Annotated in this window: 73 protein-coding genes, 1 tRNA gene and 1 other RNA gene (2 of these 75 only partly in view); 13 read left to right on the forward strand and 62 right to left on the reverse strand. The window is 45.8% G+C overall.

Going from position 1 to position 54,552, the window contains the following annotated elements:
* A protein-coding gene (locus FC34_RS03420) for a CocE/NonD family hydrolase (RefSeq protein ID WP_057893976.1) crosses the window boundary here: on the reverse strand, positions 1-1,242 show its 5' portion. 546 nt of this gene lie to the left of the window's left edge; 1,242 of the gene's 1,788 nt are visible here — the first part of the coding sequence; the start codon lies at positions 1,240-1,242; the stop codon falls past the left edge of the window.
* 244 nt (positions 1,243-1,486) lie between these two features.
* Positions 1,487-2,041, reverse strand: a complete 555-nt coding sequence (locus FC34_RS03425) for a TetR/AcrR family transcriptional regulator (protein ID WP_057893977.1) — start codon at positions 2,039-2,041, stop codon at positions 1,487-1,489.
* Positions 2,042-2,154: 113 nt separating this feature from the next.
* On the opposite strand from FC34_RS03425, the gene FC34_RS03430 reads away from it, so the two are divergent.
* Together FC34_RS03430 and FC34_RS03435 are read left to right on the forward strand one after the other, a co-directional pair.
* On the forward strand, positions 2,155-2,994 hold the full coding sequence (locus FC34_RS03430) for an alpha/beta fold hydrolase (protein WP_057893978.1): 840 nt from the start codon (positions 2,155-2,157) through the stop codon (positions 2,992-2,994).
* Positions 2,995-3,008: 14 nt separating this feature from the next.
* Positions 3,009-3,953 (forward strand): amidohydrolase family protein, encoded by a 945-nt coding sequence (locus FC34_RS03435; RefSeq protein WP_057893979.1) that lies wholly within the window; start codon positions 3,009-3,011, stop codon positions 3,951-3,953.
* 67 nt (positions 3,954-4,020) lie between these two features.
* Here the strand turns inward: FC34_RS03435 and FC34_RS03440 are convergent, their stop codons facing one another.
* Both FC34_RS03440 and FC34_RS03445 read right to left on the reverse strand, forming a co-directional pair.
* A complete protein-coding gene (locus FC34_RS03440; RefSeq protein WP_057893980.1) occupies positions 4,021-4,332 on the reverse strand; it encodes a DUF2316 family protein in 312 nt (103 codons plus the stop codon).
* A gap of 15 nt (positions 4,333-4,347) precedes the next feature.
* Entirely contained in the window at positions 4,348-5,346 is a 999-nt protein-coding gene (locus FC34_RS03445; protein ID WP_057893981.1) for an amidohydrolase family protein, read from the reverse strand.
* Between the two features lie 105 nt (positions 5,347-5,451).
* Between FC34_RS03445 and FC34_RS03450 the strand changes: the two genes are divergently transcribed.
* The gene (locus tag FC34_RS03450; protein ID WP_057893982.1) at positions 5,452-6,039 is read left to right on the forward strand and encodes a TetR/AcrR family transcriptional regulator; all 588 of its coding nucleotides are present in this window, start codon (positions 5,452-5,454) and stop codon (positions 6,037-6,039) included.
* 67 nt (positions 6,040-6,106) lie between these two features.
* Here the strand turns inward: FC34_RS03450 and FC34_RS03455 are convergent.
* From FC34_RS03455 to FC34_RS03485, 8 genes are all read right to left on the reverse strand, one after another.
* A tRNA-Glu gene (locus tag FC34_RS03455) sits at positions 6,107-6,178 on the reverse strand.
* Positions 6,179-6,246: 68 nt separating this feature from the next.
* Complete coding sequence (locus tag FC34_RS03460; protein WP_057893983.1) at positions 6,247-6,741, reverse strand: hypothetical protein; 495 nt, start codon at positions 6,739-6,741, stop codon at positions 6,247-6,249.
* Complete coding sequence (locus tag FC34_RS09845; protein WP_268872371.1) at positions 6,719-6,844, reverse strand: hypothetical protein; 126 nt, start codon at positions 6,842-6,844, stop codon at positions 6,719-6,721. The genes FC34_RS03460 and FC34_RS09845 overlap by 23 nt, the downstream gene beginning before the upstream one ends.
* Before the next feature lie 72 nt (positions 6,845-6,916).
* Positions 6,917-7,408 carry a GNAT family N-acetyltransferase gene (locus FC34_RS03465; protein WP_057893984.1) on the reverse strand — a complete coding sequence of 164 codons (492 nt, stop codon included), beginning with the start codon at positions 7,406-7,408 and terminating at the stop codon, positions 6,917-6,919.
* Between the two features lie 49 nt (positions 7,409-7,457).
* Positions 7,458-8,399, reverse strand: coding sequence for a ferrochelatase (hemH, locus tag FC34_RS03470; RefSeq protein ID WP_057893985.1), 942 nt, complete (start codon positions 8,397-8,399; stop codon positions 7,458-7,460).
* An 18-nt stretch (positions 8,400-8,417) separates the two neighbouring features.
* The gene (locus FC34_RS03475) at positions 8,418-8,789 is read right to left on the reverse strand and encodes a DUF1304 domain-containing protein (protein WP_057893986.1); all 372 of its coding nucleotides are present in this window, start codon (positions 8,787-8,789) and stop codon (positions 8,418-8,420) included.
* 69 nt (positions 8,790-8,858) lie between these two features.
* Positions 8,859-10,709 (reverse strand): OPT/YSL family transporter, encoded by a 1,851-nt coding sequence (locus tag FC34_RS03480; protein ID WP_057893987.1) that lies wholly within the window; start codon positions 10,707-10,709, stop codon positions 8,859-8,861.
* Between the two features lie 275 nt (positions 10,710-10,984).
* Complete coding sequence (locus tag FC34_RS03485) at positions 10,985-11,452, reverse strand: nucleoside deaminase (protein ID WP_057893988.1); 468 nt, start codon at positions 11,450-11,452, stop codon at positions 10,985-10,987.
* A gap of 69 nt (positions 11,453-11,521) precedes the next feature.
* Here FC34_RS03485 and FC34_RS09850 point away from each other — a divergent pair, with 69 nt between their 5' ends.
* Positions 11,522-11,647, forward strand: a complete 126-nt coding sequence (locus tag FC34_RS09850) for a hypothetical protein (protein ID WP_268872372.1) — start codon at positions 11,522-11,524, stop codon at positions 11,645-11,647.
* Positions 11,648-11,718: 71 nt separating this feature from the next.
* Here the strand turns inward: FC34_RS09850 and FC34_RS03490 are convergent, their stop codons facing one another.
* The 5 genes from FC34_RS03490 to FC34_RS03510 all read right to left on the reverse strand — a co-directional run bounded on the left by FC34_RS03490 (position 11,719) and on the right by FC34_RS03510 (position 16,729).
* Entirely contained in the window at positions 11,719-12,618 is a 900-nt protein-coding gene (locus FC34_RS03490) for a Gfo/Idh/MocA family protein (protein WP_057893989.1), read from the reverse strand.
* 140 nt (positions 12,619-12,758) lie between these two features.
* Positions 12,759-13,343, reverse strand: coding sequence for a LysM peptidoglycan-binding domain-containing protein (locus FC34_RS03495; protein WP_057893990.1), 585 nt, complete (start codon positions 13,341-13,343; stop codon positions 12,759-12,761).
* Positions 13,344-13,554: 211 nt separating this feature from the next.
* A complete protein-coding gene (locus tag FC34_RS03500) occupies positions 13,555-14,895 on the reverse strand; it encodes a glucose-6-phosphate isomerase (RefSeq protein ID WP_057893991.1) in 1,341 nt (446 codons plus the stop codon).
* Positions 14,896-15,024: 129 nt separating this feature from the next.
* Entirely contained in the window at positions 15,025-15,873 is an 849-nt protein-coding gene (locus tag FC34_RS03505) for a GRP family sugar transporter (RefSeq protein WP_057893992.1), read from the reverse strand.
* A gap of 238 nt (positions 15,874-16,111) precedes the next feature.
* Positions 16,112-16,729, reverse strand: coding sequence for a VanZ family protein (locus FC34_RS03510; protein WP_057893993.1), 618 nt, complete (start codon positions 16,727-16,729; stop codon positions 16,112-16,114).
* A 158-nt stretch (positions 16,730-16,887) separates the two neighbouring features.
* On the opposite strand from FC34_RS03510, the gene FC34_RS03515 reads away from it, so the two are divergent.
* From FC34_RS03515 to FC34_RS03525, 3 genes are all read left to right on the forward strand, one after another.
* A complete protein-coding gene (locus FC34_RS03515) occupies positions 16,888-19,098 on the forward strand; it encodes an LTA synthase family protein (protein ID WP_057894144.1) in 2,211 nt (736 codons plus the stop codon).
* 164 nt (positions 19,099-19,262) lie between these two features.
* A complete protein-coding gene (locus tag FC34_RS03520; protein WP_057893994.1) occupies positions 19,263-20,015 on the forward strand; it encodes a hypothetical protein in 753 nt (250 codons plus the stop codon).
* A gap of 10 nt (positions 20,016-20,025) precedes the next feature.
* Positions 20,026-20,586, forward strand: coding sequence for a hypothetical protein (locus FC34_RS03525; protein ID WP_057893995.1), 561 nt, complete (start codon positions 20,026-20,028; stop codon positions 20,584-20,586).
* 77 nt (positions 20,587-20,663) lie between these two features.
* On the opposite strand, the gene FC34_RS03530 is transcribed toward FC34_RS03525, so the two are convergent.
* The 3 genes from FC34_RS03530 to FC34_RS03540 are packed head-to-tail and all read right to left on the reverse strand — an operon-like array spanning position 20,664 to position 23,268.
* The gene (locus FC34_RS03530; RefSeq protein WP_057893996.1) at positions 20,664-22,148 is read right to left on the reverse strand and encodes a sensor histidine kinase; all 1,485 of its coding nucleotides are present in this window, start codon (positions 22,146-22,148) and stop codon (positions 20,664-20,666) included.
* The gene (locus FC34_RS03535; protein ID WP_057893997.1) at positions 22,148-22,870 is read right to left on the reverse strand and encodes a response regulator transcription factor; all 723 of its coding nucleotides are present in this window, start codon (positions 22,868-22,870) and stop codon (positions 22,148-22,150) included. Before FC34_RS03535 ends, FC34_RS03530 begins: the two co-directional genes overlap by 1 nt.
* An 11-nt stretch (positions 22,871-22,881) precedes the next feature.
* Positions 22,882-23,268: an SdpI family protein gene (locus FC34_RS03540; protein WP_057893998.1), complete on the reverse strand. Its 387-nt coding sequence runs from the start codon at positions 23,266-23,268 to the stop codon at positions 22,882-22,884.
* Positions 23,269-23,369: 101 nt separating this feature from the next.
* Between FC34_RS03540 and ssrA the strand changes: the two genes are divergently transcribed.
* The 3 genes from ssrA to FC34_RS03545 all read left to right on the forward strand — a co-directional run bounded on the left by ssrA (position 23,370) and on the right by FC34_RS03545 (position 24,720).
* Positions 23,370-23,737: a transfer-messenger RNA gene (gene ssrA, locus FC34_RS09525) on the forward strand.
* A 482-nt stretch (positions 23,738-24,219) separates the two neighbouring features.
* Positions 24,220-24,351, forward strand: coding sequence for a hypothetical protein (locus tag FC34_RS09855; RefSeq protein ID WP_268872373.1), 132 nt, complete (start codon positions 24,220-24,222; stop codon positions 24,349-24,351).
* Positions 24,352-24,507: 156 nt separating this feature from the next.
* A complete protein-coding gene (locus FC34_RS03545) occupies positions 24,508-24,720 on the forward strand; it encodes a hypothetical protein (RefSeq protein ID WP_057893999.1) in 213 nt (70 codons plus the stop codon).
* A gap of 18 nt (positions 24,721-24,738) precedes the next feature.
* Here FC34_RS03545 and FC34_RS03550 read toward each other — a convergent pair whose 3' ends face one another.
* From FC34_RS03550 to FC34_RS03660, 26 genes are all read right to left on the reverse strand, one after another.
* On the reverse strand, positions 24,739-25,704 hold the full coding sequence (locus tag FC34_RS03550; protein WP_057894000.1) for an N-acetylmuramoyl-L-alanine amidase: 966 nt from the start codon (positions 25,702-25,704) through the stop codon (positions 24,739-24,741).
* Between the two features lie 2 nt (positions 25,705-25,706).
* Positions 25,707-26,114, reverse strand: a complete 408-nt coding sequence (locus FC34_RS09610; protein ID WP_157052212.1) for a YrzE family protein — start codon at positions 26,112-26,114, stop codon at positions 25,707-25,709.
* Complete coding sequence (locus FC34_RS03560) at positions 26,092-26,439, reverse strand: hypothetical protein (RefSeq protein WP_057894001.1); 348 nt, start codon at positions 26,437-26,439, stop codon at positions 26,092-26,094. The genes FC34_RS09610 and FC34_RS03560 overlap by 23 nt, the downstream gene beginning before the upstream one ends.
* Positions 26,423-26,812 carry a hypothetical protein gene (locus FC34_RS03565; protein WP_057894002.1) on the reverse strand — a complete coding sequence of 130 codons (390 nt, stop codon included), beginning with the start codon at positions 26,810-26,812 and terminating at the stop codon, positions 26,423-26,425. The genes FC34_RS03560 and FC34_RS03565 overlap by 17 nt, the downstream gene beginning before the upstream one ends.
* Entirely contained in the window at positions 26,805-26,936 is a 132-nt protein-coding gene (locus FC34_RS09530; RefSeq protein WP_083479218.1) for an XkdX family protein, read from the reverse strand. The genes FC34_RS03565 and FC34_RS09530 overlap by 8 nt, the downstream gene beginning before the upstream one ends.
* Positions 26,936-27,313, reverse strand: a complete 378-nt coding sequence (locus tag FC34_RS03570; RefSeq protein WP_057894003.1) for a hypothetical protein — start codon at positions 27,311-27,313, stop codon at positions 26,936-26,938. Before FC34_RS03570 ends, FC34_RS09530 begins: the two co-directional genes overlap by 1 nt.
* A 13-nt stretch (positions 27,314-27,326) precedes the next feature.
* Positions 27,327-27,758: a hypothetical protein gene (locus FC34_RS03575; RefSeq protein WP_057894004.1), complete on the reverse strand. Its 432-nt coding sequence runs from the start codon at positions 27,756-27,758 to the stop codon at positions 27,327-27,329.
* Between the two features lie 2 nt (positions 27,759-27,760).
* Complete coding sequence (locus FC34_RS03580) at positions 27,761-29,917, reverse strand: pyocin knob domain-containing protein (protein WP_057894005.1); 2,157 nt, start codon at positions 29,915-29,917, stop codon at positions 27,761-27,763.
* Complete coding sequence (locus FC34_RS09615; RefSeq protein ID WP_157052213.1) at positions 29,877-30,053, reverse strand: hypothetical protein; 177 nt, start codon at positions 30,051-30,053, stop codon at positions 29,877-29,879. The genes FC34_RS03580 and FC34_RS09615 overlap by 41 nt, the downstream gene beginning before the upstream one ends.
* Positions 30,054-30,063: 10 nt before the next feature.
* Positions 30,064-32,157 (reverse strand): gp58-like family protein, encoded by a 2,094-nt coding sequence (locus tag FC34_RS03585; RefSeq protein ID WP_057894006.1) that lies wholly within the window; start codon positions 32,155-32,157, stop codon positions 30,064-30,066.
* On the reverse strand, positions 32,157-32,876 hold the full coding sequence (locus FC34_RS03590; protein ID WP_057894007.1) for a hypothetical protein: 720 nt from the start codon (positions 32,874-32,876) through the stop codon (positions 32,157-32,159). Before FC34_RS03590 ends, FC34_RS03585 begins: the two co-directional genes overlap by 1 nt.
* Positions 32,876-35,968, reverse strand: a complete 3,093-nt coding sequence (locus tag FC34_RS03595; RefSeq protein ID WP_057894008.1) for a phage tail tape measure protein — start codon at positions 35,966-35,968, stop codon at positions 32,876-32,878. Before FC34_RS03595 ends, FC34_RS03590 begins: the two co-directional genes overlap by 1 nt.
* A gap of 18 nt (positions 35,969-35,986) precedes the next feature.
* Positions 35,987-36,145 (reverse strand): hypothetical protein, encoded by a 159-nt coding sequence (locus FC34_RS09620; RefSeq protein WP_157052214.1) that lies wholly within the window; start codon positions 36,143-36,145, stop codon positions 35,987-35,989.
* 20 nt (positions 36,146-36,165) lie between these two features.
* Entirely contained in the window at positions 36,166-36,561 is a 396-nt protein-coding gene (locus FC34_RS03600; RefSeq protein ID WP_057894009.1) for a hypothetical protein, read from the reverse strand.
* Positions 36,562-36,624: 63 nt separating this feature from the next.
* Positions 36,625-37,215 carry a major tail protein gene (locus tag FC34_RS03605; RefSeq protein ID WP_057894010.1) on the reverse strand — a complete coding sequence of 197 codons (591 nt, stop codon included), beginning with the start codon at positions 37,213-37,215 and terminating at the stop codon, positions 36,625-36,627.
* A complete protein-coding gene (locus FC34_RS03610) occupies positions 37,205-37,540 on the reverse strand; it encodes a hypothetical protein (protein WP_057894011.1) in 336 nt (111 codons plus the stop codon). The genes FC34_RS03605 and FC34_RS03610 overlap by 11 nt, the downstream gene beginning before the upstream one ends.
* Complete coding sequence (locus tag FC34_RS03615; RefSeq protein WP_057894012.1) at positions 37,540-37,881, reverse strand: HK97 gp10 family phage protein; 342 nt, start codon at positions 37,879-37,881, stop codon at positions 37,540-37,542. Before FC34_RS03615 ends, FC34_RS03610 begins: the two co-directional genes overlap by 1 nt.
* Positions 37,871-38,185 (reverse strand): phage head closure protein, encoded by a 315-nt coding sequence (locus FC34_RS03620; protein ID WP_057894013.1) that lies wholly within the window; start codon positions 38,183-38,185, stop codon positions 37,871-37,873. The genes FC34_RS03615 and FC34_RS03620 overlap by 11 nt, the downstream gene beginning before the upstream one ends.
* Entirely contained in the window at positions 38,178-38,447 is a 270-nt protein-coding gene (locus tag FC34_RS03625) for a phage head-tail connector protein (protein ID WP_057894014.1), read from the reverse strand. Before FC34_RS03625 ends, FC34_RS03620 begins: the two co-directional genes overlap by 8 nt.
* Positions 38,448-38,451: 4 nt before the next feature.
* Positions 38,452-38,646 carry a hypothetical protein gene (locus FC34_RS03630; protein ID WP_157052215.1) on the reverse strand — a complete coding sequence of 65 codons (195 nt, stop codon included), beginning with the start codon at positions 38,644-38,646 and terminating at the stop codon, positions 38,452-38,454.
* A 29-nt stretch (positions 38,647-38,675) separates the two neighbouring features.
* Positions 38,676-39,860 carry a phage major capsid protein gene (locus tag FC34_RS03635; RefSeq protein ID WP_057894016.1) on the reverse strand — a complete coding sequence of 395 codons (1,185 nt, stop codon included), beginning with the start codon at positions 39,858-39,860 and terminating at the stop codon, positions 38,676-38,678.
* Positions 39,842-40,438 carry an HK97 family phage prohead protease gene (locus tag FC34_RS03640; protein WP_057894017.1) on the reverse strand — a complete coding sequence of 199 codons (597 nt, stop codon included), beginning with the start codon at positions 40,436-40,438 and terminating at the stop codon, positions 39,842-39,844. The genes FC34_RS03635 and FC34_RS03640 overlap by 19 nt, the downstream gene beginning before the upstream one ends.
* On the reverse strand, positions 40,422-41,636 hold the full coding sequence (locus FC34_RS03645) for a phage portal protein (RefSeq protein WP_157052216.1): 1,215 nt from the start codon (positions 41,634-41,636) through the stop codon (positions 40,422-40,424). Before FC34_RS03645 ends, FC34_RS03640 begins: the two co-directional genes overlap by 17 nt.
* Positions 41,633-43,390: a terminase large subunit gene (locus FC34_RS03650; RefSeq protein WP_057894018.1), complete on the reverse strand. Its 1,758-nt coding sequence runs from the start codon at positions 43,388-43,390 to the stop codon at positions 41,633-41,635. Before FC34_RS03650 ends, FC34_RS03645 begins: the two co-directional genes overlap by 4 nt.
* Entirely contained in the window at positions 43,383-43,760 is a 378-nt protein-coding gene (locus FC34_RS03655; protein ID WP_057894019.1) for a P27 family phage terminase small subunit, read from the reverse strand. The genes FC34_RS03650 and FC34_RS03655 overlap by 8 nt, the downstream gene beginning before the upstream one ends.
* Before the next feature lie 75 nt (positions 43,761-43,835).
* A complete protein-coding gene (locus tag FC34_RS03660; protein ID WP_057894020.1) occupies positions 43,836-44,183 on the reverse strand; it encodes an HNH endonuclease in 348 nt (115 codons plus the stop codon).
* A gap of 95 nt (positions 44,184-44,278) precedes the next feature.
* On the opposite strand from FC34_RS03660, the gene FC34_RS03665 reads away from it, so the two are divergent.
* Positions 44,279-44,479, forward strand: coding sequence for a type II toxin-antitoxin system HicA family toxin (locus tag FC34_RS03665; protein ID WP_057894021.1), 201 nt, complete (start codon positions 44,279-44,281; stop codon positions 44,477-44,479).
* Positions 44,480-44,531: 52 nt separating this feature from the next.
* Complete coding sequence (locus FC34_RS03670) at positions 44,532-44,927, forward strand: type II toxin-antitoxin system HicB family antitoxin (protein ID WP_057894022.1); 396 nt, start codon at positions 44,532-44,534, stop codon at positions 44,925-44,927.
* A 52-nt stretch (positions 44,928-44,979) separates the two neighbouring features.
* Here FC34_RS03670 and FC34_RS03675 read toward each other — a convergent pair whose 3' ends face one another.
* Together FC34_RS03675 and FC34_RS03680 are read right to left on the reverse strand one after the other, a co-directional pair.
* Positions 44,980-45,507, reverse strand: coding sequence for a hypothetical protein (locus tag FC34_RS03675; RefSeq protein WP_057894023.1), 528 nt, complete (start codon positions 45,505-45,507; stop codon positions 44,980-44,982).
* A 306-nt stretch (positions 45,508-45,813) separates the two neighbouring features.
* A complete protein-coding gene (locus FC34_RS03680; RefSeq protein WP_235803396.1) occupies positions 45,814-46,230 on the reverse strand; it encodes a transcriptional regulator in 417 nt (138 codons plus the stop codon).
* Positions 46,231-46,402: 172 nt separating this feature from the next.
* Between FC34_RS03680 and FC34_RS03685 the strand changes: the two genes are divergently transcribed.
* Positions 46,403-47,230: a DUF4393 domain-containing protein gene (locus FC34_RS03685; RefSeq protein ID WP_057894025.1), complete on the forward strand. Its 828-nt coding sequence runs from the start codon at positions 46,403-46,405 to the stop codon at positions 47,228-47,230.
* A gap of 136 nt (positions 47,231-47,366) precedes the next feature.
* On the opposite strand, the gene FC34_RS03690 is transcribed toward FC34_RS03685, so the two are convergent.
* From FC34_RS03690 to FC34_RS03755, 14 genes are all read right to left on the reverse strand, one after another.
* Positions 47,367-47,627 (reverse strand): DUF3310 domain-containing protein, encoded by a 261-nt coding sequence (locus tag FC34_RS03690; RefSeq protein WP_057894026.1) that lies wholly within the window; start codon positions 47,625-47,627, stop codon positions 47,367-47,369.
* Entirely contained in the window at positions 47,620-47,898 is a 279-nt protein-coding gene (locus FC34_RS03695) for a DUF6275 family protein (protein ID WP_057894027.1), read from the reverse strand. The genes FC34_RS03690 and FC34_RS03695 overlap by 8 nt, the downstream gene beginning before the upstream one ends.
* The gene (locus FC34_RS03700) at positions 47,891-48,439 is read right to left on the reverse strand and encodes a hypothetical protein (protein WP_057894028.1); all 549 of its coding nucleotides are present in this window, start codon (positions 48,437-48,439) and stop codon (positions 47,891-47,893) included. The genes FC34_RS03695 and FC34_RS03700 overlap by 8 nt, the downstream gene beginning before the upstream one ends.
* The gene (locus FC34_RS03705; RefSeq protein WP_057894029.1) at positions 48,432-48,809 is read right to left on the reverse strand and encodes a hypothetical protein; all 378 of its coding nucleotides are present in this window, start codon (positions 48,807-48,809) and stop codon (positions 48,432-48,434) included. Before FC34_RS03705 ends, FC34_RS03700 begins: the two co-directional genes overlap by 8 nt.
* Positions 48,802-49,326, reverse strand: a complete 525-nt coding sequence (locus FC34_RS03710; protein ID WP_057894030.1) for a DUF1642 domain-containing protein — start codon at positions 49,324-49,326, stop codon at positions 48,802-48,804. Before FC34_RS03710 ends, FC34_RS03705 begins: the two co-directional genes overlap by 8 nt.
* Entirely contained in the window at positions 49,316-49,495 is a 180-nt protein-coding gene (locus tag FC34_RS03715; protein ID WP_057894031.1) for a hypothetical protein, read from the reverse strand. Before FC34_RS03715 ends, FC34_RS03710 begins: the two co-directional genes overlap by 11 nt.
* Positions 49,488-49,724 (reverse strand): hypothetical protein, encoded by a 237-nt coding sequence (locus FC34_RS03720; RefSeq protein WP_057894032.1) that lies wholly within the window; start codon positions 49,722-49,724, stop codon positions 49,488-49,490. Before FC34_RS03720 ends, FC34_RS03715 begins: the two co-directional genes overlap by 8 nt.
* 11 nt (positions 49,725-49,735) lie before the next feature.
* On the reverse strand, positions 49,736-50,437 hold the full coding sequence (locus tag FC34_RS03725) for a hypothetical protein (RefSeq protein WP_157052217.1): 702 nt from the start codon (positions 50,435-50,437) through the stop codon (positions 49,736-49,738).
* The gene (locus tag FC34_RS03730) at positions 50,418-50,882 is read right to left on the reverse strand and encodes a MazG-like family protein (protein ID WP_202813048.1); all 465 of its coding nucleotides are present in this window, start codon (positions 50,880-50,882) and stop codon (positions 50,418-50,420) included. Before FC34_RS03730 ends, FC34_RS03725 begins: the two co-directional genes overlap by 20 nt.
* Before the next feature lie 2 nt (positions 50,883-50,884).
* Positions 50,885-51,199, reverse strand: a complete 315-nt coding sequence (locus FC34_RS03735; RefSeq protein WP_057894034.1) for a VRR-NUC domain-containing protein — start codon at positions 51,197-51,199, stop codon at positions 50,885-50,887.
* Between the two features lie 278 nt (positions 51,200-51,477).
* Positions 51,478-52,746 (reverse strand): virulence-associated E family protein, encoded by a 1,269-nt coding sequence (locus FC34_RS03740; protein ID WP_057894035.1) that lies wholly within the window; start codon positions 52,744-52,746, stop codon positions 51,478-51,480.
* Positions 52,736-53,563 (reverse strand): bifunctional DNA primase/polymerase, encoded by an 828-nt coding sequence (locus tag FC34_RS03745; protein WP_057894036.1) that lies wholly within the window; start codon positions 53,561-53,563, stop codon positions 52,736-52,738. Before FC34_RS03745 ends, FC34_RS03740 begins: the two co-directional genes overlap by 11 nt.
* A 68-nt stretch (positions 53,564-53,631) precedes the next feature.
* The gene (locus tag FC34_RS03750; RefSeq protein WP_057894037.1) at positions 53,632-54,150 is read right to left on the reverse strand and encodes a DUF669 domain-containing protein; all 519 of its coding nucleotides are present in this window, start codon (positions 54,148-54,150) and stop codon (positions 53,632-53,634) included.
* A gap of 14 nt (positions 54,151-54,164) precedes the next feature.
* Positions 54,165-54,552, reverse strand: partial view of an AAA family ATPase gene (locus tag FC34_RS03755; RefSeq protein ID WP_057894038.1) — the 3' portion only. Its footprint extends 341 nt past the window's final position; only the last 388 of its 729 coding nucleotides appear in the window; its start codon lies off the right edge, out of view; the stop codon is at positions 54,165-54,167.

Here is a 54,552-nt window from a genome sequence, read left to right on the forward strand (position 1 = left end):
TGCCCGGCCTGGGTTACTACCATCAACGGCGCCAGCAACATATTGAACTGGAAAGTCTTTTGCATTGGCTTCTGCCTGTAGTGCACGGGTCATTCCATTGAGATAGAACTTGTGTTGCTGACTACCCTTAGCAGGGAATGTGTCAGCCGGAATGTCAGTCACATTGCCGCCTTCCATGTCGATCATTGAGTAACGCACTTTTGGTGTGTCTGGCCAATTGTTTTGCTTATCAAGCAGATAGTAATCGAAGAAGCGACGTAATTCTTCAGTATTTGCTGGATCATAGTAATATGGCCATTCTTGCCGATCGTGAATCCGCAACCAGCTCTGTTCGGAGCCCAAATGACGCCAAGCGCGGAAAGTCCCCATGGTGTGCAAGGTGTTGGCATAACTGCCAATCACAAACGCTGGTACTTTGATCTTGCTGGTGTCAGCCAACTTGTCCTGCCATAATGGCACATTTTGCATTGGATACGCATCGATTTCCTTGGTTAAATCTTCACGCAAGGCATCTGGGTTCGCGCTCACGTGGTTCACGTTCAACCGTTCAATGAAGTTCTTATCAGGGATCCCACCGATGAACGCTAAATCCCGATACCCGTCGGAGAGTCCTTCAGTTGGGTTGATTGCAGCTAAATGAGGTGGTTGCTCAGCAGCGATAAACCATTGTGACCATGCCAGGTATGAGGTTCCGCTCAAAGCAACTTTTTCGTTGGACCAATCTTGTTGCGCAATCCATTCGATCAAGTCATAGCCGTCTTGTGCTTCTTGTGAGCCAATCATTGTAATATTGCCTTCACTGTGCGCAATTCCCCGCATGTCTGGGTTACATACCGCATAACCATGTTGTACCCAGTAATCAGGATCGGGTGCTTCGAATTTGGTTAAACCAGAATTCCAAGCATTGCCCATTCCCAGCATGCCGAACAAGTTGCGGTAACGTGGCGCGGTCCCGGCACTCTTACCATAAGGGCTCCATGCAACCAATGTTGGCACTTTTTCAGCGTCAACAGGCATGAAAATGTCTGCATAGATGATGACGCCGTCGCGCATTTCAACAGGCACATCCTTGAGCATTTTAATATCAACGCTCAATGGTTTGAAGCCTTCTGCAATGACCTCGCCCTTCTTCAAGATAACAGTCTTGGTTTCAAAGGGACTCAAGACCCCATGTTCAATCCCGTTATCAACATATTCAAAGGCTGGACTAAATTTCATATCTTCAGTAATCTTGCTTGTCATATCATTACCTCCAAGTGTTTTTCATCTCTTAAGTACTTTGTCAGTATATCCAGATTTAGGCACCCCGTAAAATAGTGTTTCCGTATGTTAAGGGCATTTTGGGGAGAACTATTCAAAAATTGAATACCTAAAATAATGCTGATGGCACCACATCTGGTGGGAATCCAATAAATATTTGCCCATCGTAATGCCCCCCCAGATTCTAGGGTTAGCCTGAGACTTCTGACCAGAGGAATGATATCGACTATTTTAATAGACTCAAAATGCGGTCCACATTGGCTTCATACTCTTCAAGGTTTGTTTCGCGACTCTCTTGACGCACTGTCAAAAGTGTCAGTGAACCAATAACAAAATTCAAAAATAGATGGACATTAGGTTCCACCCGTTCTGCTTGGCTGGTGACCGACTGAATCAACCTTGTCACCAAATCGTGTAAACCATTGACAGCTTCAGCCACTTCAAGATTCTGACGATAGGTAATCAGTCCGCTGACCATATCTGTAAATGAAACGCCAGTTTGAGTATAGGTCACAAAGCTAATCGCTAATTGTCGCAATGCGTCAGCACCGGAATAAGGCACTAACTCCTGATACATCGCTTGAGTTAATGCTGTCATATAGGTCGCAATCACGCTCGTGCGGACATCCGAGATGTTAGCGACATAACGGTACATGGATTGCGGTTGAATCCCAAGAGACCGGGCCAAGCCGTTGTAAGTTAATTGATCAAATCCCACTGTGCTGACGATATTCAAAGCTTCATCAATAATGCGTTCTTTAGTTAAACTGCCACGTTTCAAAGTTTTACTTCCTTTCTGTTGACAAACTCATACCATGAGTTTACAGTGCATATCATGAGTTAGCAAGTCATTCCTGGTAACCCCATAAACTTTATTCAAAGGAGATTCTTACGATGAGTTATTTAAATCTTGAAGGCGCAAAATTACATTACGACACTGTTGGTTCCGGTCCACTATTGATTCTCATTCCAGGCGCGAATGGCACTGGTGATATTTTTGCCCACGCCGCTGAATTCTTGAAAGACAAATTTATGGTCGTCATGTTTGATCGGCGCGGTTATGGCCAAAGCGAGCTCACTGGCGCGACTCCCGAAGACATCATCGATATTGATAGCACTTACCGCATTAAGACCGATGCTAAAGATGTCCATGCGTTGGCTCAAGCGCTGAGCCCAAACCAGAAGGCGTACATCATGGGTAGCTCATCTGGTTCGATTGTCGCGATGGAAACCTTGCAAGACTTTCCTGAGATCGTGGAAAAGATTGCCTTTCATGAACCACCAATCAATAGTTTTTTGCCAACTGCAGCCCAAGACCAAGCCACTAACAACGACATTGTTCAAACTGCTTTGACCGGCGATATGCAAGCTGCCATGGTCAAATTTGGGCAAGCCATGCGAATTGGTGGACTCGACGCTCAAATGATGGGCAAACCTGTCGTGGGTGCTGATGCAGTGACAGCTGACGCTCGCGTCAAGGGAATGCAATACTGGTTCAAGTACGAAATTCGTCAATATACTAGCCGCAAGATTGATATCGATCTGTTAAAGCAATATCGTGATAAAATTAGTTTGCTTGATGGGACAGATTCACGAGGATCTTACCCGCAGATGGTCAACGATTTCTTAGCGCAGTACTGGGATGTGACAATTTATGATATTCCTGGTGGCCATTTAGGCTATGCCCAAAAACCAGAAGGCTTTGGGACCACATTAGCAGCTGTACTTTTATAAGGAGTGATTTAGCAATGAAATATAACAAAATTGATGTCCATGCCCATTATCTTTCCCCAGGTTACAAACAATTCTTGAAATCGCAGTTTAATGATATGGGTGATGGCGTCAAAACGCCATCGTATGAAATTGAGACGACATTGGGGATTATGGAACAAGCAAAGATTGATTATTCAATCCTGTCCATCTCTTCGCCACACATTAATACAGGCGAAGCTGCCAGTACGTTGGAATTAGCAAACGAGGTGAACGATTACGCGGCCACGCAACAATCGAAATTTCCCGACAAAATTGGCTTCTTTGCCTCATTACCACTCCCCTACATCAACGAAAGCCTTCAAGTTATCAAGCAGATTACTGCTGCTGGCCAAGCTGCCGGCTATACCCTGCCGACTAACTCCCGCGGCACCTACCTAGGTGATTCAATTCTTGATCCCGTCATGCAGGCCTTGAATGACACGAATGCCATTGTCGCCTTGCACCCAAATGCCCCTGGCGTGTCAATTCCAAATGTGAATGAGGATATTCCAGACCCAATTCTAGAATTCTTCTTCGATACGACCCGAACGGTCGTTAATATGTTAGACAAGCGAATTTTCAGCCGGTTCCCTGACATTAAATTCATCATTCCGCATGCCGGTGCAGTTCTTCCGCTGGTTGCTAACCGCATACCACTTGCCAAAGGACTCAACCCGGATCTTTCGGCTGATCAACTGGAAATCAAGCAAGCAATGGGTTCACAATACTTCGACGTCGCCGGTATGGTCTTGTCGCAACAACTGCCAGCTTTATTGCAATTGATTGACCCCGACAAGTTACTGTATGCTTCCGATACCCCATACACGCCAACGCCAGTAGTGATGAACTTGGCAAATGCACTTGAAACAACTGATTTAATTTCGGACCCGTTGAAAGAGAAGCTTTTTCACAGCAATGCCGAAAAACTTTTTAAGCGTTAACTCAAAAAGCGAACCCATTAATTGTGGGTTCGCTTTTTTGGCTAAAACAACCGTTGCGTCTATCTAATTAGTTGTCGCCGGCAGACATCTGTGCATCGTCAATGGCCTGGGTGTCCAAGAACCAGTGACGATGCCAATCACCACTAAGAGCAGTAAACGCAATTGGGTTCTGTCCGTTGGCCTGAACCTTTTCCAACAAGTAATTCCTTAAAATCCAAGGATCACTCAAGGATTGCTGCGTCAGGTCAAATAAGTGAGCTAATTTGACTTCGCTAATGCCTAAATCTGTGGCAACTTGGGCTTTGGTTAAGCCTGTGAGTTCAAAATTTGCTTGAAGTTCATGGCGCGTATTATCTAGTTGTTGTTGGTTTAAAGTCATTTTGAATTCTCCTCACTACAGATGAAAAAGTTTTTCCGCATTACCATGCGCGAATTGCTCCTTCTCAAAGTCCGAAATTGGTAAATTCTGAATAAAACTGCCGCTGTTCTCAGGTTGTTTATATGGATAATCGATCGCATAAAGCAACTTTGACATGCCCATTTGTTCCCGCAATAAGTTAAATTGAGGCATAGTTAGCATCCCACTGGGTGAAATGTAAATGTTGTCCTGATAGTATTGCGAAAATGGCTTCTTTAAGTCAGCCCATTTGGTCAACTCATCATCCAACCGCTGGAAGTAGAACGGTATCCCTTCACCCCAGTGGCCGGAAATTAGGTTTAAATTAGGGAATTTGTCAAAAATCCCTGACACCACCATCCGCATCACCTGGATTCCAACATCATTATGCCAGCCAAAACCGTCTGACCCCAAAATACCACTAATCAGGCCACTCCAATTCTCACTATTATAATAATGGTCCGTAATCACATTGGGCACAAACGAGGGATGAAAGTAGACCGGCACATTCAGGTCACTGGCCATTTGAAAAATTGGCAGAAATTCTGGATCATCAAAGAACTTGCCCTGAAAATTGCCTTTCAGCATGACTCCTTTCAAGCCTAACGCTGTGACTGCTCTTTTCAGCTCTGTCGCGGCCGCTGTTGGATCGCCAACCGGTAAGACGGCCAAACCCTCGAAACGATTCGACTGCTGCGTAATCTTCGCTAATTCATCATTAGCGAGCCGACTGAGCGGGATGGCCTCAACTGGTTCAAGATTCTGAGGTTGAACGTTGCCATACGACAGCACAGAAACATCAATGTTATAGTGGTTCATGAAATCCAACCGTGCTTCTGTAATATCTTGCATCATTTCCGGGGATGGCAAATCTTCCTGCATATAGCGTTGCATCTCAGGAACCATTTTTGGGATCGACTGCTGGTTTGGCAACTGCTGCATTTTAGCAGTCACGACTTTGGATTCAAAATGTTCTTCAACTGCAATAGTCTTCATTAGGTCTCTTCCCTTCTTAACCTCAATGCTCACCATTATAGGAAGATCCTACTAACATAGAAAGAAGGTTGTGCGACGAATTTAAAGAATTCGTCTCAGAAAAACATGGCTAAAGCTTTTTTGACCCAACCGCTTGAGATTGACCAGCGCAAAATAAGAACAGAAGCAAAGCTACTAGCCGCTCTCGTGTCCCTGCGACAGCAAGCCAAGGCCTTCAAGGAAATAACGGTTCAGGACCTGTGCCAGCAGGCTCACGTCTCCCGGGCAACATTTTACCGTCACCACGATAATATTGCTGACGTTATCATCGTGGCCGTCCTTACGGCCATTAATGAATTTCAGCTTCAAGTTGATCAGATACCAACAATCAATTTTGAAATCGGTAGCAGTTTGTTAATCGAAGCGTTGTACCAGCATCTGAATTTGTTTGCCTTAATTCCCTGGAGTCAGACCCACGCCCAAGTCGAGAACCTCTTTGGCGGCGCTGCACAGCAAATTCTGCGCCTGCGAGAGAAGTCGCAAGTCACACAGCGATTCGTCAGCCAATTCATCGGCCGAACTATTTTAGATTTCAATATTCAAATTGCGACCAGTTCTCAGCTTCCAGACCAAACAGAAGCTCTGGCCCTTTTTCGATTGCTTATCCCAAATCGTCTAGAATTAAACGACCGTGACAGTCACAAGAATCAATAAGCCATCTGGGCCAACAAAAAACCCCCGAAAACCTATAAAGGATTTCGGGGGCCTTTTTACTTATTTCTCACCCGTACGGGATTCGAACCCGTGTTTTCGCGCTGAGAACGCGACGTCTTAACCCCTTGACCAACGGGCAATGTCGTCAAGTACTCTTTATAGTTTACCGAAATGTAAACAGATGTCAACGACTTTTTGGGGCCAATACTAGTGATTTGGCTGTTGAAGTAACGCTGAAAGCGCAGAATTTTTTGGGAGGTTGCGACTATCCAGGATGACCTGCGTCCATCTACCAGCCGCGAAGTCCTCGCGAATGGCATTCAAGTCAGTATCCTGGAAGAGACTCGAACTAGCGGGCGCAGTCACACTCGTCGGCAGTCCGGTTGCTTGACTGAGCAAGGTGGTTAATTGCTGCTGGTTGTCAGCCGCCTTCATCAAGGTTGCCATCGGCGTTTGCTTAATTTTTGCCACACTAGTATCAATAATGCTGTCCGTTGTTGGATCGCCCGTCTTAGCCGCCTCAAGTCTGTTGGTGACCTGACGCTTCACGGCAGTATCCATAGCCGTATCTTGATTGTGGTTCAAGCTTCGAGCCCCATTATTCAGCGGCCCAATGAATGCAATGAGCAAACCCACTGCCACAATGAGGATAAGGCTAATCCAGGGCCACTTTTTTCGTTTAGGTTTTCGTGCGCTGCGCATCTTTTGTCCCCCTTGTTGGCATATCGGTGGTGAGTGCGCCGGTAGCGACAATCTCATGCCAATCGCGTTTGGCTTGGCGCCACCAGTCCAAGAATCGTTTCACCGACTTCACCGCCATTCTTATCAACAAGACTACGCCGGGTTTAACGCTTTGCCTAGCCCACTTAAACAAAAATTAAAGGTAATGGCGACCTAAAATATCTAAACTGCGCAACTGCTTGTCTAAGACCGCAACGTCTGGCAGATGCCCCCAGGTCTCGAAGCCATTTTTTGCAAAAAGCTTCGCACTCGGTAGATTGTGACTGAAGACATAGGCCAGAAGCGTGTTAATTCGGAGACGTGGCAACTGGGTCTGAACAAAATCAAGGCTAGCCTGGCCAAAACCGTGGTGTGTCTGATCCTGATCTATGTATAAACTGATTTCAGCGGTATGCGCATAGGCAGCGCGACCGTAAAATGGTTCTAGACCAACCCAACCAATCACTGCTATTTCGTCTTTGAGAACCCACAGGGGGTAGGCGTCCGAATAGGCTTCAAACCATGGACGCCGCTCAACGACTGTCACGGGCGCCAAATCCGCTGTCACCATATGACCCGCAATATTTTGATTATAAATGGCCACTATGGCCGGTAGATCTGTCAAAGTCGCTCGTGCAAATGTTGCCATCTGTTCCACCCCTCAAAAATAGCCGTGAGTCGCTCACGGCCGAATGCGATTAATAAACTGACGCAATATTTTCCAATACGTCAACAAAGTCCGCGTCGTTGTTGAAGGGTGCAATCATGGTGAAATGTTCCCCACCCGCCGCTTCAAAGTACATCCGATTTTCCATATCTAATTCATATAAAGTTTCTAGACAATCAGATGTGAAACTCGGGGCGATGACGGCCACCCGCTTGACTCCAGCTGCGGGCAACTGCTTCAAAGTCTCGTCTGTTGCGGGTCCCAACCATGGATCCCGGCCAAACCGGGACTGGTAGGTCAATTGCGTTTTGGGGGCCGTTTTCAATGCTTTGAGAATTAAAGCCGTAGAATTCTCGCATCGAGTGGCATAAGGGTCACCGTCACGGACATAACTTTCGGGAATGCCGTGATACGAGAATAAAATTAAGTCCGGATCCAGTGTTTGAACCGTTGCATCAATGCGGTCCGCGATGGCTTGAACATATAATGGATTTTGGCTAAAGTCACTGACCAAGTGTAGCGCCGGCATGTGCATCTGATTACGATAATAGGCCTGCACTTGATCAAATGTAGCTGCAGTAGTGGTGCTTGAATACTGAGGATAAAGCGGAATGATGGTCAAATCATCGACCCCCAAATCCGCCATTTCACCAAGCACGGTGGGAATCCGAGGATTGCTGTAACACATGGCATAACGCACAATCCGATCAGAGAACCGAGTCTGAAGGGCAGCAGTCTGTTGCTTCGTGTAGACTTCAAGCGGTGAGCCTTCATCTGTCCAAATTTTCTGATAAAGGGCCGCTGACTTCTTCGGCCGCGATGGCAGAATCATGCCATGGAGAATCCCCCACCATAAAATACGATTAGTCCTTATAACCCGCGGGTCGCCTAAAAAATCGTGCAAATACGCCCTGACCGCCGGTGCATCTGGCCGTTCGGGGGTACCAAGATTGATCAACAGAATCCCTTTCATAAATAAATCCTTTCGTGGTTAATGCGCGAAGTAAAAAGCAATGATTGCGAGCAAGGCTGGTAATCCTTGAACCCACAGAATTTGCCGGGTCGCAGTTATACCGCCATAAATTGCGGCGACGATGACCATCGCTAAGGCTAAGTACACTGTCTGAACGCTAGCTGTTCCAGCTAACCAGAATTGGGCAAAGAAAATCAAAACGCCAATGAAGCCATTGTACAGGCCTTGATTACCCATCAAAGTCTTCACTTGAGGATCTTTTAAGGTCGCTAAGGGCACACCGAAAGCTTGTGCAGCAAAGGCAGTCTGGGAACCAAACATTTCGAGTCCCATAATGAAAAACGCCTCAAGGCCAACCAAAACAACGAGAATCATACTAAGCAATTGCATATTTGAAAACTCCCCTACTCTTTGAATAAATCTAAGTGTAGGGGAGCCTAGGGCTTTAATCAAGCCAGATTAATTTTTCACTGATTTCCGGCACAAGACCGCAACCATCGCACCCACTAAGAAGACTAAGAGCAGCACCGCCGCAGTGTTAGTCCCAAGCAAACCTGCAGGTACCCCAGGCTGAATCAAGCCGCTGACTGATAACAGAATCCCAATTAAGCCAACAATAGAGCCCCCAGCAATCAGACCGGATGACAGGCTAACCCCATTTTGGACTTGCGTTTTGGCGTTGTCGTTCTTAAATTCAATCAACACGCGAATCAGCGCGCCGACAAGAATAATCGACGTGGTGGCCATTGGCAAGTAGAAACCAATGGCGACCGTCATAATTGGCAGTTTAAGGAAATACATCACGATTCCCATCACAATACCGATGATAATAATGTTAAACGGTAATTGCGCGGTCAGAATTCCACTGGTCAACGTCGCAATCAAATTGGCTTGTGGCAAACCAAATACTGGTACGGCAGCATCTGAGACCAATTGATTCTTCAGCAGTAAAATGACGCCAATCACGGTCAGAGTCCCAACACCAGCAGCTAATAAGAAGCGCCGTTGCATCACAGCCCGATCAGCCTTCATCAATACGGTCGCTTTTTGCGTTTGACTGTAGCCTCCACCGATACTAATGGCGGTCACAACAAAGGTCGCCAAGAGTAACAAGGTCCGAGTGTTGGCAAGGTCGGTCCAGCCCATTACAACAAATAACAGGGTCAGTAAGACCAAACTAGCAATGGTCATCCCGGAAACTGGTAGATTCGAAGTCCCTAAAGTCCCCGTGAGATTTGCAGCCACCACCACGAAAACAAATGCCAACAGCAATGATAAGCCTCCGGCCAGTAAACCTAACCATAAGTTGCCAGACAAGCCAGTTGCGACAGCCAGCACGCCCAAGCTCGAGAAAATCAATAAGCCGATACCGAGCTTCGATTTAGCTTGGTTGCTCCCCAAAGTTGCTTTCAAAGAGCTCACAATAATCGGCACCAATTTCAGGGCGCCAATAATCCCGCCAGCCAACATCATGCCAGCCCCGAGATACTTGGTATACCCGCTGACAATGCCGTCAAAATCGAGCGAACTGACTGCCGTGCCCGCCGCGTTCCAAACGTGAGCGGATGATTGTGCCATATCTGTAAAGTAACCAATGAGCGGAACAATCGCAAAGTTGGCTAGCAGCGAACCAGCAAACATTTTAACCGCCACATCAAGGCCAACAATAAAGCCGATCCCAGCAAGTAGTGGATTGACTTCCAACTCAAACTTCCAGCGATAACCCTTGTCTCCGAAGAGAACGAAGTGATTGTTAACCCAGCCAAAAACCGAGCTGGTCACCAACGTAATCAGGCCGCCAATCCCAAACCCTGCGCCCATCATTTTGAGCCCAGTGCCACCTTCAGCAGATGCCCGAATAGTTTCACTAATCGCCATTGCTTCGGGATAAATCAAAACTTGCGCCTGATTAATCAATAGATGCTGCTCGACGATAGCTGAAACGCCAACACCAAATGTCAGCCCTAAGATGCCAACTAACGCCGCTTCTAAGAAATTAAACTGGGCCCCAATTAGTAAAACTGCTGGCAGGACATAAATAATCCCACTGGCAACCGTCTCCCCACCGCTGGCCATGCCCTGCATTTGGTTCACACCAGCAAACCCTTGCTTACGTGCAAACGCCCGCACCACAGTCGATCCAATAATGGCCCCGGGAATCCCTGCGGCCACAGTGAGCCCGGCCTTCATCCCAGAATACGCTGTCGATGCAGCAAACAAGATAGCTAACAATAAGCCTACAATCAGCACCAAGGTACTGCCGGTGGCAGCTTTAACCTTTGGCGTCACTAAAGTCGGTTGTTTTTCCATGCTTTACCTCTTTCTCGCATTGAATTAAATATGAATAAATAAAAAGCTTTTTCGTTAGATTTCAGGGTAACAGTTAACCCGCTTACCTATATTGGCACACAATCTAAAGCCCGACAAGTGTATTTTTGATTGCAAAAATATTACACAACAACAAAAGCCACGCCGTTCGACTTTAGACAGTGAAAACGGCGTGGCTTTATGCAATGTTTGGGAATAAATATGCAATGTTATATTACAAAACTCAATTAGAAATCGGCATGAAAAACTTATTGTTTTTAGTATAAGGTTCGTTGCTGATCTTGGTAGGCGGTAAATGCTGGCAGCGTGAGACTTCGATCGTGTTGACTCAGATTCAAGGTTGGCCCTTCCAAACCGGCCTCAATGTACTGATAAATGGCATCATCGCGGAACCCGATTTCCGCTGCGTCTTTAGCAGTATTGCCATAGTAGACGGTTTTGATGTTGGCCCAAATGATGGCACTCAAACACATAGGACAAGGATAGGCAGAGGTGTACAGCACGCACCCTGTTAAATCATGCGTTTTCAAAACTTGTCCGGCCCGGCGAATGGCCACAATTTCACCGTGGGCGGTGGGATCATGGTCGATTAACACTTGATTGTGACCCTGGGCAATCACCTGATTATCCTTCACGATGACACAGCCGAACGGCCCGCCATCCCCACTGGTGACGTTATCCATTGCGAGCTGTGCTGCTGTTGCCATAAAGTTTGATTGATACATCATTATTCCTCCTACCTAGATGCCACGCCGTTGCGTTACACTTAGGGTACCACATAAGGAGGACTAGCTGTGAAGAACAAAAACTTACGCCCAATCGGCATTGCCACAACCGTTTTCGGCGGCCTGGCCACCATGGCCGGCATGTTAACAGTCGCAACTGGCATCATCACCATCATTTTTGGTAAACGGAAATAAGGCTCAAGCATTTAAAAAGCGTTCACACCCGATGAACTGGGGACGAACGCTTTTTTAAATGGCTGGATAACTCAGAGTTGACTGATCAAGTCGGCAATCAATTTATGACTCCGAAGGCTCGATTCTGGGGAGACGGGATTCTGATCGTGACTGGCAATGGCCTGAACAAAAGCGCGAACCAGCGGATCAAACCCTCGCGTCACCAAAGTCGGCTCCCAGTCTGGCGCGGCTTGGACTTGTTCAGTCTGGCCCTCCAATTGCTGGTGTTGGCCCAAATTGATACTGCGACTGATCCCATGCGAGCTTTCAACAGTCGCTTCTTCATAATTAGTCCCAGCCACCATATTAACGCGGGCTTCTGCGCGCAGGCCATTACCGGTGAACGTCACCGACGCCTGTTCAAGTTGATGGTCCTTATTTTGATGGAGACTATAGTGAACATTTTGTGGATCAGGAAATCCAGCCAGAAACAGCGCTGTATCGACGGGATGAATCATTAGATCAAATAAAGCAAATTTGGTGTCCTCTAAATCTTCAGTCCGTGTCTTGAGCACGGTCACTGCATTCTTGTCAGCCACTTGCGCCAGTTCCTGATTAATCGGCGCAAAGCGACGATTGAAGCCAACCGTCAGCAGCTGTTGGCGGTCAGCAGCCAACCGATAAAGATCCTCTACCTCAGCGAAATTCTCACTAATTGGCTTATCAACATAGACATTGACCCCACGCAGTAGAAAATCCCGAATCAGGTCGTAATGGGTAGCAGTTGGCGTGTGAATCATCACGGCGTCGAGTCCTTCCTGGCTCGCTAAAGAAGTGGTCGTCTTAAATCCGTATTGTTGGCCGATTGCGGCCAATTTATCTTGATCCCGCGTTTGAATTTGCCAGTTAACTTGAGACCGTAGACCCGCATACACAGGCAGGTATGCCTTTTGCGCAATGTTGCCCAACCCAATCACACCAATATTAAGCATTCTGTCACCTTCCGAATTATCATTTAATTTCAGTATAGGCAAGCGGCCACGGCATAGCAAAGGTTAGCGGCCTTAGTGAGCAAAACTTAACAAAAAAAGCGGTCGCCGAAACGGCGACCGCAACATCATTAGTATTTAAATTAAAGGGCCCATGGACTCATGCCAGCAGCGTTATATAAACGAATGGCATCAGCAATTTGGGTATCGACATCGTTACTACCGTTGACCCAGAGGCTTTGGAACAAGCCGTGTGCAGAACTACTTGGGTTTTGCGCAGTCGCTTGCCAGCCAGATTCACGGGTAATGATGGCATCCCATGTGGAAGCAGAAACGCCTGTTGCAGCGACCATCTTGTTTAAGACGTAAGACTTCAGGGAGCTACCATAGTTAACGGTACTTGAAGTTGTCGTCGTTGGCGCTGCGGTCGTCGTTGTTTGTTGAACAGGTGCTTGCGCAACAGTACTCTGTTGGACAGTGCCTTGAACTTTGACAATATCGCCAACGTGAATTAAGTCATATCCACCAACAGTGCGGCCATTCAGTGTTTCTAAACTTGGAATGCTCATATTGTACGTTTTAGCAATACTCATGTAAGTATCACCGGCTTGCACGGTCACAGTGCCGTTACCATTGTCAGAAGCGGCATGTGCTGTGCCTGTGCTCAAGCCTGCAAAGCCAAGTGTCAATGTTGCTGCAGTTGCGAATAAAAGAGTTTTAAGTTTCAAGATATCAATTTCCTTTCCTGTGTGCGTCGGTTGATGATGCTTATACTAGACGTTCAACATGACAGCCAAGTATGGATAAGATTACAATGCCGTGACGTAAACAGGACGTGATAACATTGACGTAATATAACACGTGTTTATTGCAAGATTACAGCCAAATCAAAAAAATACCCACAAACCAAAGCATGGTTTGTGGGTATTTCAAATTAAATTACAAGCGTGCGTTGAGTTCCTTGGTCATTTCTTCATAACCAGGGCGACCCAAGAGGGCAAACATGTTCTTCTTGTAAGCTTCGACACCAGGTTGGTCAAATGGGTTAATCCCGTTCAAGTAACCAGAAATAGCAACTGCTGCTTCAAAGAAGTAGATCATATAGCCAAGCGTGTAAGCATCTTGTTGAGGGATCGAAACGGTCATCACAGGGACACCGCCGTCGGTATGGGCAAGCACAACCCCTTCGTAAGCCTTGCGGTTAACTTCAGCCATTGACCGGCCTTCAAGGTAACCTAAGCCATCCAAGTTGCCAGCTTCCGCGGGAATCTTCAAGTCGTGGGTAGGATTTTCAACCCAGACAACAGTTTCCATTAAGTTGCGTAAACCTTCTTGGATGTATTGGCCCAAACTGTGCAAGTCAGTACTGAAGTTAGCACTTGATGGGTAAATCCCCTTTTGGTCCTTACCTTCAGATTCACCCATTAATTGCTTCCACCATTCGCCAAGGTATTGCAAGGTTGGTTCGTAGTTTTCAAGTAATTCCGTGGTGTAACCCTTCCGGTAAAGGATGTTACGCATTGCAGCATATTGATAAGCTTCGTTCTTAGACAAATCGTCACTGCTGTATTCCTTAGCAGCATCGCCTAAACCGCGCATCATGTCGTCGATATTGCCACCGGCAACAGCAATTGGTAACAGACCTACAGCAGACATCACTGAGTAACGGCCACCTAAGTCATCTGGCACAACGAATTCAGCGTAGCCTTCAGCGTCGGCTTCAGTCTTCAAGGCACCCTTAGCCCGATCAGTTGTGGCGTAGATGCGCTTAACAGCGCCTTCCTTACCATACTTTTCGATTAACTTGGCCTTCAGAATCCGGAAAGCGATTGAAGGTTCAGTCGTTGTCCCTGACTTTGAAATAACATTCAATGAGAAGTCACGGTCGCCGATGATGTCTAATAAGTCAGACAAATATGAGCTAGAAATTGAGTTACCAGCAAAGTAAACTTCAGGGAACTTCAAATTAGGATCGGCATTACGGAACGTGTGGGATAAGAAGTCGATGGCCATGCGGGCACCAAGATATGAACCACCAATCCCAATCGCGATAAACACTTCAGAATCAGATTGGATCTGCTTAGCAGCATCTTTAATCCGAGCGAATTCATCCTTATCATAGTTAGTAGGTAAATCAAGGAAACCGCGGAAATCTGCACCAGCACCGGTACCTTCGCGTAATTCTTTATCAGCAGCTGTAACCAGCGCTTGCATTTGGCCAAGTTCGTTATCGTGCACAAACTTGCCGAGCTTTGATGAATCAAAAGAGATGTGAGCCATTATGGGCAATCCTCCTATAAATTTGAAGTAAATTCAACTTAAACTCTATGCGCTATTGCCCGAAAAATCAAGCAAATCCCGCAGCTCTTCATAAAAATATGAATAGTGCGGGATTGTTTAAATTATCTTTTATTTCATAATACCAAGCACGATACCACCAAGAATAACCAATAAGCTCCCGATTGTGACGTAGCGCATTTCTTTGTGGGTTTTCTTCTCGCCCAGTAAATAAATTGATCCAAAGGTTGAGATAACAATCCCCATCTGTGCTAGTGAGAAAGAAACGGCTAAACCAACAGGCTTGATGGACAATAGCATGAAGACATTCCCAGTGCCCCAAAGTAAACCGGTCAGAATATTCTTCCAAGTGCCCTTAGCGAAGGCGTCATGACCAAAGGCAAAGAGACTTGCGCCAATGACCATCCCAATACTTTGTGGTAAGACAACGGCTAACGCATCCAGATGTCCTGCCGTGATCACAATGGTGTAACCCGCGTAGCCAATGGTTGAAATCAGCAGTGTCCGTAAGCCCTTGCCCACGGAGTCGCCTGCGGAAGCGTCACTCTTTTCCTTCTTAGAGGTGAGGTAAGCCCCAGCAATCAATAGGAATAAAGCTAAGAGACCCAAGAAAACATCCTTGCTGGTCCGCCATTCAGCAAACAGCAAAGCACCAGCCAAGGTGTTGGCCACCAACTGCATCCCGGTTGAAATCGGCACAGTCAGTGAAACCCCCATGAACTTCATGGATTGGAATTGTTGACTTTGGCCCAGACTCCAGAATAGCCCGGATAGAATCCCCAAAGCCCAAACTTTCATATCCATGGCGGGTTGAGCCACTAAGAAAGTCCCAATCCCAAAAACTAATGCCCCGAGGGTCATCCCTAATGTCTGTTGATAGGCGTTACCGCCTAATTTACCGCTGACCAACCCGATGGAGCCCCATGCTAAGGCTGGAATTAATGCAAGAATAATCGCCATGGTCTTTCCTCTTTCTGTTTATATGAGTTTTAAATTTAAATAACGAAATATGATTCTACATTGATTTCGTTTTCAAAGCAAGCGCATTTTTAAGCGGTTTCAACAATGGAAACGCCTTCAAGAAAACTCGTGTTATTATTGCAAGTTTTCATAAATTTTCAATCTGTCTAGACCAGTTAAAAAACGATGAGAAAACAAAAAATAGCCTCTCCAAAGATGCTTTACATCTCAAGACAAGCTAGGCATGCCCGTGGGCGTGAATCCATTTTTTTGGCAGTAACAAGTAGCCAAGGACGCCACCCAACGTATTAAAAATCACATCATCAATGTCAGTCACGCCGGTATTAAGGACAAATTGCAAGGCCTCAATACTCAGTGAGAAACAGACTGCAACAAAGAACATGCGCCCCCAATTTGATTTCTGTGGATGGACCAACGGCCACAAAAAGCCCAAAGGCATAAACCACAACACATTACCCAAGGATTGATACCAGAAGTCAATCATGCTGGCCCCTTCGGTTAATTTGACCGTTTCGACCAGCGGCCGCCAATTAATAACCGACAACGGCCGATGCCAGTATAGTTGCAGATCCCACGGGAAATAGGCATCGCGAAAGACAGTCAAGTTAAATAGTAAAAGTAAGTAAGTCACCAGTAGGACCAAACGCAATTCTTGTCCCCAATGCAAGCGCTTGTGGTGCACGCCCCGCCAAACCCAACGTAAGATTAGAAAAATCAATAGGTAAAAAATGGTCTTGTCAATGCTTTGAAAAATAAGCGTAATTAATGGAAAGTGATTAATTCGGGTTGCATAGTGCGCAGCAACCCAAAGATATAATGGTTTTAGAAACAGCAATGCAACCCCTCCTCCGTAATATGATAACAAACTGACGCCTCATCGCGGCAAAATTTGCGTGACTTTGGCAAATCTTACGCTTTTTTGAGTTGCTGGTCATTCAGTTTAACGGGTACAATAGGCAAGACAGAAAGGGGGAAGCATGATTGCGCCTCTTCATGAATTGGTTAAAAACCACGCGCAGTGGCTTTCTCTGCGTGTTACTCGTATTGTTGTGGGCGAAAACCTTGTTTGCCTACTATATTGACTTCTCACTTGGGGCAACGGGGATTCTTCAACAAATCATTTTGGTCGTTAACCCCATTGGGATTAGTATCGCCCTGCTTTCGTTATCCCTGTACGTAAAAGCACCGAAACGTGCCTATCTTACGGCCATTATCGTTTACACCTTATCGATTGTCTTACTCGTGGCCAATGTGCTTTATTACCGCGAATTTAGTGACTTCATGACGATTAACACCATTCTAGGGGTGTCTAAGGTCGCCCAGGGACTGGGTGCAAGTTCTCTGAATATGGTTCGTCCAAGCGATATCATCTATGTGTTCGACTTGCTTGCTGGCCTGTTGGCCTATCTTGGTTTTGGGGTCTTCAATCTCGTCCGGTATATCCACAAGCAGCCGCTGCGCTGGCCACACTTTGGTTTGGTTCTGGATCGTAAGCCAGTGGCATTTCATTTTCCTCAAGCCATCACTGTGATTGGGATTGCCTTGTTTAGTTTGAACATGGCGATTAGCGAACTGAATCGACCTCAATTACTGACGCGAACCTTTGATCGCAATTACATTGTTAAATACTTAGGCTTAATGCCATTCACCGTGTACGACGGTGTTAAGACTGCGCAAACCAATCAAGTGCGGGCCACCGCTGACAGTGCCGACATGGATAGCGTTCTGAAATACGTCCGTAGTCACTACGCCGCCCCCAACCCGGCCTATTTTGGCCAAGCAGCCGGCAAGAATGTCATTATCATTCACTTGGAAAGTTTCCAACAATTCCTAATTGGGATGAAAGTTGACGGACAGGAAGTCACGCCATTCCTAAACTCCTTATATCGAAATAAGAATACCTTGAGTTTTAGCAATTTCTTTAACCAAGTCGGTCTGGGTAAAACTTCCGATGCGGAAAATATGTTAGAGACGAGCACATTTGGACTCCCCACTGGTTCGCTCTTCACCTCGTTAGGGACAGACAATACCTTCCAAGGGGCTCCAGCCATCTTGAACCAGACCAAGGGTTATACGACCGCCGTCTTTCATGGCGGCTCCGGTGGTTTCTGGAATCGAAATAACGTGTACAAAAGTCTGGGTTACCAATATTTCTTTGACGGCAATTTCTACGACCATGAGGGTGGCGCTGCGACCGAATACGGGATTAAAGACAAGCTTCTCTTTGGCGAATCAATCAAGTACTTGGAACATTTGCAGCAGCCGTTCTACACCAAAATCATTACCACGACCAACCACTATCCGTTCTTTATCACGGATGAAGATTCAAACTTCCCTGATGCGGGCACTGATGATGCCACAATTAATGGTTATTTCAAAACCGCCCATTATCTTGATCAAGCCTTGAAAGAATTCTTTGATTACTTAAAGGCCTCCGGCTTGGACAAAACTTCTCTCGTCATGCTCTACGGCGACCATTACGGCATCAGTAACGATCGCAACCAAACGCTAGCCCCACTATTAGGCAAAGATCCAGCCAATTGGACGAGTTTCGACAATACTGCCTTACAACGCGTGCCGCTGATGTTCTATTCCCCTGGTCTTAAAGGGGGCATTCAGGACCAATACGGTGGCGAAATTGACGTTCTGCCAACACTGCTGCACCTGCTGGGCATCAATTCCCAGCAATACGTTCAATTCGGGAGTGACTTGCTATCGCCTGATCATCAGCAACTGGTCGCCTTACGTAATCACAATTACGTCACACCTAACTACACGGTGCTGGGCAGTAAAGTGTACGCAAATCAGACTGGTGAGGCGTTAATGCCTTCAGAAGCGCTTAAAAAGGAAATGACGGCTTGGCAGAAGCGGGTCGATGAAGAACTTGACTTGTCCGATACAGTCGCTAATAAGAACCTATTACGCTTCTACGTACCACCCGACTTTAAACCGATTGACCCGGCTAAAGTCAACTACTTGCAAGGCTTGCAGCAAATGCTAGCAGAAGAACAAACGCTCGGTAATAAGTCGACTTCAGTGTTCTCACAACATAAATCTAAGAGTACCGTTGACCTGTACAAAACCGACGCGCCCGAATTTGCCACTGATGCCAGTCCGTTGACGACTTATCCACCAGCCATTGCAAATCGGAGCAACACAACTTCAACCGAGCAAACAGACAGTAGTAGCCAAGCACCGCAATAATTACCCCAAAAAGCACTTACGTCCTTGTTTTATGATGGGCCGCGGGTGCTTTTTGCGATTTAAGCCGATCAAACGCGTCAAAGTCCGTTGATTAATCGGTAGAAGTTCATAAATTGTTCAAAAGTGATTCGTATACTACAAATAGTAAAGATGAGGTGATCAGCGTGCGATTTATTGAAAGGACCATTCGAGGCATTGGCTACCACCGGTGGCATCACCTGGTGCTGGCCACTATCACGATCGGATTTGTCCTTGTGGGATTATTTCTGCTCACAAGTCAAAATTTCAATAGCCTCGCCAACCTCCAATTTAACCAACGTTTAAGTGATTTGAATTTAAGCAATGAACAAGCGATTGTTATTACTAATCGTGTCGCGGCCGCCCACGCGTTACTTGATGCTAATTATCAGCTTTGGTTCCTAGCAGCTGCCGGTATTTTCTTCTTATTCAACCTGGGACTAGCCATCAGCGCCGCTTATCGCCGTGCTGCTGAGTCACGATCATATCTACTTCTTGGCAAGTCGCCCACCAAAGTTGCCCTGCAGTATGCCACCGAGTCCATGTTTACGTTCACTGCAGTTTTTATCGGCGTGAGTTTGGTTCTACTGATTATTTCTGGTGGAATCACGGCCTGGTGGAATCAGTTAAACCAAGGCTTATTCCAGAATAGTGCTGGTGGCCGCGCGCTTTTGCGCCAATTCAACACCCAATTTAGTCGGATTTTTGATCACCAACTGACTGGCTTCTCTGATCAATCACTACTATTCGCAGCAGCACCGGTGTCGGACTCGCTGTTAGTTTATCCAAAACCCTTCTTGCTGGTGTTCCTGACTGGCATTGGGCTCATACTATTGTCACATCTATTAGCGGCGGGATTCATCCGCGCTTTTGCGAAGCGAGATTCACTCGCCCATTAGGAGGTTGCGCATGCTATTCTTTCAATCCAAAACTAAAAAAACATTAAACGCCCTGTTAGCTAATCTCTTTGCTGAACCAGGGATCTATTTTATCAGCACCCGAGACAATACTCAGACAGCTAACCAATACCAAGACTATGTCAATCGCTTCATGCAGCATAATCTAATGCGGACGATTGGACTCATTTCAACGACGCATACGGCCATCATCCCTTATTTGTCGGTGAAGGCGAACCTACTCATTAATGGCAACGTGAAGCCGCTAGAACTAGTCCCCAGCTTTCTGCAACACGATACGGTGTACCTTGAGCAAAGTGCTCAGAGCATCAGTTTGCGACAAAGCGTGGACATCCAATTTTTCCGGAGTATCTTGGCAGGCAAACGCTATATTTTCATGGAAGACAGTCAAGCTGCCTTATCAGCTGCAGAGATGCGTGATTTTCTCGTTGATGCCACTCAGGCTGTGAAAGCAACAGAGGCCAGTCTCATCATTTTAACGGCTGACCATAGCTTGCTGAATAGCACACCTGTCGCAACCTATGAAGCCGATGCCTTATCCCTACCAGCTTGAAAGATTGTCTGGCGACCAGCCTAACCAACCACCATTACCGCACAAAAACACCCCGATAATCGTATCGGGGTGTTTTTTTAGGCTTCTGTTGCTTCGCCGTTGTTGACGGCTTTTTGTTTAGGCGCTGTGGCTTCATCTGGGAAGGTGAAACTGAAGGTCGTGCCTTCATGCAACTTGGAATCAACTTCGATACTGCCGCCGTGGAGGCTAATCAGCTGATGCACAATGGCTAAGCCCAAGCCCGATTCACCATAGGCGGTATTCTTCCGCGATGGATCAGCCTTGTAGTACCGTTCCCAAATGTTCTTCACCTGATCGGCCGTCATCCCGATTCCAGTATCAGAAACACTGATTTCAGTTTGATGAACGCCATTCTTGGCTGTGATTGTAATGGTGCCATGATCTGTAAACTGGATGGCATTTTGAACGATATTGAAGACGACCTGCACAAATCGATCGTGGTCCGCATAAACAGTTAATTCTGCTGGTGCATTCAAAACAACGTCATCGTTAGCGGCGTCCGCCTTCTGTTTCAGCTGCTCAACTATGTTGGCCAAATCGACTTGACCGTTGAACTGGGTCTTCTTGAGAATAATCTGATTGGTCCGAATTTTTTCGTAATCAAGATTCTCATTCACCAGTCGAATCAGGCGATTGGTTTCATTGCGCATGAGTTCAATACTTTTTGCCTTTGATTCTTCGGGGATAACATCATAAGCCAAACCCTCTAGGATGCCATTAATCGTCGTCAGCGGCGTCCGCATCTCATGGGCAGCATCAGCCATGAATTGCCGGCGGCGGCCCTCCTGCCGTTCAATCTCGGCTTCACTGGCCTTCAAGGAGTTCACCATGTTCTGAAAATCAATAGCCAGATCAGTAATCTCGTCATGGCCCTTGAACTTCGTCGCAATAGGCGCGTCATAATCCCCATTCATCACTTGATGAGTGGCTTGGCGCAATTGATTAATCCGCCGAACTTGATAGCGCGCCACAATATAACTCACAATAATCGCCGCTAGCATTGATAATAAGAACCCAATCAGCAGGTTGTGTTCCGTCTTACCAATGGCGGTTTGAATCGTTTCAACAGGTGCAAAAGCTGAGATGACAAAAAGTAGCTTACCGCTGAGGAAAACGGGCTTGTAGTATATTGTCATGCTCTGCTGAGAGCCATCAGCGGGGTTGCGTGCCAATTCTCGCACCGAAACCGCGTTGCCCTTCTTCAGTTGCGCCCAGTCATCGTCGTCAATCCCGCGCGGAGTCCGACTGCTATTGGTGGGATACACCGCGGTATTTTTTGAATTATAAATAATGAAATGGACATGCTGGTCTTGGAGCACGTTCTCCGAAGTGGCAATAAAATTGCTGTTAATCATGAACTGATTATCACCCACTTGGACCAACGAGTTATTCTTCAGAACTTCGGTATATTGCTCGAGTTGGGTAAAGTTGTTTTCCCAGACGGTATTAGTCGTTGACCGAATAAACAAGATGCTGATCACGGCGAGCGTGACGAGAATCACGCCCAAAAACGCCAACATCTGTTGATAAATCAATTTCATCAGACATCAAGTCCCGAATCATCGAATTTATAGCCAACACCCCAAACCGTCTGGATAATTTGAGGGCCAACCTTTTCAATCTTCTGGCGTAACTTCTTGATGTGTGCATCAACGGTTCGCTCATCACCGTAATATTCATAGTCCCAAATGAGTTGCAATAATTGTTCTCGTGAGAACACTTGCTTAGGATTGCCGGCCAGCGTGTGTAACAAGTCAAACTCCTTAGGGGTCAGGCCCTCAATCGGGACATCATCCAAAAAGGCTTCCCGAGTTTTCGTGCTGAGCTTGAAGTGCTTGGTCTCAACATCATAGTCGGCGTCCGCTGATTCTGTTGCGGGGCTTTGGGTCTCGCTGACTTCGGCCCGACGGTGCAGCGCCTTAATCCGCGCCACCAACGTCATTGGTGAGAACGGCTTCGTGACATAATCGTCAGCGCCCAATTCAAGACCCAGGACCTGGTCACTTTCAGTATCTCGTGCGGTCAACATAATAAGGGGCACACTTTGACTCAGTTGCCGGATCTCTTTGGCAACCTGCATGCCATCCATCTTGGGCAAATTCAAGTCCAAGGTAATGATGTCAAATCCTTCCGGATCGGCTTTAAATTGGGCAAGCCCTTCTTCCCCGTCATAGGCATTAACGACTTCCCAATTCTCTTTTTGGAAAAACATACCCATCATTTCAGCAACACTTTGGTTATCTTCAATCATTAATATCTTCATCTTGGTTCCTCCTAATGGCGCCGACGACCGCGATTCTTCAAGGCTTCGTCTGGATCCACATAATCGACTGGTAATTCATCAATACTAATTAAGTACTTTTTTAGGCGTGTTTCTGTCTGCACGAAAACCGGCAGAAACGATAGCACTGCAATAAAAAGCCACAAAATAAAGAACTTATCCCATTGCAAACATCGAATCGCCCATCCTGCTAACACTAGGACGATCCCTGTCAGGAGTAAGGTCTGCCGAGCCCATTTCTGGGCTAAGTGAAAGCCCGTCTCATTCACACTCGCTAAATACGATGTGTAGCCATATAGACTACTGGGTTTTCGAGCGGGAAGGATTAAGAAACTCAATCCAATGACAATCTGAATCCCGCCAGCAAATAATAGAATCATCGCGAGCCTCCATCCCCGTATTTTCTTTATAAAGCCTAGCACGTTGGGCATTGTTTGACAATCTTTCACCAAGCGTGCTACACTACACGTTGCAAGTTTATGGGGATGTAATGGTCTCGACATTGATTATTGCCCATGTGGTGCATTCCGGAGGCTCGGCTCCGTTAACAACGGAACAGTTTATTAACTGCAAACAACGAAAACTCTTACGCTTTAGCTGCCTAAATAACAGCTTAGTGTGATCCCACCGTCTTTGCTCAAGGGGCGGGTTTGGGGTCTCAAATTAATTGAGCTACACAGCCAACATCCCACCTGAATGTTGGCTGGAGAGATAATCAGGTTAGCCATGGTGAGTTAGCCGCGTTGGCTGGCGCGTCACCTTGGTGAAATTCAAATTAGTCAACTATGAGTGTAGACCTGCATGGCGTGAGATTGATGGACACGGGTTCGATTCCCGTCATCTCCATATTATGAAAGTTATATCTGGGTATATCGTGTAAAAACATTGAAGAATCAGTGTTTTTATGAAGCTAAAATGTCATATCGTGTCATCTGATTTACTCAGAATGTAGTTGAAATGTAGTTGAAAAATATAAGCTTGCACACGCTGGCCACCCGTTGAGGTGGCTATTTTTTTGCGTAATCTTCCAATATAAAAGGAGGTTAAGAAATGGAAAGTCAATCGTATCTTTTGCCTGATGGTAGAGTCGTGATAATCGCGCAGGACCCATGGGGGGTTGCTGTTACCGTGATAGCTGTGGGTAGTGATTCTGAGATGCATGAATGGTATCAGTCCTTGATATCAGAAGCCGTGGCGTCGTGGGACTCGATTGAATAAAAATAGACCGCCCTAGTGGCGGCCTTTTTTGTTTGAAAAAAATTGTAAAAACATCGCACAAAAGTGTTGACTATACACGTTATAACGTGTATTATAATAGACATAGGGAGGAGGTGAAAGACATCGGTTCAAGGGTAACAAAAAAGAACCGGCTCAAGAAAGAGCAACGCGAAATCAATGAATATCGACTGGCGGTCTTATCATTCATCATTTCGATGTTGGCCTTCATCAAGAGCTGGTTCTAGAAAGAGCAAGGGCATAAGCCCTTGTTTGTTGTACCCATTGTACCATGTCATTAATATGAATAACAATCGACGAAAAGCAACTATTGTATTAGCCATACTGGCCATCGTCTTCAGCGTGTTAGCATTAATCAAAGAATTCATTTAGGAGCGAATAGCATGGATGAAAATAAATTGTCCCCAGCGCGGATTGCCGCCAACAAAAAATGGGATGAGGCAAACAAAGAGCGAAAAAGATACATCGTCAAGCGGTCGACGGCAAAATCTTTCATCAAGAATCTAGCTACCCTATCAGACCTTGCAGAACTGACCGAATTAATATCTACCCGCAAAATTGAATTAGCGCACAAAAATAACCCCACCGACAACTAAGCCGATGGGGTTTCTTTTTTATTTATATCCGCCGCCATTTGTATAGGCAGCTTCTAGAAATTCTGTTTTGCTCAGCTGGTAGAATACTTTGCCCTTGATTAGTCGGGCTGCTGAACTCTTCCACTTAGTCCCTGTTTTGAACTTCACGTTTGAACCATTGATATGCTTGCCATTGGCATCGACAGCTAAAACACCGTAGCCCGGTGCGTAGTTAACTGTCACAATCCCAGCTTGATCAGTGTATTGCTGTGGTAAGTACCAGCCACCACCGATGTCATAAGCAACTACACCACCAAGGATGTAGACGCCAAAAGCTTTCCAGGCAGTGCCATGCTTCAGCCTTAAGTTACTGCCCTTAATTTGCCTGCCGTACTTATCCAAGGCATTTACCCCATAACCAGACACATATTTTACTGTCACAATGTTAGGGTTGGTTGGCGTGACGGTCCCAACGCCATTAGCCAAATCAGTTGCTAAGCGGGCTTTGGTGATACCCCAACTTGCAAAATATGCATAAGGGTCAACGTGGTCCCCGCCGTAGTTATTGGTTACCCATTGATGAGTTTTAATGCCTGGTGTTCCAGCTCCACCTGTGTCAAGCGTGAGTGGAATGCCAAAGTCTTTAGCGGACTTGCGGGCTAGCTCGATGTAAGTCGCGTAGTCCTTCAAGAAAGTGGCACGGTCAGCAGTCCTAGCAAGTTCAATTTGAACTGGCGCATATGGATTAGCTGATAATGCAGCCCAAGCAACATATCCTGGTTCTCCGATTTGATAAATCTGGCCGCCGCCACCAACAAAGTATGTTGCATAAGCATCGTTGAAATGAATACGCATATACTTAACTTCATTTAGGATGGCATTGGGATCATACACATCATTCTGGTTGCCAGACTCATGCAAGATAACCATCAACTTAATCGCTTGCCGTGCGTCACCTTGGTTAGGGCCTAACGTATGAGATTTATTGATTGTAGGAAGTCCCAAACTTATTCACCGCCTTTAGGTTGTGCCTTGTCATCCTTTTCGTTTTCATGTGGAGATGGCTTTAATAAGTCATCACTGATTTCTTGCTTGGGTAGTACTGCCGATGTTGGGTTACTAATGATTTCAGTTGTCCCAAAACTCTTGCTTGAGAACCCCTTGAAACCATCAAATAGACCACTGACCGCAGCGCCAACAAGTAGCCCCATCAATCCACCATTAAACCAATTGTTGTCATTTGTGGCCATGACAGCCACTAAACCCGCTACGATACCGATTGCCATGGAAACCCATGGTAGCCATCGATTATCAAGACGTGTTTGCTTCACTGCTTGAGTCAATGCAAAAATAATGACTGCCGAAATCGCAAGTTCAGCAGCCGTCCCTAAATTAAGACTTGTAATTAGATCCATTTTTTTCGTCCTCCCGAATTAATCGCTTGTACTCACTGATTGTCTTTTTGGCCTCACGTAAAATGCCTTTTAACTCGCTGATTTCTCGGTCTTTCTCAATCACGGTCGCTTTAAGCTCGCTGACCTCTTTTTCCAAGTCATCCTCAACTTTTTCGTGCTCCGCTTTATAAGCCTTGAGCTCTTCTTTGACTTCTTGATAAAGATTTCGATACTCATCTTCGAGTTTGCCGTGTTTATTGCCAAGATATTGGAGCACCCCAACGATGATAACGCCTAAGGTGCCGGAGCCAAGCAATGAGATGATAGTGTTATTGATGTCCCTCAATAGTCTTGTCCCCCAATCCCGCGACGATACATGTTAAGAGAAACGCGAACAAGGCGTAGACCCAAGTCATGTTAATCGACCCGTCAAAATATCGAAATCCAAAAGCAAAAATGAAAGCCGCCTGAACACCACCCCCAGCTAATAGGGTCACCGCTCGGCACCACTTAAGTCGCGTGAAGGCAAAGGCAACTGCCAAAACGCCGACAATCAAAAAGGCCTGCCCGACTGAAAAGTCGTCTAGCCAGTTGGTAGTCATGTAGTGAGCCACGCGGTTATCAAGGTAGTCAGGGTTTTCCATGATGACCAACCCCAACATGGCGTTGAGCAAGCCTAAAAGCATCCTCGGCCAGTCGCGCTTAATTGCGCTAATCATGATAATCAACGCCAGTGGCAGACTTGAAATCATTGGCGCTGATCAATCCACCACGTACATAAGCTTTCAAATTGTCTTCGTTATAGAGACCCATCTTATAAAAATCAATTACCCATTTGAACATTATTCAGCCACCTCCGCTGGTTTTGTGTTTGGAACCGAAAGTTCAGCAACCTTTAACCCAATGCTTGCCACAGCTTGTTTGATTGTGTTGTTTTCAGCTTCTGCCTCAATGCGGGCATCTTGTTCGATTTTTAAGTCAGCTGTCAGCTTAGTCTTGGCTGCTTGCAAATCTGAAAGCATTTTAGCTTGAGCATCTTCACTGGCGTCAACCCACTGGTTCTTCATCCAGTCAAACTTTGGCAAGCCATTCTTGAGACTGTCAGGAATTGGAATCTCAGTATAAGGGTGAGCAGTCGGCCGTGTATCTGATACGTTGTGCACATAATAAAAGTTACCATCTGGTTGGGGTGAGTTATAAGTTTCGTAAATTGTCTTCATTTTGTGTTTCCTCCTAATATTCTTCTATCGAAATAATCAATGCTTCCAAAAAATTAACAGCGGTGGGAAACATCTGAATATCAGCAGCGTGTGCAACAAACCACTGATTTATCGGCTTGTTGGTATTGGCTACATACTCAATTTTTCCTCCAGCTGTGGACTTAGGTACGGTGAGTGTTACCAAATATGACTTATCGGTGAGTTTGGCACTGGTGAACGTTGAATTTGTCATGCTAGTGATGCCCTTAAAGACTGTATCATCAGTGACATAGAACACCATCCGGAAGATAAATCCCGTTTTTGCGTCGGCAAAACTTTTTGGAGTTTTGACTGCTCTGCGGGCGGATTGTCCGTCAATCAGGTAGCTATCAGCACTCAGTGATTTAAATTCTTGACCGCCGAACGCAATGGTTTTAACCTCAGCGCCGTCATAAATTAAAGTCATCCCTACGCCCCCTCTTTGATGATGTAGAAAATTTTAGGGTCTTTATTGGTCAGAGCGTCAAAAACTGATCGATTAATAGGCATGGCCCGAGCCACGTCTACAATTTGGTCGTTTATCAAACCTTTTGCCTGGTCACTGGTTATTAGACCTGCAACGGCCTGGTTAGTGTATGTCTCTGCATTTGTCTTAGCTGTCGCTAAGTCACGCGAATCCGTATCCTTTATCCATGCCGTCCATGAGCCGCTAGATGACCGCGTCCGCCTATATGACCGGTTGGAGTCATCAATAAAAGTTTGTCCAAGGGTGTTGACCGTTGATACCTGCCGCACTTCCAGACGCCCCCAGCCCTGACTTTCGGGCCCATTTTTGGAGTAGTTGTTATTTGTGATGTTGTAATTGCCCACGTCAACAATTGAGTTAAAGTCTGGCCCAGATTTGGTGGTTAAGACACCATACTCTGGATTTGGAGTAGCGCCTTGACTCCACGCTGACCAGGCCCCATCAGTGTCTTGCATGCGGGAGTAAATCACATTGTCGGTTGTTCGGTAGGTCTGGTAAAGCGTTGTGCCATTGACGGCGCGCACTTCCAGCCGACCAGTGACCGCGATTGGAGCATTAGTAAACCCCGCTGTGTTAGATAAAAGGTAGATTCCAACGCTCCTTTGAGCGTTAAAATCAACAGCCGAAGTGACGTTGACGGGACTCGCATACTCTTTGTTTGTGATGTTCTGTGAGGCGTTTAACAGGCGTGTCACAAATAAGTTTGTCGCTAATGCGTACCCTAAATCACTGCCATCTGACCCAGATATTTGAATCCACGGCGTGCCATACCAAGCATTGTATGGCGTGGTGAGAGTTCCGGAAACGTGCTGCCAACCAGATTTCCCTGCCTCAACAACAGTATTATTGAACTTTATGAATCCAATAATTCGTCCTGTTGCGTCGTAAAAGAACATTCCGAACAATACGGTGTACTTTGAATTCTCTGCGTTTAAGTCAGCAACGCCGGTCCACGTTTCGCCCGGAGACACAGGGAATTTTGCTGATTCCGTTGTATCTCGCCGTACTGTTTTCAATGCCTTGGTGAATAGTTGTTTTGGTACATCAACGATTGTCGCGTCTGGACCCCACGTACCGGTTAATCCATCTTCAAAATCGGGTTTGTCAACGTAGTTCGGAATAGAATTACCCTTGTCTCCTTTCGGTCCAATTGGACCTTGAGCGCCTTGTGGACCCTGGGGTCCGACATCGCCCTGTGGTCCCTGTTGGCCTATCGGCCCGGGATCACCTTTAACAGCTTGAATCTCTTCTAACCATTCTTCACGAGTACCCTCAAATCCATTTTCAACGGCGACTTCATACACGGATTTGCCTTGAGGACCGATATCGCCTTTGTCGCCCTGATCACCTTTTTCACCCTTGTCACCTTTAACCAGAGTCATGTTCAGTACCACATCTTCATCTGTCCCAACATTGACCACGCTGGGCGTGTCACCAAGCGTAACTTTGCCAATCTTGATAGTCGCAGCTTTACCTTGAGGTCCTCGATATTTATCAGGATTTTGTTGAATATCATCTAACACGGCCTTGGCCTGGTCATAAATTTTTCCAACTTTGTTGGCCATGTCAGTCAGCTGGGTGTCAATGGCTTTTTGTGTAGAAACCATCTGTGCATCCAAATCTGCTGATTGCTGTTTTACCTGGTCAATGGTTGCTCCAATTTGAGCTAGCCCAGATTTAATGAGTACATCAATCTCATCGATTGTGTTTCCGTATTTCTCCACAATTCCTGCTGTTGGATTCACCAGGACGAGGAAAGGACTTAATATGTCCACCACCTCACCTCTAGAAATGATGTGTTGGCCAACAAATGGTTTTCCCTCTAGAGAGGACACTTCAGTCAAAGCAGGTGGAATCTTGGCCGTATATCGGCCATTCTTAGCATCTGTGATTGTGACATCACTGCCAGTAATAATGGTTCCATCCCGGCCTACATACCGAGTCTGAATTGTTGCGCCAGTGATGTCATTCGACCCATTCAGGTTTGTCGCCGTGATATCGACCGCTAGTCCCGTTTCACCAACGTTTAGCTTCACAAACCCGTTATAGTAAAGCGGTTCATTCTCCGCTAGGTCCAGAACCAGTTCCTGATTCGCCATGTACCTCACCTTCCTTCAACTTTTCTTTAAGCGCCACAATCTGGTCAGTAGCTTTGACGGCCTGCTCTTGTAATTGGGCAATCATCTCCGCCTGTTGACCAATAATTGTGGTTAAGTGTTGCGTTAAATAATTCATTATTTACCCCCTAGACTTCGGTCATGTTAAATCGATAATTGTGAGACCAACCTGGCCCCCCGTGGTAGTAAATATAGCCATCTTGTGGATTAATTCGGATATAAGCAGCGCCGTTTTGCATCCAAATTTGATTCCCTTGCATACTAATGCCACCAGTCCCACCTTGTCCTGAGTAGATGTTGAGACCACCATAAATGTCCGCTGAGCCGGTTGTACTCGGGCTGCCAACTTGTAGATGTCCGCCGCCATTTCCTGTCAAGGTTACCCCCCATGAACTTAGGTCGATGTTCCCACCATATGGAGAACCCAATGTGATGTGATTGGAACCTATAATATCAATCCCACGAATAGTGCCTGATGTGATTTTGCCGGCATCTAAGTCCCCAATTTTTGCACTATTGATCACGCCATTATCGATAACCGTTCTGCCGGTGATATGAACCATATCGCCACCAATATCAACTCTGCCACCATTTAGAGAAAGATAACTGCTATACCCATCTGACTTGACTTGTAGTTGAATTTTACCGGCTTCAACACTTGCAATGGCGGCAGCCTGGTCTGAACTAACTTTCGTCTGAATCAGGTTGCTCATCTGAGTAAAACGCGATTCGTTACCAGTCTGAGTGTCCGTGACTGTCTGCTTAAAACCGTTGTAGTTAGTTTCAAGAGTAGCTAACTTGGTACCAGTTTCATCAATCTCTTGTGAAAGTTTGGTAGTCTCTGAAAACGCGGCATTGATTTTATTCTCTTGGTCGGCAAAATTTTCATCTATTGCTTTCTTTAGGGCTTCGTCATAGCCCTGAACAACTTGCTGAACCCAGTGACCTTTTTCTTTAATCCAGATTACTGTCTGTTGCTTTCCGTTTAATCCATATTGGAAGTAAGTGTCCCCATCCTTGCCTGTCGCATCGTCTGGTGGGTCATCGGCATAGTAGTTAGTTGACTTACCATCAGCAGATGCTTGAGCGTTTGCAGCGTCTTTCTTCGCATCATCCACGGCATCTGCACGTTTTTCTGACTCTTCGGCCACACCGTCTTCAATCTTTCTATCGACCGTTTCATAGTACGCACGATCAATGTCGCCAACTTTGATATCTGTGATTGGTTGATAGCTGTCCAGCAAGTCATAGTCGATTTCAATGACGCGAATTGACTTGTTGTAGTAGCCAAGGCAGCTATTCCACACCCGCAGCATGTCGTACATCCCAAGCGTTTTATACTCATCATCTGCCAACTGGACTTTGATATCAGCTGAGACTTTAGGCTGGTCGACCTTCTCTTTTTCAAAGTAGCCGACCGCCGCTAATTCATCGTCAAATTTGATTGATTTACCACGGTAATAGGACCAGTACGCAAAAGCATTTGGGCTAATGATTGGCGCACCGGCCACATAGCCACTACTTGATTGCGTCTGAGATGTTGTCTGGCCGTCATCATTCGGGCTGGCTTCTTGGACAGGCTGTTTATACAGAGGAACAATTTTGTTGATGATGTCTGTATAAGACTGCTTGATTGTGACTCCGATGGTGTTTTTATCATCACGAAGCGTGATATCACTGTCACGGCCACGCTTTGATAAGACCGACCATCCGTTGACACCATGCTTAACCTCGGCCGTGACCATTGATAGAAGGCGAGTGATGAATGCTCCGAAATTTTCAAAGTAGTCGTCAATCGTAACCGTTTGGGTTACGTCAGAAAACAACTTGAATCCAGGCGGAAAATCTACTTGCTTAGCTGCTTGGGCTAAAACCAAAGCAACTGAACCTGATAGACTAAGCTGACCGCCATTGTTGAAAGGCAGTAGCATTACCCGATAGTCAGCGCTGTTCCCATAGATGGTCACAACGCCAGAGTCGTCTGGATCAACCTCATTGATTTCAAACAAAAAGTCGGTAGCACCTGAATAATAAATCAGGTTACCGACTTTAATTTTGTCTATATACCGACCATCAACCGGATAAGTCATGGTTAAATCGAGTGTCGTATTGCCGTTTTGCTGAGCTTTTTCGCTAGCTGTGACAGAGAGTGCGTCTGATAAAACGCCGTAACCCTGGGTTGTAAAATCATTTGCGGTGGCTGGGTAGATTGCTACTGTCATTAACTCACCCGCCTTACAAAACGAGGCTGAATGACCAGTGACGTCACGTTACTAGACATGCCGATTGTAGTCACACCAGGTGGTAGCTTGGGATATTCCAAGCCAACCATCTTGTGGGCAACATTTTGACCACCGCTAGTTGCCGTGAGTAATTCACTGTCGACAGTGGTCGTGCCTGAGAGGCCGATAAAGTGATAGTTCTGACCACCAATCGTGATTGTCGTGTCACCTGTCGCCGTGATATCAATCACCGGCGAAGCAACAAGCTTCGTTGGATTATTAATAATTTGTCCGTCTGTAAACGGTAGGTGTAGCAACCCTGTTTTGAGCCATTTGTGTGGGTGAAGCATCAACGTCACTGTTACTACTGTTGCCCGTTTGTAAGCTCGAACGTGGTCAAACGTCACGCCGTCTGTCACCATAGCACGATAGATGTAGTTCTGATCATAATACGGGACAAAATCAACATATCCTGGCACATCAAACAAATCTGAGACAGCTTCCCGCTTAAAGTCATCAGGCTCAGATAAAAATACCATGCTTAAGTCGAGCGCCATATCGTCACGTTGTTCGCGAGTCTGATATACCGTTCCCGATTGACCAGTGACCGTAAATGACTTAATCCGGCGATTAGGAGCCTTTCTCTTAGGCTGTGTTTGGATAACAAGCCGATAATCTAGCGAGGACCTGCCGTTAAAGTAAAATTCACCTGGTCGCATTATCCAATACCACCTCCTGGTAACGATTTACGTTTTTGAGCGTCATTGATTGCCACTGCTAGCTTTTCAGCCCATTGTCGGGCTACGCCATCTGTGATTGCACCATAGATTGTGGCGTTGACTGTGACGCCCCCACCGTCCATATTGTCAGCGATGCCCTTACCAATCGCAGCAAATGTTTTGTCGTTGAGTGGTAAGACACCTTCAGGACCTGCTTCACCCACGCCATGCAGTTGACCGCCTTGGCCAGCGAATAGCGTTGGTTTGTTAAAGACACCACCGGCGGCGTGCCAGCTAACTGACAAGTGTGGAATGGAGCCCTTCAGCAAGTCACCAATTTTCCAACCTGCTGGCGAAATCCCAAAGCTAGGCATCGGGATATGGGGCCAACTGATTGAAAAGTGGAAGAAGCCTTTGATCGCATTGATGATGCCAGAAACAATCGACTTTGCAGCATTCATCGGTTTTTCAATGGCTGACTTTATACCATTCCACACACTAGAAGTTACTGACTTTATACCATTCCATACACCGGAGACGGTAGACTTAATGCTGTTCACAACACCACTAATCGTTGATTTGATTCCATTCCATACGGAAGAGGCAACTAACTTTATACCGTTGAACACCGAAGATGTGACTGATTTGATACCATTCCAAGCACTGGTCACAACTGATTTAATCGCGTTCACTACCGGGGTAATAAATGCCTTGATTGCATTCCAAACGGAAGTGATTACTGACTTAATCGCGTTAAACACTGCGGAAGTGCCCGCCTTAATCCCGTTCCACGCTGTAGAAATCACATTGCCAATAGCTGAGAGGATTGGACCGATAAATGCTTTAATGCCGTTCCAAACAACAGTAAAGACAGCTTTAATAGCATTCATGACCGTGGTGATGATGTTGATCCAACCATTGATAATTGTTCCAATGACGACAGCAATCGCGGTCAAGGCGACCGTGAAGACGGTTTTAATAGCATTCCATACCATTCCAAAAAAGGCTGATACACCGTTCCAAATAGTTTGGATGGTGGTCACAATGGCCGAGAATGCAGGTTGTAAAAATGCGGCAATAGCAGTAATTGCAGAAGTAAAGACTTGTTGAATGCCCGTCCAGAGGCCACTAAAGAAACTGGAAATCCCATTCCAAAGCCCTTTAAACCAGTTGACGATGTCGCCCCAGTGTTGGAAAGCTAAAATAACAATCGCAATAACCGCGACGATGCCTGCTATAACCGCAACAACAGGTAAAATTGATGCAGAAAGCGCACCAAATCCAACGGCGCTAGCGCCTGCGCCGACCCCCAAAAGGGGCAATACCGAGGCTACAGCAGTAATTATTGGCGCCATCATGCCTAACGCCGCTACCAGACCGCCGAGCGCCACGATGATAACTTTGACTGGTCCGGGTAAGTTGCTGAATGCCGAAACAACAACTTTTAGGAATCCAACAAAGCTTTGCAGCGCTGGAGCAACCGTTTCTAAAATTGTTCCTCCAAGCTCACCCAATGATTGGTTGAGCTTTTTTTGAGACTGGTGCACTTTATCAATTGGATCTAACGTCTGATCAAATGTCTTTTTTACCGTGCCGCCCGTATTGCCGGCTGACTTGGTTAAGTCGTCCAGACTGACCTTGTTATCACGAATGGCCTGAGCCATTTGTGGCCCTGACTTTGCTCCAAAAGTTTGAATCGCAATGTTGAATGCATCTTGGTCTGTTTTGGCATTTTTAATGCCATTGAAAGCATCTGTAATGCCTTGTTTAAAACCGCCAGCGCTATCTTTCGTTGCCACGAAGGCTTTCTGCATCCCTTTTAAAACTGTGTTTGAGTCAATACCTGACTTGCTCCACGCCGCCAGCATTGGGATACCGTCTGTTAAGCTGATACCTAACTGTTTAAATGCTGGATAAGCCCTTGAGACCTGTTGCTCTAGATCTGCTACGGGCACGCCAGTGCGTTGGCTGGCAGCGGTAAAACTGTCTAAGACAGCCGGTAAATCCTTTGCTGACACATTGAATTGTGCCATGGCCGTATGCAAGGCATCCACAGCCTCTGTGCTTGACTGTCCAGTGACCTGGCTAAACTTGGCCACGTACTCTGTCGTTTGTTCCAGGGCATCGCCAGATAGGCCAAATTGTGAGTGCAATAGCGCCATCGTATTTGAAAGGTCGCCAGACTCCATTTGTGCACCGGCCATGGAAGATTCAACCTTTTCGTAGCTCTCTGCCAATGAATCAGCCATCGGGCCAACAGCGCCAGTTTTACTGGTTAAATTATCAACCGCATCGTCCATCTCACCCCAAGCATCAACAGCTTTTCCGGCCAACTCTTGGATTTTTTCGCCGGCATCAGCCAGTCCATCGCCAATGTTTTGCAGGCGCTCTGACATTGTATTGCCACCAATTTGGCCTAATGCATCATCGGCTTGTTTCGACTTCGCGCTGAGTTGTGTCAATTCACCTTGCAACTCATCGATTGACCCGCCGTCATCCACGCGTTTTAATGCCGCGTTGAACTGGTCAAAGTCCTGCTCATTGTTAGTGACTGTCCGGCCAATTTTATTTATTGCTTCATTTAATTGGTCAGATGATGCAGACCCGCTTTTAATTGCCGCTGTCAGCTTTGGCCCCAGTACATCGGCATAGTCATCTACCGATTTTTCACTGGCTTGGAAATAAGTTCCCAAACGCTTTGTAGATGACTCCAGTTCAGCTTGACTCGACTTGCTTTTTTCAATTTGGCCTTCGTAATTCTTTAACTTACTTTCTGTCGCGACAACTTCGCGTTGAAAAGCACGATACTCTTCTTCACCGAGGTCGCCACTTTTAAATTGCGCTTCTACCTGAGCTTGAGCGTCTTTCAACGTTTTCAGTCGTTCACTGGTGTTCTGCACCTGCTTTGCCAACAGCTGCTGCTTTTGAGCAATCAGATCTGTGTTACCGGGGTTGAATTTCAGTAAAGAGTTAACTTGCTTTAACTCACCGTTGACGTTTTTGGTTGATTTATCTACATCACTCAACGCTCGGTCAAGCTTGGTGGTATCACCGTTAATGTCGATAGTGATGCCTTTAATATTACCTGCCATTTATGTTCCTCCTTTCCCTTAGAAATTGTCGAAGTCTGCTTGAGTAGCAGGCCGTTTAGTCTTTTGACTACCGCCTTCAGTATCATGAGCTTTGACGTATTCGACAGCTTGGTCAAGCACCTGGCCAATCGAGATATCCCTGAGTTCTGAAATAGAGAAACCCATAGTTTTAGCCATAAAAAGAAACGAGTCGGTATCTATCGGCTCGCCCGTTTGGTAGGTGCTTTCGAGTTTTTTGTTGTCGTAAAGAGATTGGCAATTAAGTCAGAAACGGCTGTCATAATGTCTTGCAATGGGAAAGTATCGAATTGCGCAAGCCACGTTTGCAGGTCACCGATTGAGTCATCAGCGTTTTTAGCAAAAGCCCACGTGACTTGATACAAAACAGTCATATCCAAGCGATCCAAATCTTCATAACTCAGGTCACTTAAATCGACACCTTTTTCAGTATTAACGGTTCCAAAAACCTTGGACAGTTTAATCATGTCTGCGAAAAAGTCTTTGCCAAATTGGCTCTTGTACAAAATCGCTGTGACAGCACTTGACTGTAAGGCGATTTGTTTCCCGTCTGGTAAATCAACTACTTTTAGCATCCTTGCCTCCTTAATAGCCGCCCGCTTATCGCGAATTGTTGATTTCATTGGCGACTAAAAAATTTATTTGCCTGTTGGAGCGGTTGGTTTAGCACCAGGAATAACGACAGCATCAAAAAAGCCGTCATAGGCTGGCTTGCCTTGTGTGACCTTACCTTGCGCACGTGCAGCATAAGGGTCAGGAGCCGCAGTAAATTCAAGCTCAGTTGTGTTTGGCGATGTTTTATCAGCCTTAGTTTCTGATTCAATTGATGGCCGCGTAGCCGTCACATTGAACAGCACCCGGCGAGTCTTTTGTACATCACCGTCAAATTCAAACATTAATGCAAATTGCTTTGGATTGGCGTCGGTATCGTCGTATTGCATGCCAGTTGTTTCATCGACCTTTTCACCAAAGATTTCTTGCATAAATTCGTCAGTGATACGCGCAATTTCAAACTTACCTGAGTAACCTTGGTTTGATACTGCCGTGTAATACTTCGTGTCGTCAGCGTAAAACGGATCACTACCACCTTCGGCATCAATTGTCATTTTGACCGCACCTGGTAACTTCTTTGGTGCGGCATAGGTGAGTTCGGTACCCGTGTCGGTCACGAGTGCGTAGTGAGCGTTTTTAAGCCCAAACTCAACACGATTTTCTTGGTTAGTCGCCATTTGTCATTTCTCCTTTTTCCACGTAATAGATATGTTCAAATATTTTTTCAGTGTCGATGTATTGGTCACCTTCATCAGACCATGACCAATCATTGGCACTCAAAAAGGACTCAATCTTTTGTTCGGTGATTGGGTCCTTACGGTTAAAATAAATTTCCAGTCGATACGTCCACACGTTGTAGTAGTGGGTGTTATCGGCGAATTGGTCATCGCGACCACTATCAACAACAACAATATATGGCAGTGCCGGCGCTTGACCTGGAAACCACTGGCCATAAACGGTTGGCATAATCGCAGACAGCCCTTTGTTAAGTTCTGGCAGCATTATCCCAACTCCTGTCTAATCTTACTTTCAAACGATTTAGCAGCGGCAGCAGCAGCAGGCCCGATGTGTGGTTGAGCTTGAGTACGGCCCCCGTCTTTTTTTGCATGCCCATTCTCTAGCAGATGAGTAAGCCCAGCATGAGTTTTGTTGTAAACGCGTACAGTATTACCATCGCGTTGTTTGGCCCACCCTTTTGCGTACTTACCGGCCTTCTTTGGTGAGGTTGATTGCAAAGTGCTAACGGCCTCATCAGCCACATCATCTTGAATTTCTTTCACCTTATCAGCTACCTCTTTTGAGTAACTATCTAAGATGTCCGACAAATCAATTTCAATTGCCATCGTCGCTCACCTTCTGTTCCAGATAAATTTCCAATTCATCATCATTACGCTGATAAGTCCGGATTAAGCTATACCGTTGACCCTTATAGATCATCACTTGCTCGCCTTCATACTCAAACGTGTGGATAATCAATTCAACAGCAGGTCTGATTCCAGCTTGAGCAGCGGTATAAAATTCGTTCATCGCAATTTCACGCTTGCTGGCTTGCACAACACGATGTGTTTCGGTAGGAACCTGATTTCCATATTCATCAGGAACAATCACACTATCAACCAACGTCACATCTTCGGACCAATCATTCATCAGATTCACCACCATCGCGTGTGTTAATCATCAAGTTATGCAAGCGATATTGCAGGTTACGGGGTATTGTGCCTTCACCACGATTGCGGAAACGCCACGCTGCATAATCGATTAAAAACATCTGGCCGGTAGGCGTGCTGACGGAAACCCCTTTTTCTAACGTCAATTCGTCCGTCACACTATCAATGATTGACTGTAAATAAGTGTCCCGTGCGGTACCGCTAATCCCGAGGTTAGCTTTTAAGATATTCAGCGTGTCCATAGGCTTACACCACCAGTGCTAGTAAGTCGAGCTTTGTATCGTTGGTCTGGTATAAGATACCTTTTGCGTCCAAGTAGGCCTTGATGGTCGCTACGGTGTCCGCGTCAGTAGGCTTGGTAGAACTCTCTTCAGTGTTGGTAGTGCCTTCAGGAACCTCAGTTGATGCACTGGCAGTTGTTTCTGGAACTTCTTTAGCCACCGGTTCGCTGCCCGCTTGGCTATCGGGCACTACGCTTTTGGGGCTGCACCGAAAGTGACGAAGAAACCAGCATTAGTATCAACGGGCTTGTTATCAATGGACAATGCGGCCATTAAGTTGGTCGCAAAGTTTTCGTTAGTCACCCAACCAATTTGTAATTCTTCGCGGTCAAACAGAGTATCAAACCGCTTTGCATCACCAATGAATGCGACGGCATCGCCTTGTGTGCCGAATAAAGTATCAGAGATAGGTTGAACCACCATGCCCAAGAAACGGTAGCCAGTTGGCGATGTAACGTCTGGCTGCATCAAGTAACGGCCTTCGTTGTCCTTTAAGGTGTCAAGGAATTGGAAACCTGATTGAGATGTGATAATGACCTTGTCATAAGCAGGATCTAAGTCGACATTGATGATGTGCTTGAGGCCATCAGTGTCGGCTACGGTCTTTGCAGGTGCAGTCTTCAAAACACCTGCAATCAAGCGATTCTTTGTATTTTGAACAACTTGGCTCAACATATCGGTCAACAATGCGTTTAAGTCCTGGGCATCACGTAAAGATTCGTGTGAGCTCGTGACTTGACCACGATAGGTTTGAACATTCCAGTTGGCGGTGATTAATTCAGGCTTGCTCAATTCAGGGTTAGCAGCTAATTCTTCCACGGTGTGGAGGGATTCATCAGTCTTCTTGGCCACGTTATAAGTGCCACCAGGAACAGATACTGACCGAACATTCACGAATTGAGTTAAGTCATAAGTTGTCTTAACTTCTTGCGTTGCGTCATACAAAATTTCCTTTGGGATAATCGCTGCAACGTCACCAGTTACGATGCCGTCACGCTTTTGTCCTTTAGTATTGATATAGTCAATCAGGCTACGCGCTTGTAATTCCTTTGGGTCTTCAGTTTGCACTGGGATCATACTCTTTCGCACTTCCTTCTTTGTTTGGATTGAGCGGTTAGCTTCTTCGAGTTCCGCTTCTAAGTCAGTAGCTTCATCGGCTAAAGATTCGTTGGTTGATTCAAGTTCGTTAATTTGGCCATCAAGTTCGTCAGCTTGTGCTTGGACAGCGTCAAGGTCTTCTTCCTTTTCAGCGGATTCAGCTGCATTGACGATTTCTTCTTGCCGAGACCAAAGTTCTTCAAGCTTTTCTTCGTTCTTGGAGATTTGGTCACGCTTAAACTTCAAGCGCGTGTTGATTAAGATTGGATTTGCCATTTATCTTTCAGCTCCTTAATAAGTTGTGTTCGGTTATGTTCAAAACGTTCTTGTTCGATATGCGATAAATCGCGTTTGCGAGCATCAATCTCAGTGGTTGGATAAGCCGGCCACGTCACGATAGACACTTCCAGTAACGTTAATTTACGGATAACGTCGTGCCACGACCCGTCATTGTTTTGATTCAGGTCGTCTTTATCGATGTAGAAACCAAAAGAAGCGCTCGAAATATCGCCGCGAGAAACTTTCGCGTAGACACTCAGGGCTTCACTATCATCTTCATTGACTAAAATCTTGCCATAGACACCTTGTTCATCCTTACGGAGTTCCAATGTGTTACTAGCCGTCCGACCCAACACTTTGGCCGTGTCGTGGTCAAACAATGCTCGGATATCTTGACTAGCGATATCGTCATCGATTGATTCCGGTGCCACCGTCTCAAAATAGCCTGGCCACAATTCAGTCTCTTCGTTAAACCGGATAAAGTAGCCTTCTAGGTACTTTTTGCCGTCATCACCAGCCGCTCGAAATTCGGCAGTAGGCGTCATAGCGACTCGTTGCTCAGTCTTTACTGTCATCAGCATCACCTCCTTTCGTTGAAGGATTGTTCAGCTTTTTCTGGTCACCCAGCTTGTCAGTCGGCAAATAGTTTTCCAGCATGAGGATATCTTCCATATCGTCACGCGGTTCCATGCCGACCCAACCACGCATCTCGTTTCTATCCATGGCGGCGCGGTCCATGAGTTGCGTCCCAGCAGAGACAAGCTCCGAAATGTCATAGCTAAACAGCGACCGTGGGCTAAACGCAAAGTACCAGCTTGGGTCAAACAGAATATCCTTAGTCAATGTCTGGGCAATCATCTGCCCAATTGACGCGATGGTCGTATTGACGAAGTTGTTGTACTCATCTTTGTTAAACTCACCCACACCTAACAAGAAGGCAGGCACCCCGAACATGTGGGCGACGGTTCTTTTATCAATTTCAACTGATTCATTCAGCGCAATATCTTCAAGTGTCAGCGGTTTAACCGTCGTGACGTCCATCATGTCGGCTGGGATAATCCACGGATCATTAGCATTGGCAGTATCCAAATATTTCCGGCGCACTTCTTCTCTACCGGCGGCGGATGACAGTTCTTCGGAGTCAGCATCAACCTTAACGATTAGTGACGGCACGTTCTTCCCGGTCATAAATTCCGCCTTGGTTTTGTTTGCTTGTGCCAGATTAGCTAAAATCTCAGATAGGATTCGCCGGTAACCAGTCCCAACTTGTGGGTAATGGGCATTCGGATTAATCAAAAAATGGACGATTTTGTCATCGTCCAATTCTTTCCCCGAATAGTATGTGTGGACTTGCTTGCCAATCACGTCATATTGATAGCTAACATGGTCCATATCTAGCAGTCGCAACTCACTCAGATAATCACTGCCAGGTTCGACCACGATTTGAGCGATTGAGTTACCATCGCCAAACAAAAATAAGTCACGAACAATCTTGGTAATCCAAGCTTTACGCGTCATGTTGTGTGCTGGCTCCACGTCAATCAGTCGTTCCAGCCCATTGTGGACACGCACATCACCTTTATCCGTGTTTTGCAGTAGGTGAATAGACATGTTTGACACCAGGTCTGCGATACGATCAACAGCGATGCGCACGTCAGGGTTATCAGATAGTCGCACATACCCAGTCGCTAGCGTGTTCGTCCACGCTGATGAGCTGACATAATTCATCAGTGCAGGTGCAGCGCGTTTCTGTTGTTTCTTTTTCTTGCTCAACTATTAATCACCTCCTTTCCTTCATCACGATGCAGCCATGATGACGCTTGTTCATTGCGCGTGATATCTTCGCTCATCTGGACAGCAGCGAAAACAGACGCGTCAAACAGGTCAATCCGGTGGTTACCAGATTGGCCATCAATTTTGTCGTATTGGATCATATCGTCAGTCTTCTCAACGGCCTGCACGTTAGCCACGCAATACTCATAAGCCTCAGAATGCAGGTAATAAAATTGCTTGTTCTTGGCCTTAACTTCAATACGTCGGAAACCTTCCGACTTTTTGAAGAAGTATTGCGGCTGGTCAACGATTTTGAACCGCGCCTTCTTCATTAGCATGAAAAATTCACGGCCGAACTTTTTGTCAAACCCAACCTTTTTAATATCGAAACCAAGCGCTCGCATTTCAACGAACCACTTGACGATGTCGTCATACAAAACAGTTGCCGTGTTGCTCATTGTTAGCCAGCCATCATCAGCCCAACCGAACAATGGAATACCATCTTTATCTGCCTTGTCGTGCGCCGCAGCACGTGGGAAGAAAGCGTGGGTAACCACGATATCGACGTCGCCATATCGCCCGTACAAGGCAGCAGCGGTCAAATCATGGAGCTTTGATAAGTCAGCACCGCCGTACCATTTGATAGGCAGCTTAGCCAATTCTTTTAGTGACCAATCATATTGGTGGTCGCTGGCTTTGAAGTCTTCAATGTCGAAATAAGCTTTACTGCTGGCCGTGAAGATATTCAGGGTCTTGTTAAAAAACTCCAACCTTGTTTGTGGATCATTAAGCGCCATTTGCGCATCGTGACGCAGGTCATCTAATGTAACCGAAATACCAACGCTAGGGTTTGACTTAATCAACACATCATCGCTGGTGAAATCATCCACATCGCCATCTTCGTTCTGGTCAGCCTGACAAATGAAAAAGAAATATTCATCGTCTTTAATCGTTCCAGATAGGACTTTCTTCGCGTACTCAACACGTTGCGCCAGGAATCCATTTGGAATATCACCCGCGGTGGAAATACCAATCAGCAAGTTATTCCGGTAAGCTTTCTGGGCATCGCGCATAAGTTTGTATTTCTTGGCAGATTTGAACGCGTGCAATTCATCGAGGATTAGCAGGTTGGCATTCAATGAGTCCAGTCGTTTTTCATCGCTAGCCAACGCTTGGATATAAATAGAGCCCCCGTCACCAAAATCTTTGGTAATCGAGTGCTCTGAGTTGTTGTCGCGAATTTTAAATGCCGAATCGTGGAATCGCTCGATGTTGTAGTTTAACAGTGAGAATGATTCCATGGTCTGTTTCAAGCTGTTAGCCAAAATATAGAGTTTCGACCCGCTTGGTGCTTCGAGCAGCGAAAGAGCAAAACCAAAGGCAGCGGCAAATGTCGTCTTCCCTTGTTTCCGTGGAATCATAATTAATGCTTCGTGGAATCTGCGTAATCGTGTGCCTTTGAGATAAAAGACTAGGATGTTCACAACCACAAACTTCTGCCACTCAGTCAAGATTAATGGCTTACCACGCAATGGTCGGCCTTCCACATCTTCACCTTGCTGGTGCGAGAAAACTTTCTGGATCAGGTCAATCACAAAATCGGAATCATCAGTCCGAATGTCAAATTCATCAGTTCGTTTAAGGTCATCGAGAAAACGTTGACCACCTTGAATGCGAGCCCGGTTAGCGGGAATTGACCCATCAACCAATCCAGTAGCATAAGCGACAGCGTCATCAAGATACTTGTTACTCATCCCTGTCACCACGGTTCTTCATGAAATCGTCCAGCGGACTTCCTGCCTCTACGACAGCGGGAGCAGAATTAGCCTTTGGGTTCAGCTGTAACCGGTCTGAATAAGTCGCGATATCCTTTCGCAGTGACTCAATCGCGTTCAGAATTGGGACCTTGCGTTGGTTTGTCGCACCGGCCTTATTAGTGTATTCTTCGGTAACCTTATATCCAGATTGTTCATACTGGTGGCTTAGTGCCGCGTACTGGTCCAACATCCCCGCGTAAATCGTGATGATATCGTCATAGGCCGGCTTATAAACACCCAGGTCTTTCATCTGCTGTACAACTCGGCGGCGCCGGTCTAACGTTTGTACTTCAACTTCTTGTGTCATTCCGACACCCCCTTAATCAGATTGTCCGCGTAGTCGGAAAAAACTCCCTATGCCCCATATCCCAAAAGCAAATTTTTAAATTTTCGAAGTGGGGGGGATAATTTTTTTCGTCGCGAAAAATTTTTCGAAATCTTTTTTTCTTTTTTGTTGCCAATAAATTCCCGGACCAACAATCTCATCAGACAATCGGTCATGCATTCTGTTATGACTTGCTTGACTCAATGGCAACAGGTTCCATGACTCGAGTGCAAGCATCGGATACGTATCAAGCGGATAGATGTGATGGATCATAGTCGCAGTCACTACTCGCCCATACCGTCGTTGCTCTTGGTCTTCATAGTTGTATCGCTTCATGATTACTTCGCGCTTGTATTTCCACTTGCGTGAGAGATAGAAACTATGGTTGCGGTCACGGTTGTTCATGCTTCTCACTCCTAAATAAATACAGATATATCGGAATTGTTTGTTGACTTTGTACGTACATAGGCGCATAATAGTTCTTGTAGGGAGGAAAGGTTATGACAGAACACAACGCTAGAGAAGTCATCAAGCTTCTCAAGTCAAAGGGTTTCCAAGAGAAAGCAATTCGAGGTGACCATCATCAGTTCCAAAATGATTCAGGCTTCAAGATTCCGATTGCTTACAGTCATTTGAAGGATGTTATCCCAATCGGAACTTACAAACGAATCTTGAAGGAACTCGACAAATCAGGCCAGTAATGGCCTTGTTTGTCATGACCTTCCCCAAACTCACATGAATAGGAGTGATAACATGGCTAACCGTATCGCGGCTTATCCCGCACGCTTTGAACTATTACACGATGATGGCGACTACTACTCAGTCACCTTTGATGACTTACCTGACACATATACCGATGGGCGTTCTTTAGCTCAAGCAATCTATCGCGCTGAAGAAGTATTAGGCTTAATGTTGTATGACGTTAAGGATCTACCTGCCGCTTCAAGCGTTGAAAGCATTCAGGCTAAGTATCCCGATGACTATGTTGCTTTGGTCGTCAGTGACTTAGACAAGGCGGCTAAAGAAGTCACCGTTCCATATGTTAAAAAGAACACTCGCATTCCTGCTGACCTTGCTAAACGTGCTGAGAATGCAGGCCTCAACTTCTCTGCCACCTTAACTGAAGCACTCGAAGCAAAGCTGGGTTAGCTGCCCGGCTTTTTTTGTGCATAAAAATAGACACCGAAGCGCCTACCAAAATTCATCTATTCACCAATGCAATAATTGAAATCACTATAGCTATAATCGCCAAGACGGCGGTGATTTTGTCTTTCAAGTCAAGTTGGGAATTAATCTGTTTAAAATACTTTGGTAAAGCAATCTGCCCAGAAACCACAAAAGCTAGACTAAATATGAAGCCAAACAACACCATCAAACCACTTAAATAAGTCACACCTAATACCCAAATCAGGCAGGCTATAGCAGAACCAAAAAATGCGTATCGATCTAAAAGGCTGCCTTCAAATGAATCTTGCACAATCCCAACCAAATACAGAATTAATCCTACAAGCAATAACATCAGATACATTTGCACGGTACCGATAGGAATAACATAACGTCCGGCTTGGTGAAATGCTATAGAAGCAACAAAATTTGCCCTCCACTCTGCTAACTTCACTAAACCAAAGTAAATAAGAACAGACAGTGAAAAATCAATTATGCCAATCCCCGCTTTTCTCATTACTATATTTGCCCAGCTCGTTTTTTGGTTTGCCACCACTTTTTTCATTTTCTCACCTCATAAAAAATAGTACCTGATAGTAACATCAGATACTACTTAATTATGAGATTTGAGGTGTATCGCCGATAAGGGGTATCGGCTATGCTACTGGTCAGGATTTGCACCTGACAACCTATCTGTGGTTTGTTCACGCAGTTGACCAGGCTCCGTAGAGTATCTGGCCCGCTGCGGGCTTACCTATTCGCCCACAGCAGCACACCGGATTAACCGCTCCGGCCGCGCATCGCTATCAAAATGACTATTCGATACTATCAATTTACTACGGTTCATATAGCTATTTGGCTCACTTTTGGCTCACCATCCGAGTTCTTCCCGCAAGTCTTCAAGGAATCGTTGACGCCTGCGCTTGACTGACGGAACAGACAGGTTGAGCTTCTGGGCGACTCCTTGAATCGTCAACGTGGGATGTTGCTTAATATACAGCTCGTTGATGATAACCACTGTATCTTCGTCAGCATTGCCAAGACACCTCTCAACTACCTTTTTGTTACGTTCCAAGTTGGTGAGTCGACGGTCATCTGCAATGGTGATAGCCATCAGTTCGCTGGTGTTGGTCATCACGTTTGACTTCCCACCGCCCACATTGTTATCTGACTCTCGCCACGGGAATCGCAGTTCAGTCTCACGATCTAAAACATATCGCTCAATGTTTGGATAGTCCCGCAATACTTTGATTAGATGGTTATAGATTTCCCTTTCCAGTAGGTTCACCTCCAATAAATACTACTTCCACTAGTTATTTGTGTTTGTTTCGGGAAGCTTTTCTTTTCAAGAAAAAGCAATCCGACTTTCAAAAAGTGTGTAGTGAAAGTCCTTGTGTTGTCTGACTAGGTTGGTATTATCATTAGTAGAACGACTACCAACATAATAAGGAGCTGATTTAATGGACATTGTACTTTCAACACTTTTCACTGGTCTCGTTTCTTTTGGAACAGCTTATTTGACACATGGTAATGCGATAACCGAAAGTCTGGATGCGTTGTACTACCTTAAAATTGGTCGCAAAACTATTGAGCAGGCCAATGATTTGAAGAGTCAATATGAGAAAGCCAGAACGAACCCTGATAATGCATTGCCTCAACCCATGCTTGATGAAATGAAGAACCAGTTGGTACAAATTCAGAATGATCAAAATGAGTTTAAACAAGCTGTTGGTGAGCGACTGGCTAAAATTTCCGAGGAAAATTTAAAGCTTCCCAACAAAAATATTGCCTCACCAACAATGGAAGCCACTGAAAACTACATTCAGGATAAAGAAATCAGGGACATGTTTGCGGCTTTACTCGCATCAAGCGCTGACCGGTCAAAAGAACATTTCGTTCGCCCCGCTTTTGTGCAAATCATCAAGGAAATGTCGCCAATCGACTCCAAAATATTAGCAACTTTGGGGCGAGTTGAACCGGTTGCTCGAATAATTCAATATAAGGAAGGGGAAAGTCAATATCGGGTGGTTAGAGAAGGTATCATCCCCGGCAGCGATACTTTCGGGACCCCAAACATGGTTGCCAGTAGTTTATATAATCTACAACGCTTAGGTCTGATTGATATCAAGTATGACCTGGCCGTTGCAAATGAATCTCGGTATGACGATCTTAAGACAAGTATTCAATTCAATCAGGTACAAAAGGATAACCCGACACTGGATTTGCAATTAGGTTCGGCAGCAATTACGCCATTCGGCCAAGATTTCAAAGCCGCCGTTCTTTATTAACATCTTGATATTCTTTCTCGTAGAGCTTTCGAATCATTTCGAGGGCTCTTTTTTGCATCTGGTCCAAAACAAACCAAGACACTGTCAACGAAGTGGCAATTGAAATAACCACTACTAGTAGGAATGTTTTCATTAGCTAGTTACCCCCATCGCCATTGCCGGTATAAATAGCAGCGTCTTGCTGGTCCATTTCGTATTCGGTTAGCTTTTCCACGTACCATTGCGCCTTGTGTAAATCTTCCACACCATTCTTTTTTCGATAGCGGCTGATGTACTTGAAGATGTTGCCCTTTAGGAAACCACGAAACTCATCGCCCTGCATACTTGCTTTGATCACATCGATAGTTTCCATGCCAGTGCTGTTGTAATGAGACGGATGGTTTACACTATCAGTCATTGAGCTCACCACCCGGAATTAAAATGTTTTCGCTCTTCTTATAAGCGTCAAAATAAAACTCGTTCTTGTCTCCGTTGTATGTGACTTCGTAATACATCCCATCTGCGATTTCAGTTGACAGCAGTGCTTTGCTGTTCTGTAGTGTCTTGGCGTACCAAACGACGTAAATCATCTCACTACCAAAATCGAAGTCATCTTTAGCCTCCGTGTGCTGTTCAGCGTAATTCCCAACCAGAAGTTTGCACTTACTTAAAAATTCCTGTTCATTCATCTTCCTTGACCTCCTTATATCGATATACTCCAGCGCGACTATAGTCATGAGACTGGCAAATTGCCCAAAGCATTTCACTTGCTGGCCGCCTGCGATGGCTTGCCCCATGGTATTTAGTGGCAGCAACATCATACTTGCGGTACAGCCTTGTGCCTGATTTGTCTGGGCATAAAATGGCGCCTAAACCTGTTGGCAACTTAACTTCTCCAGCCATGTGCTTTTGCCACAGTTCTTCGGCAAATTCACTAGTGCAGACCAGGTAATTTTCATCGCCATAAAATGTCAGACCATTGCCGCTTGTATAGTCGGCCATACTTGATTTCACCTCGTAACAGGCGAAAGTGCCCAGCTCAACGCTCGTCGGCTCAACAACAATATCTGGCGTATAGGGCTTGAAACTAACAAAATCGATGCGGCGTTCTTTTTTGGTGTTCTTGTCAAAGTTAACCTCGGCTGACCAATAGCTGTTATTGCTAGTCAACCGTCTAGCCACGAGATTACTAAGCATTTTGGTGGTGGCCTTGCGAGCGGTGCTATTCATCTTCCTTGACCTCCACTTCATGCTTTTCAATATCGGTAACATTGTCATAAGGCAACTTGTACCTCCCACGCGTGTACCAATCCATTATTAGGGTTACTAACAGTTGCTTATTCATAGTTTCAGTCCAATTGTCGGCATAATCTTCAGGGTCTTCTTCATCTGCCCAATTTTGCAGACTCTCCAGCACATCTTCGGCTAATCCATCAAATGAGGGTGACGATTTGATAAACCGGCAAGTGTAAATGGTCGCTTTGCCAAAATCACTCCAACCATTTTCTGCGTCTTCTGTTTTTGCCAGTATGCCAGCGTCTAAGGCGTCTTCACGGGTCTCATAAAGTTCGTCATTAAGTGAATAACCGTATCTAGTCATCTTCCTCGACCTCCACTTTATCGAGTGCTTGCACCCATGCAGGGGCCTCGTCAATCTGTGCTTGAGTAAATCTCAGCTCACTTCGTTTCATGGCGTCTTTCCGAAGCATGGTGATACCTGAGGCCGACCAGCCTAAGCCATCAAGGAAGCTTGCAAAATGCTCACGATCGATTGATTTCATTTCCCCGGTAGGAATTGGCAGCACGTACTTCTTTTCCTTCTCAACTTCGTAGCCGTTGACGATAGCACGAACCAGCATGACAAAATCGCTTTTTGAAATGCTTGCTTCAGTGTGTCCATCAAAGCTCAGGTAAACATGGTAAATGCCATCCAAGTCCCGAATGGTTCTTTTGACCATATCAGATTTGTCTTGCGGAATTACTTCCTTGGCCGGCTGCATGGACTCGATCATCTTATAGAGGCTTGTTAATGCAACTTCAATCTCTCCCGTTGCCATCGCACCAAAATTTTCGTTAATGTCAACCAGACTATCTAACACGTCTTCTTTACTTGTCATCGTTCAATACCCCCATTTGTTTGATAATTGCGTCGTGATCCGCGTCGGTGATTGGAATAATATCTCCCAAGCCCAACATATCGATTACCCAGCAATCCAAGAAACTATCGTGCAGCATTCGTGAAATATAGCCTGCGTTAATATATCCGCCGTGTTCCAGCTTAATCATCTTCCTTAACCTCCACAGGTTTCAATATACGTACCCAGTCCGGTGCCGCGGCAATCTGTGCTTTAGTGACGTGTAATTTATCTTCCGTCAAGGTTTGACTATGTGTGTAATATGAAAAAGTTTGCACCCATCCATAATCACCATTGCTCCAAGCGTAAAAACTGTATTCGCCCAATTTGTCGGTACCAGTCGGAATTGGTAGAACGTACTTCTTGTCAACGGTTGTCATCTCATATCCTCCTAGTGCCATCTAAAGGCGCCGTGCTTAAACATCAGCAACACTTGATCTACCACTTCGCGTGAGACCTTCATCTCTTCCACGATTTCTTCAGGTGTCTTATCACGTTCCATTTTCACAATCCCACGTGCCAATGTTTCAAACTCCAGCGTGTTAATGGTTTTCTGAACGCTTGCGGGTTTCTCTGCCTCTACCGGAGCTGGTTCGTCTTGCTCCACCGGCATATATTGTTTGCCGACCTCTTTCTCAGACCATACGCCGTGGTAGAAAGTCATCTGCCTGTAAGACTTATTGGTATCCACGTACTTGCGGATAAACTCGCGCGATATTTTCAAGGCTTTCTTGGCTTGATTGTCTGACTTGAAGTACATAATTTTCTTACCATCAATCGACACTTTGAGGGAATATCGCTCGAAAATTTTGATTTTGTTTTCCGCGACAACTTTTCGGACCCAGCTATAATCGAGGTCGATTTCATCTGCTATTTCCGATACTGAGTACCCGTCTTCAGCTAAAGCGTTAATCCGCGCAATTGTTGATGTTGCCTTTTTACTGACTTTCTTGCGTGGCTTTCGATACGGTAGGACAAACACTAATTCCTCAGGTGGCGCTTTTACGACACTGCCATATCGGGCTTCCACATCGTGTAAGTGGTTGTAAAAATTATCGTCGAGTGTGCTCACATCAATCACCCATCTTCCCAAAGGCGCCGTCCACCATTTCACCTTCGCGGTCTTTAATGACTTCGTATGCAACGCTGATGCAATCTTCAATATCTAATCCTAGTTGCATGGCGAAGATAGTCATGACCACATACATATCGCCTAGCGAATCTTTAATCTGATCAGGCTTCTTTTTGTTGAACCCTTCGGCCAGCTCGCCTACCTCTTCGGTCAATTTGTTTAATTGCCGGCTTGGGTCAGCTGTGTCTAGCTTGCGGTTAATCGCCCACGCCTTGATAGCGGGCGTGACGTTGATGACGGATGACATTTCTAGTTTCGTTTTCAAATGGTCGTTCTCCAATCGGGTATCAATTAATTCAGCATGTACATCATCCAAGCGGTTCAATGCATCGTTGCGTTCATCTGTTATTCGGTCGATTTTCTCAGACATATCTTGATATGCCCAATCATTTTCCGGGTCTGTCATTTTTATCCCTCCACAATTTTTAGTGCGTCTTCGACTGACCGTGCCACTCCGTATAAAACCGGGTACTGACTGATAAACTCGGCAAACCGTTTCTGGTCATCACGCAGTCGTCCACGCTCGTTTTTGACTTCAATTAAAATCAATTTGCCATCGCTGTGCCGGAATCCGGTTAGATCAGGCCACCCTTTAGGTGGGCCTGCGTCAAACATTCGCTTGTCCTTGGTCATCACTCGGCCAGTGTTAGTGCGGATAATCGTGCACCCGGCTCGTGAGACTGCGACGCGGATATCGTTTTGAATATCATGTTCGGTTGTCATGTAATACCTCGCTTTACTTTTTGGGCGTCAATGGTTGCGTCTGGGTGCACATTGTGGATAAGTGGGTTAGCGCCCACTCTCCCAACGGGTTGACCCGCTCGGTTGCAGGTTGCGTCTTAATCTCGTATATAAAATAAATGCCAACCCCTATCTATATATTTATTTACTTCTAATTAAAAATAAGAGACAACCTTAGTTAGAAGCAGTAGTTATACTCAGAGCCACAAGGGATTGGTGAGTTACACACAACTCGCAACCAGACGCAACTACTCGCAACCTTAGACAACCTTTCGCCACCCCCGGCGGGATAATCCGCCGACTTTTTTAGTCCCTGTCGTCCAGTCGTCGCGGTTATCCATGATGTATTTAATCTTCTTGGCGGCCGACTTATTTTTGACGAGATCACCGGCACCGATGTTGTTACCAATTTCTTTCGAGGTGATAAAGTCGCCTTGCCAAGTACCTAATACGTTCTCGATTTCATCTTCGATAGCATCCACATACATAAACATTGACCTGTGCAGATTAAGCTGTTTCTCTTGCTCAGGTGTGACTTCAAAGCTAAAACCAGCCTGATATAGCGCAACTGCCTCACCCCATAACTGTTGGACAACTTCGGCAGATAAGTCCGTCACCGGGTGCTTCTTCTGCTGCGATTTATCAACTTTCAGTGGCAGAAATCGGCGTTCACCAGTCTTATCCTTTAAATAGGTCTCTTCGTTAGTCGTTCGAGCAATCACGAAGGATTTATCACGGCGTACGGTTGTTTTTCCATATGCAGGTCGAAACTCTAGTCGACGTGCCGAGATGAATTTTTTGAGTTCTTCAAAACTTGAGTTAGACGTCGCTGTGAGTTCATCGTCATTAACAATCCATGACCGTAGCATTGTGCCGTAACCATCCTTGTCAGTGAAGTTGATAAATTGATCCGTATACCACCCGTTTGCCAATTTTTCTAGCAAGGTTGTTTTACCAGCACCCTGGCCACCGACAAGGTCGAGAACGAAGTCGAATTTAGTCGTTGGTTCAAATGCTTTCGCAACTGCTCCGACAAGCCATAAGCGCGTGATAAGCGTTGTTAGCTCGGATATTTCAACGCCCAGATAGGTATTCATAAATGTCGGAATGCGTTCTTCATGGTCCCAAACTTTATTGGCATTCAATAAGTATTCCTGAACCGGATGAAATGACTGCTCACGGCTTAGAGCGATGATGCCATGCATCAATGCCCGGTCACTGAATGATGCTCCCCATAGACGTTCAAGCTCGCTTAAAATCAATGAGTCATACGCATCTAGCATTTGTCCTTGCTTGATATGCAACTTTGGCACGTCCCGAGCGACTTCAACTTCCCAAGTAAATTCGTTGTATCGGAATAATCCTTGAAGTAATGGATCATATTCAATCGCTAGTTGCACGTTCACAACGCTGGTAGTCTTCACACCACCGTTAGCTGATTCTTTCCACGGCGGCGTCATTGCTAATACATTTTGTTTGGCGGACTGTTGCTTATTCGCCAGTTCGTCTAGTAGTGCTTTATCCGCCATTTCGTCGCCTCAATTCCTTTTTGACCATGCTGTCGAAAGTACGGTCAAATTCTTTAACGTCAAGTGGGTTTGATGTGTTGTCATTTGCCAACTGTGCCAGTGTGTAAACGGCTTTAGCATCAACGTTCCGATATAGGAGCCCACCGATGAAGGCTGCTAAAGCCATATTTCGGCCACCTGTTTCTCCCAGTCCGTTTGCAATTTGCTCAAACAACTCAGCTGTCTTACTATGCTGGCCAAACTGCTGCTCCTGATTCCCCAGTGTTGTTTGGGTCATCTCGCGAATTGGCTTGTACTCCTGCTGCTTTTTGCCATTGATTGCATCAATCAATTCGGTGGGCGCAAGTGCAATCTGGTTTCGGTTGTCCCACTTATATCCACCTTTAGTCGTTGGGCTTGGTGCTACCATCACGTAATTGTTCACGTGGGCCTTTATGTCTACCCCTGGCAGCCACCCGATGACCTGCGTCATCTCAATACCTGCGGGTTTCTTATAAAACAACTGCGTCCCACCACTCCCAGTGGTTTGTGACAGCGTCTCTGGAAACTGTTCGGGGTGTTCCGCGTAGTAGTCGCGAAACGACTGAATGCCATCTTCGCCATCGGTGTGTTCATCGATATCCACGACCAGAAAATCAACCGTGCGAAATGCGATCCGCGCATTCGGATGACGCCGCCACGCTTGCTTTAATTCTGCTTGTGTCATTGGTGGGCGATCTGCGAATTCAACGAGTGGCCGCTTATCAACTGCGGCCATTGGCAAAACGTAAAAGCCTTTGCTGGCATATGCCAACGCGTAATTTTCAAGTGTCTGCATAGTCTAGGCCTCCATTCTTAACGGGCATCCCACCCGTTCGGTGGAAAACGTCACTGCGCGATAAACATTTAGAATGGAATGTCGTCATCACTGATTTCAAGCGGTGCAGGCTGATTTTCGGCTGGTTCAAAGTCGTAGTCCTTATATGGATATTGAGGGTTCTTCTTGTTTTCACGGACAGCTAAGTGCATGATTGCCGTCTTACCCTTGGCATTCATAAATGCCGTCACAAGCGTGTCGATTGAGTCCCAGTCAATATCGGATAAGGTAACACCAACCGCGTTAGCCAACCGAGCGACTAATTGCACGCGTTGTGCTAAGACTGATTCTGGAATTGCTTTGCCGTTAGCGCTGGTTTCATCGAAGTTAAACATGTTGGAATCGTTCCGACCGGCGTATTCGCCATCTAAAATGCTGACCTTGATTTGCAGACCGTCCCAGCCAGTGCGTTGAGAAACGAAGTGGGCAACATCTTCTAAAATCACGTTGTAGTCGCCTGATGGTAATGAGTCATAACCTGATTCTGGCTTGTCCTTTGATGCGTCGAAGTTTTGGGTGGCTTTCATTACGATATCTTTTAATGACATAATTTAAAATCTCCTTATTTTTCGTTAGTAGTTGTCTTAGCAGCAGGTGCAGTTTGCCGTGGGAAAACCCCAGGCACATTTTCGAGAATGCGTAAAATCTTTGGGTCTGAAATCTGTTCGCGATCATATTGTTTGCGTTTATCAGTTGCTGACCGTGAATAGTTTGTACCGATACGGCGGGTACGAATGACCAGGTCAGAATTTCCGTTGACCATGTTGTACCATTTGGTTTTTAGCGATGGCGCCTCAACTGAGTTACCATTGCTGTCGGTCTTTTCGCTAATTCGGCTCACGTACACCACGTTCATCGGCAGTGCTTTTAATTCCAACACCAGACCCCGAACAATCTGCTCTTGCATTGCGTAACCCTTGCCGTAACCCAAGTCTGATAATGCCTTAATA

Source organism: Lacticaseibacillus brantae DSM 23927, assembly GCF_001436115.1.
GTDB classification, from domain to species: domain Bacteria; phylum Bacillota; class Bacilli; order Lactobacillales; family Lactobacillaceae; genus Lacticaseibacillus; species Lacticaseibacillus brantae.

Coding starts and splice junctions, on each gene's coding strand:
- FC34_RS03715 (WP_057894031.1), bottom strand. CDS start 49,495: ATGATTAAGCTGGAACACGGCGGATATATTAACGCAGGCTATATTTCA.
- FC34_RS03710 (WP_057894030.1), bottom strand. CDS start 49,326: ATGACAAGTAAAGAAGACGTGTTAGATAGTCTGGTTGACATTAACGAA.
- FC34_RS03515 (WP_057894144.1), top strand. CDS start 16,888: ATGAATTGGTTAAAAACCACGCGCAGTGGCTTTCTCTGCGTGTTACTC.
- FC34_RS03435 (WP_057893979.1), top strand. CDS start 3,009: ATGAAATATAACAAAATTGATGTCCATGCCCATTATCTTTCCCCAGGT.
- FC34_RS03535 (WP_057893997.1), bottom strand. CDS start 22,870: ATGAAGATATTAATGATTGAAGATAACCAAAGTGTTGCTGAAATGATG.
- FC34_RS03575 (WP_057894004.1), bottom strand. CDS start 27,758: ATGACTTTAATTTATGACGGCGCTGAGGTTAAAACCATTGCGTTCGGC.
- FC34_RS03490 (WP_057893989.1), bottom strand. CDS start 12,618: ATGCTTAATATTGGTGTGATTGGGTTGGGCAACATTGCGCAAAAGGCA.
- FC34_RS03675 (WP_057894023.1), bottom strand. CDS start 45,507: ATGAAAAAAGTGGTGGCAAACCAAAAAACGAGCTGGGCAAATATAGTA.
- FC34_RS03540 (WP_057893998.1), bottom strand. CDS start 23,268: ATGATTCTATTATTTGCTGGCGGGATTCAGATTGTCATTGGATTGAGT.
- FC34_RS03590 (WP_057894007.1), bottom strand. CDS start 32,876: ATGCGACCAGGTGAATTTTACTTTAACGGCAGGTCCTCGCTAGATTAT.
- hemH (WP_057893985.1), bottom strand. CDS start 8,399: ATGAAAGGGATTCTGTTGATCAATCTTGGTACCCCCGAACGGCCAGAT.
- FC34_RS03750 (WP_057894037.1), bottom strand. CDS start 54,150: ATGTCATTAAAAGATATCGTAATGAAAGCCACCCAAAACTTCGACGCA.
- FC34_RS03650 (WP_057894018.1), bottom strand. CDS start 43,390: ATGAGTAACAAGTATCTTGATGACGCTGTCGCTTATGCTACTGGATTG.
- FC34_RS03570 (WP_057894003.1), bottom strand. CDS start 27,313: ATGAAGACAATTTACGAAACTTATAACTCACCCCAACCAGATGGTAAC.
- FC34_RS03480 (WP_057893987.1), bottom strand. CDS start 10,709: ATGGAAAAACAACCGACTTTAGTGACGCCAAAGGTTAAAGCTGCCACC.
- FC34_RS03615 (WP_057894012.1), bottom strand. CDS start 37,881: ATGGCAATTGAAATTGATTTGTCGGACATCTTAGATAGTTACTCAAAA.
- FC34_RS03600 (WP_057894009.1), bottom strand. CDS start 36,561: ATGCTAAAAGTAGTTGATTTACCAGACGGGAAACAAATCGCCTTACAG.
- FC34_RS09530 (WP_083479218.1), bottom strand. CDS start 26,936: ATGTTCAAATGGGTAATTGATTTTTATAAGATGGGTCTCTATAACGAA.
- FC34_RS03610 (WP_057894011.1), bottom strand. CDS start 37,540: ATGCTGCCAGAACTTAACAAAGGGCTGTCTGCGATTATGCCAACCGTT.
- FC34_RS03465 (WP_057893984.1), bottom strand. CDS start 7,408: ATGGCAACATTTGCACGAGCGACTTTGACAGATCTACCGGCCATAGTG.
- FC34_RS03685 (WP_057894025.1), top strand. CDS start 46,403: ATGGACATTGTACTTTCAACACTTTTCACTGGTCTCGTTTCTTTTGGA.
- FC34_RS03475 (WP_057893986.1), bottom strand. CDS start 8,789: ATGCAATTGCTTAGTATGATTCTCGTTGTTTTGGTTGGCCTTGAGGCG.
- FC34_RS03505 (WP_057893992.1), bottom strand. CDS start 15,873: ATGGCGATTATTCTTGCATTAATTCCAGCCTTAGCATGGGGCTCCATC.
- FC34_RS03730 (WP_202813048.1), bottom strand. CDS start 50,882: ATGACAGACCCGGAAAATGATTGGGCATATCAAGATATGTCTGAGAAA.
- FC34_RS03695 (WP_057894027.1), bottom strand. CDS start 47,898: ATGAATGAACAGGAATTTTTAAGTAAGTGCAAACTTCTGGTTGGGAAT.
- FC34_RS03500 (WP_057893991.1), bottom strand. CDS start 14,895: ATGGCTCACATCTCTTTTGATTCATCAAAGCTCGGCAAGTTTGTGCAC.
- FC34_RS03665 (WP_057894021.1), top strand. CDS start 44,279: ATGACAGAACACAACGCTAGAGAAGTCATCAAGCTTCTCAAGTCAAAG.
- FC34_RS09610 (WP_157052212.1), bottom strand. CDS start 26,114: ATGGATCTAATTACAAGTCTTAATTTAGGGACGGCTGCTGAACTTGCG.
- FC34_RS03700 (WP_057894028.1), bottom strand. CDS start 48,439: ATGAATAGCACCGCTCGCAAGGCCACCACCAAAATGCTTAGTAATCTC.
- FC34_RS03580 (WP_057894005.1), bottom strand. CDS start 29,917: ATGGCGAATCAGGAACTGGTTCTGGACCTAGCGGAGAATGAACCGCTT.
- FC34_RS09615 (WP_157052213.1), bottom strand. CDS start 30,053: ATGAATTATTTAACGCAACACTTAACCACAATTATTGGTCAACAGGCG.
- FC34_RS03450 (WP_057893982.1), top strand. CDS start 5,452: ATGGCTAAAGCTTTTTTGACCCAACCGCTTGAGATTGACCAGCGCAAA.
- FC34_RS03460 (WP_057893983.1), bottom strand. CDS start 6,741: ATGCGCAGCGCACGAAAACCTAAACGAAAAAAGTGGCCCTGGATTAGC.
- FC34_RS03735 (WP_057894034.1), bottom strand. CDS start 51,199: ATGACAACCGAACATGATATTCAAAACGATATCCGCGTCGCAGTCTCA.
- FC34_RS03745 (WP_057894036.1), bottom strand. CDS start 53,563: ATGCAGACACTTGAAAATTACGCGTTGGCATATGCCAGCAAAGGCTTT.
- FC34_RS03545 (WP_057893999.1), top strand. CDS start 24,508: ATGGATGAAAATAAATTGTCCCCAGCGCGGATTGCCGCCAACAAAAAA.
- FC34_RS03565 (WP_057894002.1), bottom strand. CDS start 26,812: ATGATTAGCGCAATTAAGCGCGACTGGCCGAGGATGCTTTTAGGCTTG.
- FC34_RS03595 (WP_057894008.1), bottom strand. CDS start 35,968: ATGGCAGGTAATATTAAAGGCATCACTATCGACATTAACGGTGATACC.
- FC34_RS03740 (WP_057894035.1), bottom strand. CDS start 52,746: ATGGCGGATAAAGCACTACTAGACGAACTGGCGAATAAGCAACAGTCC.
- FC34_RS03660 (WP_057894020.1), bottom strand. CDS start 44,183: ATGAACAACCGTGACCGCAACCATAGTTTCTATCTCTCACGCAAGTGG.
- FC34_RS03485 (WP_057893988.1), bottom strand. CDS start 11,452: ATGTATCAATCAAACTTTATGGCAACAGCAGCACAGCTCGCAATGGAT.
- FC34_RS03635 (WP_057894016.1), bottom strand. CDS start 39,860: ATGGCAAATCCAATCTTAATCAACACGCGCTTGAAGTTTAAGCGTGAC.
- FC34_RS03670 (WP_057894022.1), top strand. CDS start 44,532: ATGGCTAACCGTATCGCGGCTTATCCCGCACGCTTTGAACTATTACAC.
- FC34_RS03605 (WP_057894010.1), bottom strand. CDS start 37,215: ATGGCGACTAACCAAGAAAATCGTGTTGAGTTTGGGCTTAAAAACGCT.
- FC34_RS03525 (WP_057893995.1), top strand. CDS start 20,026: ATGCTATTCTTTCAATCCAAAACTAAAAAAACATTAAACGCCCTGTTA.
- FC34_RS03445 (WP_057893981.1), bottom strand. CDS start 5,346: ATGAAGACTATTGCAGTTGAAGAACATTTTGAATCCAAAGTCGTGACT.
- FC34_RS03720 (WP_057894032.1), bottom strand. CDS start 49,724: ATGACAACCGTTGACAAGAAGTACGTTCTACCAATTCCGACTGGTACC.
- FC34_RS03440 (WP_057893980.1), bottom strand. CDS start 4,332: ATGACTTTAAACCAACAACAACTAGATAATACGCGCCATGAACTTCAA.
- FC34_RS03655 (WP_057894019.1), bottom strand. CDS start 43,760: ATGACACAAGAAGTTGAAGTACAAACGTTAGACCGGCGCCGCCGAGTT.
- FC34_RS03625 (WP_057894014.1), bottom strand. CDS start 38,447: ATGGACACGCTGAATATCTTAAAAGCTAACCTCGGGATTAGCGGTACC.
- FC34_RS03430 (WP_057893978.1), top strand. CDS start 2,155: ATGAGTTATTTAAATCTTGAAGGCGCAAAATTACATTACGACACTGTT.
- FC34_RS03705 (WP_057894029.1), bottom strand. CDS start 48,809: ATGACTAGATACGGTTATTCACTTAATGACGAACTTTATGAGACCCGT.
- FC34_RS03585 (WP_057894006.1), bottom strand. CDS start 32,157: ATGACAGTAGCAATCTACCCAGCCACCGCAAATGATTTTACAACCCAG.
- FC34_RS03640 (WP_057894017.1), bottom strand. CDS start 40,438: ATGACAGTAAAGACTGAGCAACGAGTCGCTATGACGCCTACTGCCGAA.
- FC34_RS09620 (WP_157052214.1), bottom strand. CDS start 36,145: ATGGCTAAAACTATGGGTTTCTCTATTTCAGAACTCAGGGATATCTCG.
- FC34_RS03530 (WP_057893996.1), bottom strand. CDS start 22,148: ATGAAATTGATTTATCAACAGATGTTGGCGTTTTTGGGCGTGATTCTC.
- FC34_RS03620 (WP_057894013.1), bottom strand. CDS start 38,185: ATGAATGATTGGTCCGAAGATGTGACGTTGGTTGATAGTGTGATTGTT.
- FC34_RS03690 (WP_057894026.1), bottom strand. CDS start 47,627: ATGACTGATAGTGTAAACCATCCGTCTCATTACAACAGCACTGGCATG.